Raw genomic sequence first — 55,683 nt, 5'->3', positions numbered from 1 at the left:
GCAGCCTCGGAACCGAAATACCGCCTACTCCCGGCAGATGCGCTTCGACATGATCTGCGAGGCCAACGGGATCGAGCACCGGCTCACCAAACCGAACCACCCGTGGACCAACGGCCAAGTTGAGCGGATGAACCGCACGATCAAGGATGCGACCGTGAAGCGATACCACTACGACAGCCACGATCAGCTCCGCGGCCATATCGCGGACTTCCTGGACGCTTACAACTTCGCCCGTCGTCTCAAGACTCTCAGCGGGCTCACACCCTACGAATACATCTGCAAAATCTGGACTTCAGAGCCAGACCGCTTCATCGTCGATCCGATCCACCAGATGACGGGACTAAACACCTAAGCCGCGGTGCGATCCTGCGCCAAGGTCGTCAGCCACCTGCTTGCGCGTCAGCCCGCTAGTTGTTCAGTCCCGGCATCAAACCGTGACAGGTTCACTGCAAGACTGTCTCGAACAGATAACAGAATAGCCGGATTTCGCGGAAGCGCCCATGGTGGTTCTTGGAAAAGGCCGAATGATCCGGCACCGGATCAGCCAGGCCGAACTTGCAAAACTACCGGTAAGCCAGATTGACATGCACCTCTTTGCAAAGTCGCCGCTCGGACCGGATGCCCATGCAATAGCCAAGCAAAAGCATAGGTGTGCGATTTGGAGAGATTGCGCCGCGTCGTCGATGAGCGTGACGTGCGACAATTCAGGAGTGATTTTACCTGTACGACCGAGTTGATGGCAGGCCGCCCAAATGGATCTCATCAATGGTATATAGAATATCCAAGCCGCCGCCAGGGAATACGTCGATAAGTTCACTTCGCATAATCAAATCCGGTCGATGATAAAGTCGGGAACGATCGCCGAGCGCCGGATGGCATTGGTCACATCCAAATTAGTCAGCGATCCATATCCGGTGACGAGAGCGGTAGCAAAACCAGCCTGATGTCCGCCGAGGATGTCGGTATGCAGAGTGTCACCGACCATGAGTACGCGTTCAGGCGGGGTAGGGCGTTCAAAGCGCGTCCGCGCCATCTCGAAAATGTCGGGAAATGGTTTGCCAAAGAACACCGGTTCGATGCCCGTCGCATCCGCAAGTTTGTGCGCGAACCAGCCGGGTTCACGCGACAAGCCGTTTTCCCGTGGGGCGACCATGTCCGGATTGCCGACAAGAACAGGGCGCGGCGAGCGGATCAGCGCGGTCTCCAGCAGCGTCTGACGCGCGTCGGTCCAGCCGTCAGAGCCGACGAGGAGAAATCCATCCACACGGTCGTAATCGTTAGGTTCATCAGTGAGGATGCAGGCGTTGAGATTGGAAATCTCACCTAGGTCCGCGGTCGGATTCAGCATGACACCCCAGTTGGAGTGCGGCTCGCTCTCGACGCGAAGCAGGAGGGCGTCACGGCTGCTCACGACCTCGGATGGCGCGAAGTCAAAGCCGAGCGCGGCATAGCGCGCCATCATCCGGGCTTTCGGATAGCCGGCGGAATTGGACACGACGGCGACGGATTTGCCGACTTTGCGAAGCGCGGCAATGGTCTCTGCGGCACCGGGAATGGCGGTTTCACCGACGTTCAGCACACCATAGGCATCGAATAGGATCAAATCGAACGGCGCAACAATATCGGCGAAACTGGCATTGAGCGCGCGCCCGCCGCCGGTGGCCGGGGGCAGGCGATGTTGCACGCTCAGATAGGCTTCAAACGCCTCCGCAGGATCGACGAACTGAAAGCCGATCAGAGGATGCGGCGGCGCAGGAATGCCGAGATGACTTCGCCAATGATTACCAGCACGATGATCGCGATCAGGATGGTCGCGACCTCGGGCCAGTTGAAGGTGTCGATGGCACCCTGCAGGATAATCCCGATACCACCGGCGCCGACCAGCCCCAGCACAGTGGATTCTCGCAGATTTATGTCCCAACGCAGGATCGCCACGGCCCAGAAGGTGGGCATCACCTGTGGCACGATGGCGTAAACGATGACCTTGAAGCGTGACGCGCCGGTGGCCTCCAGCGCCTCGACCGGGCGCGTGTCAATCTCCTCGATCGCTTCGCCCAGAAGTTTGCCGATGAACCCGATGGACCGAAACATGATCGCCACGATTCCCGCCACGACGCCGGGACCGAAAATGGCGACGAACAGAAGCGCCCAAATAATCGTGTTAACCGACCGGGACGTTACAAGGATCAGCCGCCCAAGCCACAGTGTCACTTGGTTTGGCGTGGTATTCTGCGCGGCGATATAGGCCACTGGCAGCGAAAACAGCACCGCAAAGGCCGTGGCAAAGGTCGCGATGTTCACCGTGTCCCACAGCACCCGCAGGATCGTGCCAAGGTTACTGGGATCGGGTGGATACATCCGCCCGAACAGGTCGCTGATTTGTTCCGGTGCGCCCCAGACCCATGCCCAGACCACCTCGATCGAGGTCAGAGCCCAAGCTATGGCCAGACCGCAGCCCAGCAGAATGGCCCAGCGGGTGAATTTCTGTTTCGGGGTGAAGCGAACCCAGTCGTCTCGACCGAACTGTTCTGCGATGGACGTCATTGAATGCGCTTTCGTATGGCGCCGCTGACTGCCTCCGACAAAAGGATCGCACCGACAATGACGATGGTGATGGCAAGCGCGAAGTCGTAGTCATAGCGCCCGAAGGCGTTGGCCAGCGTTGCACCGATACCGCCCGCACCCACGATCCCGACTACGGCGGAGGCTCGCAGGTTCGAGTCCAGTTGATAGATGGTCAGGCCGATCTGGCGGGGCATGATCTGCGGAAAGATCGCATAGACCAGTGTGGACAGATAGGGCGCACCAGCTGCCCGCATCGCTTCGACCTGGCCGAAGTCGATTTCTTCTATCCGCTCGGCAAGCATCTTGGCGACGAAGCCGATGGAATAGACGATCAGCGTAAGAACCCCGGCGAAGGGGCCAAAGCCGACCGCCTTGACGAACAGGATGGCGACGATCACGGGATGAAAGCTGCGGGCGATGATGATTATCGCCCGGCCAAGGTAGAAGATCGGCAGGGGAGCAACATTACGCGCTGACATGAATGCGATCGGGATCGATAGAAGCACGCCTCCCGCCGTTGCCAGCACCGAGATCTTGAGGCTTTCGAGGAAACCGTCCATCAGCAACTGGCTGCGTTCGAAGCTGGGCGGGAAGGCTCCGCCAAAGATCCGGCCAGCACGGACGATGCCTTCGGCAACGCGGTTCCAGTCGATGGGCATGGTCAGGCCGACCCAGCCGAAATAGGCGATTGCACCCAGATAGACGGTCCAACGGAGCACCGGGTTCGCAATGAAAGGCGGTTTTGACCATGTGTCGCGCGCCGCGCTCATGACGCCGCAGCCATGTCGTCGGTGCGGTCCGCGTGCGGGCTGCCAGCATAGATCTCGTCCATCGCGGCCTGATCGAGCTGCGCTGGTTTGTCGTCGAAGATGATACGGCCATAGCGCATCCCGACGATCCGGTCGGTGTATTCCTTGGCCTCGGTCACGTTGTGGATATTGATGACGACGGGCAACTTCAGTTCGCCCGCCAGATCGCGCAGCAGACCCATGATCTGCTCCGATGTCTTGGGGTCTAGCGATGCTGTCGGCTCGTCCGCCAAAAGGATGTCAGGGTCCTGCATCAGGGCACGCACAACGCCGACGCGCTGACGTTCGCCGCCCGACAGCTGATCGGCGCGGGTGTTGGCGTAATGAGCGATGCCGACGCGTTCCATCAATTCGAACGCACGGCGAATGTCCTTTTTCGGATAGCGACGTGTCACTGCGGCCCAGGTGGAAATATATCCAAGCCGTCCGGACTGGACGTTTTCCATCACCGTCAGGCGGTCGACGAGATTGAAGCTTTGGAACACCATCCCGATTTTGCGGCGCGCCGCGCGCAGGTTCTTACCACGCAGACTGGTCAGCTCGGTCCCGTTTAGATTGATTGAACCGGACGTCGGCTCCACCAGCCGGTTGATACAGCGCAGCAGCGTGCTCTTGCCGGCACCAGACGACCCGATGATCGACACGACGCTTTCGCCCTCGATTGTCAGGTCAAGATTCTTGAGAACCGGATCCCCGCTGCCATACCGTTTGACGAGGTCAGTGATTTTCAACATTTGGACCGCCTTCTGTGTGGGGCCGATCCAATAGACCGGCCCCAACGGGAAATATCATTCAGCAGCAAGGCCTTGGGGCGTGTATTCGACACCATTGGCCGACTGGATCTGGCGAATGACGGCCCATTGATCCTTGTAGGTGATCGGAACGAACTTGGTGACGCCGGAGAATTCCTCGCCCAGTGCGGTGCCGGCGAAGTCGAAGCTGAAGAAGGCTTCCTTGATCTTCTCTTTCAGCTCTGGCGCCAGGTTGTAGGCCACACCGTAGGACGTTGTCGGGAACGGATCACTTTCCCATACGATGCGAACGTCCGCAGGATCGTAAAGGCCACGCTCTGCCATGCGATCCACGACTTCGGACGCGACAGGGGCCGCATCATAGTCGCCCGCGACCACACCCAGCATGGACTGGTCGTGGCTGCCGGAATAGATCACTTCGTAGTCCTGATCCGGCACGACGCCCAGATCGGGGAACAAGGCGCGCGGCGCCTGATTGCCCGAGTTCGACGTGGGCGAGGTGTGCGCGACGCGCTTGCCCGCCAGGTCGGCCATTTCCTTGATGTCACTGTCGGCCTGCGTGTAAACCTGCAGCTTATAGCCGAACTGGCCGTCTTCGGCGCCCATGATGGCAAAAGGCTCCACGCCTGCAAGGTTCACTGCAAAGGGTGTCGGCCCGGTGGAAAAACCTGCGATATGCAGGCGGCCCGACCGCATGGCCTCGACCTCGGCGGAGTTCGATTGCACTGCGAAGAACTGCACGTCCTTGCCGGTGACCTCTTCCAGATGTTCGATGAACGGGGTCCAGATGTCCTCGTAGATCGCGGGATCTTCGACTGGCGTATAGGCAAAGACGAGGGTGTCCGGGTCTATCAATTCGCTGGGGTCAGTCGGCGCATCGGCGACAAGATCGCCGTCCGCATCGCAATACATGACGTCGAGTGTGCCCCGGTTGGCGCACTCCTCCTGTGCCAGCGCGCTGCCGGCCGTCATAGCGAAGGCCGTCAGAAGACCCGCGCCGAGAATTATTACCTTAGGCATGTTTTTCTCCTCCCTGGTGTGTTCCGCATGTCATTCACGGAACGACTGGCGTGGATACGACCACCAAAATCTGCGATTGGCAACGTTCCCCCTGACATCTTCTATGGCACAGATTGAAGTCAGGCGGCAAAGCGGCAACAACTCTAGGGATGTTTCACATGCGGTTCCGATTGCCAGGTCACGCGTTTGGCCCGGACGCCTGAAAATACAACAATCGCGTTTGCCAGAACATCCAGCGTGTCCAATACCGGAACCGGACAACGGATCTGTTTGCTGACTAGGGAAAATTCGGTGCAGCCTATGATGACGCGCGCAGCACCCTCGCGAACAAGCGTGGCAGCCTCATTTTCCAACAGGGTGAGGTCGGCCTGGCTTGGTCCGTGTTTCTTGATCCGGCGTATGGACGCCAGGATTTCGGTCTCGTCTTCAGGGAAAGCTGACCTTAGATCCGCGTCTTCCAAAAGGTTTCTGAACAGGCCTGTCCGGTTCGTCGCAGGCGAGGCGAGAACGCCGACGACGTCCCCGCGCGTCATGCCACATGCGGCCTCCGAGCAGGCGAGGCGGGGCATGTTCAGCAACGGGATGTTGACGGCTTGCACGATGTTTGACGCATATAGATGCGCCGTGTTGCACGGCATGGCCAGAACCTGCGCACCGGCCTGTTCCAACCTTTTGGCCATCTGAGCCAAGACCGGCCCCGGGTCGGGCCCGTCCTGTGTGATAATATGGCGGAGGCGCGAGGGTACCTGCGGGTTCATATCCACGATCATCGGGGCATGATCCTGATCGCCTTCCGCCGCGGTGGCGGCGTGCACCCTTTGCATCAGCGCGATGGTCGCCTCGACACCCATGCCGCCCAGAACACCGACGCGCCGAAACCTGTCTGCGGCATCCGTCATGTCGCTATCCGGTCAGGACCAGCGGTCCGAGAAGTCGAAGGCGGCATCGTAGCCGAATAGCGCCGCTGCCCCCCCGGTGTGCAGAAAAACTACCCGCTCGCCCTTTTTGAAATGTCCTTTCCGGATCAGGTCGATCAAGCCAGCGGCGCCTTTGGCTGAGTAAACCGGATCAAGAAGAATCGCTTCCAATTCCGCAAACATCCGGATCGCCTCCAGGCCGCTTTCCGTGGGGATGCCGTATCCCTCACCGACATAGTCCGTGTTGGCCACGACGTCCTCACGGGTCACGACCCCCGGACATCCAAGCTTCTCCGCTGTTTTGCAGGCAAGCTTAAAGACGTTTTCTTCCTGTTTCATCTTGGGTGCGCGAACGCCGATGCCCAAAAGAGGGATCTGTGCATTCATTGCCTTCAGCCCGACAACCAGGCCCGCCTGCGTTCCTGCGCTGCCGGTGGCGGTCACGATATGATCGATCTTCATGCCTGTGCCGTTCACTTGGCCCAGAAGCTCGAAAGCGCAGTTGACATAGCCCAAGGCACCCGTCGGGTTCGAGCCGCCGCCCGGAATGGTATATACTTTCTTGCCGTCGGCCCGCATCTGATCTGCGATTTCTTCGATGACGGCGTTGAAATCCCCGCCGCCTCCGCGCTTTTCGGTCGTCGCACCATGCAGGTGGTCCAGAAGCACGTTGCCGTTGTTGTTGTAATTGGCATCGTTTGACCCTGTGCGGTCTTCCAGTACGATGTGACACCCCATGCCCATCTTGGCGGCAAAGGCCGCGGTCTGGCGAGCATGGTTGGATTGGGTCGCGCCTTGAGTGACGACGATTTCCGCGCCTTGGAGCTCGGCTTCGGCCATAAGAAACTCTAGTTTGCGCGTCTTGTTGCCACCGGTAGACATGCCCGTGCAGTCATCCCGTTTGATCCAGATTTCCGGACCGCCCAGTTCCTTGCTCAGGCGATCGAGGCGTTCGAGCGGCGTGGGGAGGTGGGCGAGGAATCGGCGCGGAAAACGGGCAAGGTGCATTGCATGATCCTTAATTTGCTTCATTCGATGTTTACTTGCGCAGAACCATCATTCCTAATGCAAATTGGCACATGTAACTTGCGTTGATCGCAATTTTGAAGGGAAGTGGAAAATGCGGTTGGAGTGGATCGACGATATACTTGCGGTGCTCGATAATGGATCGCTTGCGCGCGCTGCCGAAAAGCGGCTGTTGACGCAATCCGCATTTACCCGCCGCGTCCGTCTTATCGAGGACAGCATCGGCACCGAACTTTTTGATCGACGACGCAAGCCGGTGACAGTGATGGCCGGGGTCGAAGCTCTGGCACCGGAACTGCGCGACCTGAGCCTGCGTCTGCGAAAAATGCATTACAGGTTGAAAACGTCCAGCAGCCAGACGAATGGCAAGATGAGCATTGCCTGTCAGCATGCGATCACCACAACGGTTTCGCCGTGGATCGTGCGAGCCATGGCGCAATATGACGACATGTCGGTCAGAGTGCGGTCAGGAAATCAGGACGAGTGTATGGTGCAATTGTTGTCCGGTGAGGTCGATTTCGCCGTGATGTATACTGTACCCGGCGACCAGACGGCAGTTTTCGAAAAGGCTTTTGAAACACGGCAGATCGGCAGTGACATGCTGGTGCCGGTTTGTGCCCCGTCACTGGAAGAGATTGCATCGTCGCCGCAGATTCCAGTCATAGGCTACCCTGGGGGCGTTTTTCTTGGGCAGGTCTTTGATCGGATGATCGCGCCACGCTTCAGGGCAGACATTACGATCGTGGCCAAGGCCGAAACCGCCCTGACGCTGGCCGCATACGAGTTCGCTCTGGGCGGGCTCGGCGTGGCCTGGCTGCCGCGGTCACTGGTCGCTGGCGCTCTCGCACACGAAACGCTTGTTTCGCTTGAGGCGAGCCTTCCGATGCAGGCGCTTGAGATCAGGGCGTTCCGGCTACGGGACGGTCAGGATACGCAGACTGATTCCATCTGGCACAATATCTTGACTGATATCGTGTTGCCGGCGAATTTAAAGCGCTTCCCAGACGCGTTTTCCGGTCATGTCCAGACGGTCGAGCGAACAGTGTAGCGAAAGCGTCAGTGTCGCTTCCCATTCAGACCCGCCGACCTGCATCAGGGCGCCGCTCGCGATTTCTTCGCTGACCGCTCCTTCCGGGAGCCAGGCGATACCGCTGCCCGATAGCACGCGTCGCTTGATGGCTTCTGTCAGTGCATCCATGTAGCGCAGCTTCAACGGTGGTTTCCGTTTTCCGATTGTCTGATCGACGACTGTGCCGAGAAAACTGCTGGGATCATATCCCAGGTAGGGAATATCCCTGATGTCGGAGCGATCAAGATCCCATCCCCCGTCAGTCGCGGCGGATGTTTTCGCCACCGGAATGAACTGCTCGGTGCCGATGTCCTTGCGCACGAACAGGGCTTCATCAAAATTCGGGGCCACGTCCTTGTAGCTGTAGTAAAGTAGAAAATCGCATGTCGCCTCCAGCAGAAGATGACAGCACGTACTCAGGTTATCGGAATAGACACGCACACGCAGGTCCGGAAACTGCTGCTCAAGATCCGCGATGCGGCGCGACAGATAATTGACCGAGATCGTGTGCAGCACGGCAAAACGCTGGAATGCCGTGCTGCCGCGTTCTTCGGCGCGGATGCTTTGGCGAATGTCGGACAGGTTCGCGATTGTCTCTCGCGCGACGGGCAAAAACTGATGGCCGGCATCAGACAGCTGGATCGGATATGTGGAACGCTTGATCAGCGGAACGCCCAGCCACATTTCCAGCGATTTGATCCGCCGACTGAAGGCAGGTTGGGTGATATTTCGTTCTTCCGCCGCCCGCGTAAAGTTCAACGTGCGACCTAAGCAGGCAAAGTCCTGCAACCAGTTCAGATCCATCCGATGAAAATATCTTCATTACGCCTTGCTGTAAAGTAACTATGCAAATTTTGCATGATTCAATTCCATGTTTGAATTGGCGCCCGTCGAAACTCGGCCCTTACCGTTGGGCTCAGGTTGAGGCGTTCCGGGTCCCCCCACCAACAACCGGTCAGATACCCAGAAAACGTCAGATGCAGACAAAGATCTGTCAGGCGCTCAACGACAACATGGAGATAACGATGAAGATCACATGGAAGAAAACATTCGCGGTGACAGCATTTGGGCTGGCCGCGACAACGGGTGCCGTCCAGGCTCAAACGACCCTGCGCCTGTCCACATACGTCAACGAAGCCGACATCCGCTATCAGGGCTTCCAGCATTTCGCCGAACTGGTGGCGGAAAAAACCGGCGGGAGCGTCACGGTCGATATCTTTCCGTCCGGAACGCTGCACGGTTGGTCCGAGGGAGTGGATTCGCTTCAGGGTGGCGTGTCCGACATCAGTTGGATCAATGCCGACAATCGTCTGCCCTGCTATGCGGTGACCTCGCTTTATCCGGCGGAAGTCAGCCTTGAAAACCAGGTCGAGATGGATGCCGCCTATGCCGAACTGGTCCGCGCGGAAGCTGCCAATGTGAACCTCGTGCCGCTGATCAATTCCAACTATTCCTACGATCAGGAGTGGTGGTTCGAAGAGCCTATCGACGACATCGGAAAACTCGACGGCCAACTGGTGCGGTCAATCGGACCGCTGGTCAGCATGATGATCGAAAGCTGGGGCGGTGAGCCGGTTTTTGTTGCGCCGAAAGAAGTATTCCAATCCGCCGAGCGCGGCGTTGTTGACGGCATCAACATGGGTGTCGCGACCTACAGTTCATGGAAGCTGTGGACGGTCATGCCCTACATGGTGAACGCCAACCTGTTTTACGGCAACATCCAGTACATGATGAACAAGGACAAGTTCGACGCGCTCACCCCGGAAGAACAAACCGCGCTGACCGGAGCGGCGATAGAAACGGAAGCCTGGCTCAAGCCGCTTTATGAAGGCTGGGTTGATCAACAGGTCGGCAATGCCGTGATGCAAGGCGGCGGTTCCGCCGTTTCGATCTCCGATGAGCAGCGCGCAAGCCTGATCGCCAGCGTCAAGGACAAGTGGGACGCCGAAGTCGATGCGGCATGCGGTGCCGGCCTGGCGGGCGAAATCCGCGACTTGCTGGCCAGCAACGCGCCCTGAAGCGTCGCCGCATCCATCATGGTGATCCGCATGGAGGCGGATCACCAATGGTCAGATCGAACTACGGAATGAGACTTGGCATGGACGAGGAACTCGACCGACTTATCCGAGGTGTCGAACGCTGTGTCGTCTGGCTTGCAGGGGCAGGGGGCGTGATCGTTCTGATCCAGATGGTCTGGATTTCCTACGGGGTCTTCGTTCGCTACGGGCTTGGGAAGCCTGACCGGATGGTGACCGAAGCGACGGCCTTGCTGCTGTTCCCTGTCGCTTTCGCCGGTCTGGCCTATGCCATGCGCGAGGATGCATATCCCAAGGTCACCATGGCGACCGATCTGCTGAAGCACCGCATGCGCAAGGTCTTCGATGTGATCAACCATGTGCTGATGCTGGGGGTGGGACTGTTTTTTTCCTATGCCGGGGTCAGCGCTACGATCCGCGCCTACAATTCCGGCGTGGCTTCGGAAATCCTGCTGTGGCCGCGCTATCTTTTCTGGGCGCCGGGCGCGTTGGCGCTGGTTCTGTTCTCATTTTATGCCGCATTGCGCCTGATCCGATTGATCCGGACGCCCGCCGCCTACGGAGACCGCTGATGGAATGGTATACTGTCGGGCTGGGTCTTCTTGGTCTCTTGATGCTATTTATCGTGATCGGATTGCCGATCCCTTTCGCGCTCGCGGCGGCTTCCATGCCGTTTCTTTGGCAAATCCAGGGCTGGAGCACTTCGATCGTCTCGGCGGAGCTGAAGCTATGGGGCGTCTGGATCGACTATATCCTGCTGGCCGTACCGCTTTTCGTCTTTCTGGGCGAGTTGATCGGCAAGTCGAGGATTGGGCCGAACCTGTATCAGTTCCTGCACCAGGGCGTGCGGATCAAGGGGTCCGCCGCTTACGGCTCCATCGGCGCCAGCGCAGGGTTCGGTGCGGTCTGCGGCTCGTCCATGGTGGGGGCGCTGACCATCGGCGGTGTGGCGTTGCCGGAAATGCTGCGTCTTGGGTATGGCAAGCGTCTATCCAGCGGGGTTCTGGCAGCGGGTGGTACGCTGTCGGTGCTCATTCCGCCCAGCCTGATCCTGCTCTTCTACGGGATCGTGACGGATCAGAGCATCGGGGATCTGTTCATCGCGGGGGTCATTCCGGGCGTCTTGCTGGTTTCGAGTTTTGTCATCGTCGTGCTGATCTGGGGAATGCTCAGGCCGCAGGACATTCCGGGGCGCGAGGATGTCACGAAAATGCCTTTCCTGATGATCTTGAACACGGTCGGGCCTGTCTTGCTGATCGGCCTCGTCATCACCGTAGCGATCTATGCGGGCATCGCCACCCCGACCGAAGCCGCCGCAGTGGCCGCCCTGCTTACCGTCATCCTCGCTTTTGGCGTCGGTGGTCTGACGTGGCAGGGGTTCAAGGACGCGCTTTTCGCAACCATGCGGACCATGGGCTATCTCGGGCTGCTGCTGTCCGCCGGGGTCCTGTTCGGCTTCGTGCTGACCTATTACCGCGTGCCGCAACAATTCACCGAGCTTTTTCTATCCTTCGACCTGTCGCCCACAACCGTCCTGATCATCGTGCTGGTCTTCTATATCGTCCTCGGGATGTTCCTGGAGCCCGTCTCCATGACTTTCATCACCCTGCCCACGATTTATCCGTTGATGAGCGCCGCTGGCTATGACCTGATCTGGTTCGGTGTGGTCTATACCATTACGATGGAGATTGCGGTGCTGACGCCGCCTGTGGGGCTGAACCTTTATGTCATTCAAGCCATAAGTCGGGACCAGGTCAGCATCGGCGATGTAATCATGGGCTGCCTGCCTTTCATTGGCATGATGGTGCTGTTGATCGCGGTGCTTATTGCGGCACCCGATATTGCGCTCTGGCTGCCGGAGCAGATGCAGTGACGATGACGCCCTTGCTGCCTCATCGGCGTGCAGGGCGCGGGATGCCGTTGGTGCTTATCCACGGCTATCTTGGCGGATCAAAGCAATGGGCGCAGGAAATCGCCCATTTCAGCAAGCATTTCGATGTCATCGCACCCGCCCTTCCGGGCTTTGCCGAGGCCACCGATTTGCCGGCCTGTGAACGGATCGGCGATATGGCCGATGCCATTATTGAACTGCTAGATCAGCTGGATATGACGGAGTTCGTGCTTCTGGGCCACTCCATGGGTGGCATGATCGCGCAGGAGATTGCAGCAAAGGTCGGGAAACGTGTGCTCGGGCTGATCCTGTACGGCACCGGGCCGCTGGGTCTTTTGCCCAATCGGTTCGAGCCTATAGAAATCTCACGAGAGCGGCTGATGGCCGATGGTGTCGAAGCGACCTCAAGACGGATCGGAGCCACCTGGTTTCGCGACGGTGAAGCGGCGGCCGCGTTCGAAATGGTGGCGAGTATCGGAGCTGCGACGAGCCGTGAGGCCGCGCTCGCGGGCCTTGATGCGATGGCTCATTGGGACGGTCGCCCTGCATTGCGGGATCTTGAGATGCCGACACTCATTCTCTGGGGCGAACTGGATCAATCCTATCGCTGGGGGCAGATCGAAATACTTTGGCGGACATTGCCAAACGCGCAACTGGCGATCCTTCCGGGGACATCCCACGCGGCCCACCTTGAAAAGCCAAAGCTGTTTAAGGCTATCCTGGAAGACTTCCTGAGCGACAAATAAACTTGCGATTTATGCAAGTTAACCGTACCAATTTGCATTGGACTGGCTATTGGCAAAGGGTTTAGACACGATGAGGACAGACTGCGATGACCTCGTCATAGCCAGAAGTCCAAATCCGGGGTCGCAGCGGCACGGACCGGCCTGACAAAACTAAAAAAGCCGAAAATCTCAACCAACAAGGAGAAATGGAATGTTATTCAAGCGAATAATGCTGACAACAGCCTTTGCTATAGGACTTTCGGCACCGATGGCGTCTGCCGAAAGTCACGGCGGGACATTGGACAAGATCGCCTCGAGCGGCGAGATTGTTCTTGGCTACCGCGAAAGCTCTGTACCGTTTTCATATCTCGACGAAAACCAGCAACCGATCGGCTATTCCATCGATCTGTGCATGAAGATCGTGGATGCTGTGGCTGCGGAACTGGATAAGGAACTGACGGTCAGATACGTGCCGGTCAATCCGAAGACGCGGATCGCCCTCATGGCAAATGGTACGATTGATCTTGAATGCGGCTCGACAACCAACAACCTGACACGTCAGCAGCAGGTCGAATATCTGCCGGTGACCTTCGTGACAGGCACGAAAATCCTGACCCGCAAGGATTCCGGCATCAGCTCGGTGGACGATCTGGACGGCAAGTCCATCGCGCTGGCGCAGGGAACGACCAATGAGCGGGCGGTCATGGCCGCGGTTGAAGCTGCGGGCATGGACGTAAAGATCCTGCCTGTGCGCGATCACGCCGAGGGCATGTTGTCCCTGGAAACCGACCGCGTGGATGCATACGCCTCCGATCACATTCTGCTCTATGGTCTGATCTCGAAGTCAAAGACTCCAGACGATTTCGCGGTCGTGGGTGATTTCCTGTCGTTCGACCCATACGCCCTGATGGTGCGACGCGATGACAGCGCCTTCGAACTTGTCGGTAAGAAAGCCTTGGCAGACGTTTTCCGGTCGGGCGAGATCGACGCGATCTACGCGAAATGGTTCGATGAGCTGGGCGTTCCCGCCGATCCGCTGCTGGAAGCTGCCTTCGAACTTGGCGCGTTGCCCGAGTAAATGAAAACTGGACCGGCAGTGCAGTAGCTTGCCGGTCCTTTCATCAGCGGGGCATGACAGATGAACTACAACTGGAATTGGGCTGTTCTGTTCGAGGAACAATATCTTTCTTGGTTGATCAGTGGATTTGGCTGGACCGTGTCAGTCGCGCTGAGTGCATGGTGCATTGCATTGGTGATCGGTGCGCTGGTCGGAGTCGGAAAAACGGTGCCAAACCGTGTGATCCGGGCCGTCAGCGCGACCTACGTCGAGATTTTCCGCAACGTGCCGCTGCTGGTGCAGATGTTCATCTGGTATTTCGCCGTTCCCGAATTGCTGCCGGATGACTGGGGCCGGTGGATGAAGCGCGACATGCCAAATCCGGAATTCGTTACCGCGGTCATAGCGCTCGCGCTGTACACCGCATCGCGCATCGCAGAGCAGGTGCGCGCAGGCATCGAGACCGTGCCTCCCGGTCTGACCTCCGCCGCAACGGCACATGGCCTCAGCGTGTCGCAAACGTATCGCTACGTCCTGTTGCCGATCTCGTTTCGTATGATCGTGCCGCCACTGACGTCCGAGTTTCTGACGGTCTTCAAGAATTCTTCCCTGGCTCTGACCATCGGTCTTCTGGAACTGACCGCCCAAAGCCAGCAGATCGCCGAGTACACGTTTCAGGGCTTTGAAGCCTTCACCGCCGCAACCGTGATTTATGTGTGCATCGCACTCGTGGCGACTGGGCTGATGCAACTGCTCGAGAAATATACCCGTATTCCCGGCTACGTCGGCACGGAAGGTTGAGCATGGCAGATTTCGACTTCAATGTTATCTGGTCTTCCTTGCCGTTTCTCTGGCAGGGGCTGCAATTGAGCCTCTGGCTGACCTTTCTGTCGATTATCGGGGGTATCGTACTGGGCACATTGCTGGCGCTGGCGCGGCTTTCGGGCATTCTTCCGCTGTCCCTGATCGCCGCCACATACGTCAACCTGATCCGGTCGGTTCCCCTGATCCTCGTGATCTTCTGGTTCTATTTTCTCGTGCCCCTTGTGCTGGGGCGGCCGATCGGCAGCTTTTACTCGGCGTTGATCGCCTTTGTTCTCTTCGAGGCGGCCTATTACTCTGAAATCATGCGTGCAGGCATCCAGAGCGTGAAGCGCGGGCAGATCCACGCCGGTCAGTCGACCGGCCTGAATTATTGGCAGATCCAGCGCTATGTTGTCCTGCCGCAAGCCTTTCGGAACATGATCCCGATCCTTGTAACGCAAGGCATCATTCTGTTTCAGGACACGTCGCTGGTCTTCGTCGTTTCCTTGCGTGATTTCATGACGGCCTCGTCGATTGTCGCGCGGACAGAAGGCAGACTGGTCGAGATGTATCTCTTTGCAGCTGTTGTCTATTTCGTAATATGCTTCTCCGGCTCGATGTTAGTCAGAAGCCTCAAGTCCCGGATGAGCACATGATCAGTATCGAAAACATCAGCAAATGGTATGGCGATTTTCGCGTGCTGAGCAACTGCACGACAAGCGTCCGCAAAGGGGAGGTGGTCGTGGTCTGCGGCCCGTCCGGTTCTGGTAAATCGACTCTGATCAAATGCGTCAACGGGTTGGAGCCGGTGCAGGAGGGCAAGATTACCGTGGACGGTGACGAGGTGACCGCCAAGCGGGCCAACCTGACCGCGCTGCGATCGCGTATCGGCATGGTTTTCCAGCATTTCGAGCTTTACCCGCACATGTCGGTGCTTGAAAATCTTTGCCTGGCCCAAGAGAAAGTTCTCGGTCGGGGCCGGAAAGAAGCTGTGGTCCGTGCGGAAAAGCTGCTGACGCGGGTTGGTATGGAGGACCACGCAAAGAAGTATCCGAGCCAGCTCTCCGGTGGTCAGCAACAGCGTATAGCGATCGCGCGCTCGCTCGCTATGGATCCGATCGCGATGCTCTTTGACGAGCCGACCTCGGCCCTCGATCCGGAAATGATCAAGGAGGTGCTGGATGTGATGATCGAACTGGCACAGGAAGGGATGACGATGATGGTTGTGACCCACGAGATGGGTTTCGCACGCAAAGTGGCGGACAGGGTCATCTTCATGGACGAGGGCGCAATCGTGGAAGACAGGCCGACGAATGATTTCTTCGACAACCCCGAGAGCGAGCGCGCCGAGGATTTCCTGTCGAAGATACTTGGGCACTGACGGGGAAATAAGAACAAAAACCTGACTTTGCCGATCATCAGCGTCTTCGGGTTATAATACGACCTGAGTTAAGCAAGTGATCGCCTCATCTTGCGGGTTCCATCAAACGTCTGCCCGATCACAGCCAGATGTTTGCAGAGCCAGATCAAGCGTGGTGCTGGCCCACTGTCCTCGGATCAGTGGCGGATACAGCGCCTGCAACCCGGGCAGTAGACACTGCCTTGATGAAGGCCGCGCCGTGGACCGGCTGAGCAGTCACGTGTCATTCTTCCATGATTGGTCCGCCAGCATAGCCGGAATGGCTGGCGACAGGGAAATCGGTCACGCTCTACCGTGGCAGCGCGGCAGACGGGAGGTAGGGGGTGATCAGAAGCAATAGTGACGTGGCCGATGTGGTGATCGTGGGCGCGGGATCTGCGGGGTGCGTGCTGGCCGCGCGCCTGTCGGACCGGACCGATCTGAGCGTGACCATTCTTGAGGCAGGCGGATCGGACCGCAGCCTGTGGGTACACATGCCCATCGGCTATGGCGGGGCATTCTACCATCCGCAATTGAACTGGCGTTATTATACAGAGCCTGATCCCGGGCTCGGGGGACGGAGAGCCTATTGGCCGCGCGGGCGCGTGGTTGGCGGATCCTCGTCGATCAATGCTATGGTCTTCGTACGCGGGCATGCAGCCGATTACGATAGCTGGGCCGCAGCGGGCTGCACCGGGTGGGCCTATGCCGACGTTCTGCCCGCCTTCCGACGTCTGGAGACATGGGCGGGCGGCGAGAGCCGGTGGCGCGGCGGGTCGGGTCCGATCCATGTCCGCGACATGACCCGTGCCGCGCATCCCTTGTCCCATGCCTTTGTGACAGCAGGCGCGGCACTGGGCCATGCGCGCAACCCCGACTTCAACGGAGCCGACCAGGAGGGGGTAGGCATTAACCAGATCACGGTGCGGGACGGATGGCGATCCTCGGCGGCGACCGGCTATCTGACCCCGGCCCTGCGCCGCCCGAACCTGCGTCTGCTGCGGGACGCGACGGCAACGCGCATCCTGTTCGAGGGCAGTCGCGCTGTGGGCGTCGAGTTTCTGCGCGGTGGGCGGCTGGGACGGGTGATGGCGCGACGCGAGGTGATCCTGTCCGCGGGAGCCATAGGTTCTCCGCAGCTTCTGCAACTGTCGGGCGTCGGCGACCCGGACCGTCTCAGGCCGCTTGGGATCGACGTAGTCAGCGCAGCACCTTCGGTCGGTCGCAACCTGCAGGACCATGTCGGCTACGACCTTGTCTTCGAGGCGACAGTCCCGACGCTCAACGCCACGCTCGGTCCGCTCTGGGCGCGGGGCCGGGCCGGGCTGACCTGGCTGATGACGCGCGATGGGCCACTGAGCCTGAGCGTAAATCAGGCCGGTGGTTTCGTGCGGGGCGATACCGGACGGACACGCCCCAACCTGCAACTCTATTTCTCGCCGCTGTCTTACACGCGCGCCACACCGGGGCGACGGCGGCTAACCATGCCGGATGTCTTTCCCGGCTTCATGATCGGGGTGTCGAACTGCCATCCGAAAAGCCGGGGCTGGCTGCATATCCGCTCCGCCGATCCGCAGGATCGCCCCGAACTGCATGCAGGCTACTACTCTGCTCCGGAGGACATGGACGAAATGCTCGATGCCGTTCCGATCATGAGGGCCATTGCCGCGCGCCCGGAACTGTCGCGCTACACTCGACGGGAACTGACGCCGGGCCGCGATATGATGGATCGCGACGCACTTGAAACCTTCATCCGCGAGACGACCACATCAGTCTATCACCAGTGTGGCACCTGTGCGATGGGCGCCAACGCGGCCAGCGGCGCGGTGGTCGATCCCCGGCTCAGGGTGCACGGCCTCGAGGGTCTTCGGGTGGCCGACGCATCGATCATGCCGCTAATTCCGGCAGGCAACCTGAACGCCCCGTGTCTGATGATCGGGGAGCGGGCTGCGGAGATGGTCTCCGCAGATCTCTAGCGCGCCCGGAGCACAGTCGCGAGGCGCTTCACGCCGCGCGTTATCTCGATCGAGGGAATGGCGCTGAACCCCAGCGTCAGGCCTTGTCTGTCCAGCGGCTCGAGTGAGAAACCACCGAGCGGCGCGGTCGCGAGACCCGCGCGGGCCGCGGTCGCGGCGATGACCAACTCGTCGCGGCCCTCGGGCAAGACGCCGATGGTGTGGAACCCGGTCTCGGTCGGGCGCACGTCAAGAAGCCCGGACAGGTGGCGCTCGGACTCCTCCAGCAGGGTGTCGCGCCGGGCACGGTAGAGATCGCGCATCCGGCGCAGATGGGCCGAAAAATGCCCCTCGTCGATAAACTTTGCAACGATTGCCTGCATTGCATGGCTGACCCCGTGGGCCGCGGCCCCCAGGGTGCGCTCAAAGATCGGGGCCAGGCTGCGGGGCACAATGGCATAGCCCAGACGGATTGCCGGAAAGAGTGCCTTGGAGAACGTACCGACGTAGATCACACGCCCGCCACTGTCGAGCGCTTTTAGGGGTGGTTGCGGTGCGCGCCCGTAGTGGAATTCGCCGACGTAATCGTCCTCGACCACCCAGGCACCGATCCGGCTGGCGGCCTGCAGCAGCTCGAAGCGGCGGTCACGGCTCATCGTGTGGCCGAGCGGATGCTGATGCGCGGGCGTTACTAACGCAAGGCGGGCGTCCGGTGCCTTTGCCATTGCGGCGGCGACGTCCAATCCGTGCTCGTCCACCGGGACCGGGACCAGTGTCGCGCCGCGGGCGATGAAGGCGTTGCGGGCACCAATGGGACCGGGGTTCTCCATCCAGACCCGGTCACCGGGATCAAGGAGAAGCTGCGCGATCTGCAAGAAGGCGTCTTGCGCGCCCGCGAACACGAAGACCTCGCCTGGGTCGCAGACCAGGCCGCGATTGGCGCGCAGATGGCGGCAGATGGCGCGACGCAACGCGGGCAGACCGGCGGCGTCGGGATAGGACATGAGGTCGGCGCGGGTCCCGCGCCAGTACCGCGCGGACAGTCGTGACCACATCGCCATCGGAAAGTCGTCGAAGGCCGGCATGCCTGTGACGAAGGCCATTGGCGTAACTGGATGGGCGAGGCGCGGAAAGAACTGCTCGGTCGCATCGCGGCTGAGAGAGGCGAGCCGGGGCAGGCGCTCGACCTCGACGGTGGGGGCGGGCGCGGGGCTGGGCTGGATGTCCTGGCTGACATAGGTGCCCGCCCCGACCCGGCTGAGGATCAGACCCTCAGAGACAAGCTGCTCATAGGCGGTTACGGCGGTCGTGCGCGACACGCTCTGATCGTTTGCCAGTGTGCGGCTGGCGGGAAGGCGCGTGCCAGGGGGCAAATCGCCCGACAGGATCAGATCCCGCAGGCGCGTGGCGAGTTGCAGCGAGAGGTTGGCGGCATCATCGCGATCAACGTGGAGGGTCGGGATCAGTGCGCCGCCGGAATATTTGGTCACGTCATTGGTCCGTTTACCCCGATTGGTCCGTCAGCTTTGCGGAAGTGGACCTTATCCGCGGACCGATTTGCAAGCCATATCGTCAGGCAAGACCGGCGGAGGCACCCTATGCGACTGGCGCGGATCGAAACGTTCGCCACGGAATTCGTGAGCTTCGTCCGGGTGACCGACGAAACCGGTGCCCAGGGCTGGGGGCAGGTCTCGACCTACCACTCCGATATCACGGCGCAGGTTCTGCACCGGCAGGTCGCACCGCACGTGCTGGGCCGGTCCTTCGGGGATGTCGATGATCTCTTCGATACGGTGCTCGAGCGCGAGCACAAGTTTCCGGGCTCCTACATGTGCCGTGCCATCGGCGGCGTGGACACTGCGTTATGGGATCTCAAGGCGAAGGCGGCAGGCGTGCCCGTCACGGCACTGATCGGCGGCGCACCGGGTCCGGTCCGCGTCTATGCGAGTTCCATGAAGCGCGATATCACGCCCGAGGCCGAGGCCGAGCGGTTCTGTCGGCTGCACGGCGAAAAAGGTTTTGACGCCTTCAAGTTCCGCATCGGGGCCGAGGTGGGGCGGGGCCGCGACGAGTGGGTAGGCCGGACCGAGGCCATTATCCCTGCAGTCTCCCGCGCCTTCGACGGCGAGGACGTGGCCCTGCTTACCGACGCCAATTCGTGCTATGCGCCCGAGCAAGCGATCCATTACGGACGCATGTTACAGGACCACGGCATCAGCCATTACGAAGAGCCATGCCCATATTGGGAGCTTGAACAGACGGCCGAGGTTGCCGCTGCGCTGGACATCGACGTGACCGGCGGCGAGCAGGATTGCTGGCTGCCGACATGGCGGCGGATGTTCGAGTTGCGGGCTGTGGATGTGGCACAGCCCGACATCCTTTATGCAGGGGGTATCGGTCGCACGCTGCGGATTGCGCGGATGGCCGAGGCGGCGGGCCTGCCGGTCACGCCCCATTGCGCCAATCTGTCGATGGTGACGCTATTCACCATGCACCTGCTGCGCGCGATTCCGAACGCCGGCAAGTATCTCGAATTCTCGATTGAAGAGGCGGATTACTATCCATGGCAATACGGGCTGTTCGCCACTGACCCCTACGTCATCGACGGCGGTCAGGCACATGTGACCGACACGCCCGGCTGGGGCGTGGAGATCGCGCCGGATTGGCTGGAACGGGCCGACTATCAGGTCAGCGAGGTCGAAGCATGAGTATCGCATCGATGGTGCAGAGGTCTCGGGAACGGGGCATTTTGCCGGAACTTCCGACCGGGCATCTCATCGGCGGTCCGTTCGCCGTATCGGAGTCGGGCGCGCGGATGAAAAGCCGCGCCGCCCATCGGGTCGCGCACGAGGTTGACGCGGGGCAGGGCTATGCCAACGAGTATTTTGCGGGCGGGATCGAGATGCCGTTCGGTGGCGACCGACAGTCCGGCTTCGGGCGCGACAAAGGCTTTGCGGCAATCCGTAACTATCTGCGCGACAAAAGCGTAGCGGCAAAGATCACCTTATGAAGCCCGCGACGACCCCGTTTTGGTGGGAAGATTCGCCCCCGGCGCAGATTTCCATCGGCAAGCTGCCCGCCCGTGCAGACGCAGTGGTGATCGGATCTGGCTACACGGGTCTTCAGGCTGCGCTGGCGATCGCGCGCGGCGGTCGGTCGGTGGTGGTGTTGGAGGCGGGCACCCCCGGGCACGGGTGTTCGACGCGAAACGGCGGCCAGATCAGCACTTCGATCAAGCCGGGCCTCGCCAGGCTGACCCGCGCTCATGGGGCAGAGACCGCACGCGGCATCTTGGCCGAGGGGGTGGCGTCGCGCGCCTACATCGAGGATTTCGTGCGTCGCGAGGAAATTGACTGCGCCTTCGTCCCCTGCGGCCGGTTCCACGCAGCGGCAACGCCTGCGGCTTTTTCCGCACTCGCGCACCTGGCTGATGGCGAGGACATCACGCTGGTGCCGCGCGACCGGCAGCGAGAGGAACTGGGCACCGACGCCTATCATGGCGGCGCTGTGTTCCACCGGCATGCCAGCCTGGATCCAGGGCGCTATCACGCGGGGCTGCTGGCCAAGGTGCTGGAGGCCGGGGTTCAGGTTTGGCCCGATACGCCCGCACTGACACTTGATGGGGATGGCGCCGGCATAACGGTAGTTACCCCGCGGGGTCCTGTTGCTGCGCGCGACGTGGTGCTGGCCACGAATGGATATTCCGGCGCACTTTCTCCCTGGCATCGACGGCGGATCGTGCCGGTCGGAAGCTACATCATTGCGACCGAGCCGTTGGCGCCGGATTTGATGGCACGGCTTTTCCCCACCGGACGAATCGCGTCGGACAGCCGCCGGGTCGTCTATTACTTCCGTCCCTCGCCGAACGGACGGCGCGTGCTCTTTGGCGGGCGCACCAGTGCGGGAGAGACAGGCACGGCTGTGGCGGCAATGCGACTGCGGGCGGCGATGTGCGCCGTATTCCCCGAACTAGCGCAGGCGCGGATTACCCATGCCTGGTCAGGTTACGTCGGCTTCACATTTGATTCGCTGGTCCATACGGACAGTCGTGATCACATCCATCACGCCATGGGTTACTGCGGATCGGGCGTCGGCATGGCATCTTATCTGGGCTGGAAGGCAGGCCTGCGGGTGCTGGGATTGCCTGGCGGCGAGACGGCTCTGATGCGACCAGCATTTCCGACCCGACCACTGTATTCAGGCGATCCGTGGTTTCTGCCAGCCACCGTCGCGACCTACCGAATGTTGGATCGGCTTGGCCTCTGAAAGCGATCGGAATGCTCTTGCGGTGAAAATGGTCCTTGGCGGGCAGACCAATTCGGGCTTCACTCTAAGGACTTACGGTCGCGCAAGATGACCGCCTCTGACATTCGACAGGAGAGACACAATGAAACCCATGATCCGCGGCCTCTTGGCCGGAACTGCTCTTAGCATGGCGGCTGCTCCGCTCAGCGCCGAGACCCTGCGCCTTCTGACGTGGGGCAGCTACGCCCCCGACGAGGTCATCGAGAAGTTCGAAGCAGAGTATCCCGACATCGACGTCGAGGTGACGTTCTCGAACAACGAGGAAATGATCGCCAAGCTGCGTGCCACCGGCGGCACGGGCTTCGATCTGGCCCAGCCCAGCCATGACCGGGTGAATGCCGCGCAGCAGGAATACAATATCTACAAGCCACTCGACATGTCGAAGATCGACACCGACGTGATGACACCGAACCTGTTGGAAGGCGTGGCAGCCAACACCACGATCGACGGCGAGGTGTATTCGGTTCCGCACCAGTGGGGCACCAGCGGCATCATGGTCAATCAGGCAGAAGCTTCCGGGGTGACTGGTTGGGGCGACCTGTGCAACGAAGAATATCAGGGTCGCACGTCGATGCGTCTGCGCCGCACGATCCTTCTGGGGATGGGCTTTGCGATGGGGTACGACCCGTTCGCGCTCTATGATGACAAAGAGGCCTATCAGGAGATGCTGAATGAGGTCACGCAAAAGCTCATCGACTGCAAATCGGTCATCAAGACCTATTGGACAGGTGGAGACGATCTGTCGGCGCTGATGCTGTCGGGCGAAGTCGTAGTATCCGAGACATGGGATTCGACCGCGTTCAAAATCTACGCCGAGAACCCCGACATCGTCTTCGTGCCGCCCGAAACCGGCGCGCTGGCGTGGATCGACACCTTCACCATCCCGCGTGGTGGCGAGGCGGACGATGCGGCCTATAAGTGGATCAACTTCGTGATGCGGCCCGAAATCGTCAAGCTGATGTCGGCCTCGACAGGGGCCATCGCGGCGGTTCCGAACGGGATCGAGCTGCTGCCCGACGACAAACGCGCAGCGGTCGAGGTGGCCTTCGATCAGTCCGACCTTGATAACCTGAAGTTCTTCGCAAACATCCCTCCGGGTCTGGAGGATATGGAAGGCATGGCCTTGGAGCAGATCAAGGCCGCATCAGGCAACTGATCCTGTGAGCCTGAGACCGGGACGCGTTCTATCGCCGCATCCCGGTCTTATTATTTTTCTGAAAGGTCCGGGATGAACGATCTCAGCTGCGTTGGCGTGACAAAGAAGTTCGGCGAATTCACTGCCGTCAGGAACGTCTCGCTGGAAGTCCCTCCCGGCTCGTTCTTTTCGATCCTCGGCCCTTCGGGCTGTGGCAAGACGACGCTTATGCGGATGATCGCCGGGTTCGAGACGCCCAGCGCAGGCGATATCCGCATCAAGGGCGAAAGCGTCATCAACCTCGCGCCCAATAAACGCAACGTGAAGATGGTATTCCAACACCTCGCGCTGTTTCCGATGATGAATGTCGGCGAAAACATCGCCTATGGACTGCGCTGCCAAGGCGAGCAGAAGTCGGAAATTCCGGAGAAAGTGCGCAAGGTTCTGGACCGGGTCGGCCTGCCGGGCGTCGAGGACAAGCGCATCGAACAGCTTTCGGGCGGCCAGAAGCAACGCATCGCAATCGCACGCTGCATGGTGCTTCAGCCCGATGTGTTGCTGTTGGACGAGCCTCTGGGCGCGCTCGACCTGAAACTGCGCGAACACATGAAGATCGAACTCAAACAGTTGCAGGAGCGGTTCGAGACCACGTTTCTCTACATCACGCACGACCAGTCCGAGGCCCTCGTCATGTCCGATCAGGTGGCCGTGATGAACGCCGGCGGGTTCGAACAGATCGGTAGCCCGCGCGCGCTCTACGATGACCCGGTCTCGGGCTTCGTGGCGGGTTTCGTGGGCGATGCGAATGTCTTGCCGGGCACCATCGACGAGGTGCGGGGTGGCGAGGCGCGCGTGATTCTGGATGGCGGCGGCGCAGTGCTGGCACGACTTGCCGACGACAGCAACACGGGCGACCGGGTGGAGATTTTCGTACGACCCGAGGCGCTTCGGATCGGTGGAGACAATGGCTCCGGGAGCCTGTCGGGAAAGGTCGATAGCCTTCTTTTCAACGGCGCTGCCAGCCGCATCCTCGTCCGGCTCGACACTGGACAACTTGTTGAAGTCGCCGATGGCGATCAGGCTTCCGAGGTGTCGGCACATGATGCGGTTACCGTCTCATGGCAGCCTGATCGGGCGCGGGTTTTCGTCCGGAGGCCCGGCGCATGAGCCGTGACGCGGGACGACTATCGCTGATCCTTCTGTTCGCGCCCTTCGCCCTGTGGATCGGACTTCTGATCATCCTGCCGCAGATCGGCATCGGTTATATCTCGCTGCGCGAGAAAGTAGGCATCAATGAATACGAGTTCGGTTTCAAGAACTACGCGGATTTCGCGCAAGCCGCAGTTTATCGCAACACGCTGTTCCGTACCGCATGGATATCGATCCTGGTCACCATGCTGGCACTCGTGCTGGGCTTTCCGATCTCGTACTACATCGCCAAGATCGCCCGTGAGCGCAGCCGCGCCGCACTGTTTCTGATGTGTCTCATTCCGCTATGGGTGTCAGATTTGGTGCGTGCCTATGGCTGGATCGTCCTTTTGCGCGAAACCGGTGTAGTCTCGACAGCGCTGGTCTCGATGGGCGTGATCAACGAGCCGATCGAGATGCTTTACAACGATGTCACCGTCATCATCGGCCTCGTCTACACGGTGATCCTGTTCATGATCGTGCCACTCGTCTCGACCATGCAGGGCATGGACGATTCATTGCTGGAGGCCGGATTCAACCTTGGCGGATCGCGTCTGACGGTGTTTCGACGGATCGTCGTTCCCTACGCGATGCCCGGAATCGTCGCGGGCTGCATCATCGTCTTCATGATTACTGCGGGCAGCTATCTGACGCCGGTCCTGCTGGGGGGCAAGAATTCAAGCTGGTTCACCGAGCAGATCTACAACCAGTTCATCACCCGCTACAACTGGGAGGCGGGCGCGACCTTCGGCGTGTTGCTGCTGCTCTTTACCTCATTGGTGGTGTGGCTGGGTTTGCGGCTGACCGGACAGAGTCTGGCCACCACCGTTGCGAAGGACACCTGACATGCAGGGGTCAAATCATCTTCTATGGATCTATCGCGTCTATGTCGGACTGTTTTTTCTCTATCTCGTGGCGCCACTGCTGGCCGCGGGGGCCTTCGCCTTCAACGATTCGACGTTTCCTTCCCTGCCATGGCGGGGGTTCACATTGGACTGGTTCATCTCGGACACCGAGCCGAAACTTGGCCTTCTGAATGATGAGCCGTTGCTGCGGGGGATGTGGAACTCGTTTTACATTGGCATGATCGTGGCAGCTCTGTCGGTGGCGGCCGGCACCTGCAATGCCTTCCTGTTCGTGCGCAAGGATTTCCCATTCAAGTCGGCGTTCTATGTGCTGATGGTGGTGCCCCTCGTGATTCCCGGCGTCATTCTCGGGATTTCGATCCTTGTTCTGGCCTCTATGATAGCCAATTTTGCCGACAGCCAGTTCGGGCTGTTCCTGACGTGGCTGCGTCCGGGCGTACCGCTCATCGTGCTTGGGCAGTTCTCATTCCTCACAACGATAACCTCGCTGGTCATCGCCGCACGCCTGCAGAAATTCGACATCTCACTTGAGGAGGCGGCACTGAACCTGGGCGCGTCGCGGCTCAGGGTACTGACGACCGTGGCACTGCCGTTCCTGTTTCCCGCGCTTTTCTCGGCCTTTATCGTGGCCTTTCTGGTATCGTTTGAGAACTTCAACACGACGCTGATGCTGGTCGGCTCGGACGCGCCGCTGACGATCACGATGTACGACCGGATGGTGAAGGTCGGCTCCACCCCGGTGTTGAATGCGGTCTCAGTCGTGCTGATGGTCGGTTCGGGTCTGCTGGCGCTTCTGTCGGTGGTGGCCCAGCGGTCCCCGAAGTCCGACTGATACGTCTGCGGCGAACGGACCGCCGAAGACGCCCAACAACTGATGGAAGCTGTAGAGGTCAGTGGACAAGCGCCATCGGTCCAGCGTGTCATCCCTTGAGCACCGGCTTACTATTCCGTGCAAAGGCAACCTTGGCGACGGAAGCGCGGCCGCTGCTTCTCCTCTTGATGTTTCACTGCTCATAGGCGCTCGCAATCTAGGCACCGATCGGCGGCGCCGCCGAAATGTATCAAGACAACACGATCGCGCTTGCTATCTGATCTGACCTGGACCAATCTTGCATTGGTTCAGGTATCCCAAAAGGAGATCGCCCTGCTACACAAAGATGCCAACGATGTCTTAATGGCCCTGGGCGATTTCCGGCTGCGGTTTCGTGGTCAGGATGCCTGTGTAATTGATGGGGTCGACCTGTCGGTGGCCCGCGGCGAAGTATTGTGCATTGTCGGTGAATCGGGGTGCGGCAAAAGCGTGACAGCCATGGCACTGATGGGGCTATTGCCGTCAGGTAGCGCCGAAATTTCTTCTGGAACTCTGCGATTTGATGGCGAAACCGTAGATTTGACCAGAGATCGCTTGTCCAGTGAACGGCGCGGCGGCGCAATGGCGATGATATTTCAGGAGCCGATGACGTCGCTCAATCCTGCGTTCCGGATCGGCGATCAGATTGCCGAGTCGGTGCTGCAGCATCGCGGCGGCAGCAAGGAACAGGCCCGCGACCGGACGCTGGAAATGTTGCGTCGGGTTGGCCTGCCGTCGCCCGAAGCGCGGCTGCGGCAATTCCCGCACCAATTATCTGGTGGTCAGCGTCAGAGGGTGATGATCGCCATGGCGCTGGCCAATGACCCCAAGCTTCTGATTGCGGACGAGCCGACCACGGCGCTGGATGTGACGATCCAGGCGCAGATACTGGAATTGATCCGTGATCTGCAGCGCGAACGGGGAACGGGCACAATTCTGATCACGCACGATCTGGGCGTCGTAGCCGAGATCGCGGATACCGTTGCTGTCATGTACGGCGGTCAGATGGTCGAGCGCGGCCCGGTCGCGCAGATTTTCGATGATCCGCAGCATCCCTACACCATCGGGCTGATGGAATCGGTGCCGCGACTTTCGGGGGAGAGGGCACGACTCACGACAATCGAAGGGTCGGTGCCATCGATCGATAAGATGCCTGAAGGTTGCCGGTTCCGCACTCGCTGCGCCTTTGCAGTCGCGGCTTGCGCCGAGCGACCCGCCCTGCGCGACGTTACACCCGGGCACGCCGCTGCCTGTCATTTCGTGCCGTTGGAGCAGCATTTGCGGGTGGCGGTATGAGCGTCATTCTGGAGGCCGACAACCTGGTAAAGCACTTTCGCACCGGCGGCGGGTTGTTCTCCAAAGCGGGACGAGTGCGCGCCGTGGATGGCGTATCGCTGCGGATCGAGGTGGGGGAGACCTTTGCCATCGTGGGCGAGTCGGGCTGTGGCAAGTCCACGTTGGCGCGGCTTCTGATGCGTTTGCTGGATCCGACTGCAGGTGAGGTCTCGTTCGACGGGCAACAGGTCACGCGGGCGCGGGGCAAGGCGCTGTCGACATTGCGGCGGGACGTGCAGTTCATCTTTCAGGATCCGTTTTCATCGCTGAACCCCCGGCTGAGCGTCGGGCGGCTGGTTGGCGAGCCGTTGGAGGTGCATGCGCCCGAGATGGGCCGATCTGAACGGCGGGAAAAGGTTGCCGAGCTGTTGCGTCAGGTGGGGCTGCGCCCGGAATATGCCGACCGCTATCCGCATGAATTCTCGGGCGGGCAGAGACAACGCATCGGGATTGCCCGCGCGTTGGCCACGGGGCCGCGACTGATTATCGGGGACGAGCCTGTCTCGGCGCTGGACGTGTCGGTGCAGGCGCAGGTGGTGAACCTGCTGGCCGATCTGGGTCGCGATCTCGGGCTGACCCTGATCCTGATTGCTCACGATCTCGCGGTCATCCGGCATATGAGCGACCGGGTGGCCGTGATGTATCTGGGCCGGATCGTGGAACAGACCACGACCGACGCCTTGTTTGAGGCGCCGCGGCATCCCTATACCCGCGCGCTATTGGATGCGGTGCCAGATCTTGACGACCGGGGCGGCGCAACACGGGCACGGATCGAGGGCGAGATGCCATCGCCCGCCGCGCCGCCCCCCGGCTGCACGTTTCACACGCGCTGCCCACATGCGCAGGCGCTTTGCCGGGAGAAGGTGCCGATGCTCGAGGCGGCGGCGGACGGCCATGCGACTGCCTGCCATTTCTGGCGCGAGATCGAGGCTACGCCTCGGGTTGCGTCACGCCGTATCCGGTCGGACGCGGCCCATGCACGACTGAACCTTTACCGACGAGCGACGGAGGGGGCTGAGATCATCCCCGTTGCCACCAATGGACGACCGTCAAAGTCGCCCGACAACAGAGAGGAAGACACATGAAACATCTTACCCTTACGACGGCGCTGGTCGCCGCCATGGCGCTGCCGGCGGCAGCGCAGGATCTGCGCATCGCACTTCAATCGGACGCCGACGTGCTGGACCCGGATCAGTCACGGACTTTCGTGGGCCGGATCGTATATGCCTCGCTCTGCGACAAGCTGGTCGACATTACGCCGGACTTGCAGATTATCCCGCAACTGGCGACCGAATGGACCGTTGCCGAGGATGGGATGTCCATCGACATGACCGTTCGCGAAGGCGTCGTCTTCCACGATGGCACGACCTTCGACGCGGCAGCCGTCGCAGCCAATATCGAGCGATCACAGACCCTGGACGAGAGCCGCCGCAAGTCGGAGCTATCGTCGATTGCGTCGGTTGACGTGACGGGTGACTACACGCTGACCCTGAACCTGATAGCGCCCGATGCCACGGTCATGGCGCAACTGGCCGACCGCGCCGGCATGATGATGTCCCCGACCGCCGCCGAGGCAGCGGGTGTCGACTTCGGGCTGAATCCGGTATGTTCAGGACCGTTTTCTTTCGGAGAACGGGTCGCGCAGGACAAGATCGTACTCAACCGCTTCGCCGACTACTGGAACGCCGATGCGATCAACTTCGACAGCGTGACGTTCCTGCCGATCCCCGACACCACCGTTCGTCTGGCAAACCTGCAATCGGGCGATATCGACATGCTGGAACGTCTGGCCCCCACCGATTTGGCGCAGGCCAACGCAGACGACAGCATAACTGTCGTCTCGGCGGTATCGTTGGGATATCAGGGTATCACTTTCAACGTCGGCAACGGCGAGAAGAGCGAGACGCCCTGGGGTCAGGACAAGCGGCTGCGTCAGGCGTTCAGCTATGCCATGGACCGCGACGCCATCAATCAGGTGGTCTTCGAGGGGGCTTATGCGCCCGGAAACCAGCCTTATCCCAACGTCTCGCCCTGGTATGATGACGAATTTCCGATCGAGGCACGCGACGTCGAAAAGGCCAAGGCCCTTCTGGCCGAAGCTGGATACCCTGACGGTATCGACCTGACGGTACAGGTGCCCAACACAACGATTCCGCTCCAGCTGATGCAGGTCGTACAATCCATGGCTGCCGAGGCCGGCATTCGGATCGAGATCGTGTCGAAGGAGTTCGCGACCCTGTTGGCCGACCAATCGGCGGGCGATTATCAGGCAAGCCAGATCGGTTGGTCGGGCCGGGTCGACCCGGACGGCAACATCCATCAGTTTGTGACCACCAATGGTGGCATCAACGACAGCGGCTTTTCGAACCCCGATGTGGATGCGGCGCTGAACGCTGCGCGGAAGGTGCCGGACACGGACGCGCGCAAAGTCGAATACGACAAGGCCCGCGCCATTTTGATCGACGAAGCCCCTTTGGTTTATCTGTATCACCAAAGCTGGATCACTGCGTTCGACAGCAGGATCGAAGGGTTCACAGCCTACCCGGACGGTATGATCCGTCTGGAAGGAGTGACCCTGTCGGAATGATCTGACCCCGGCCTGCCTCCGACCCTTGGGGGCGGGCCAACCCGCTCGAAAGGCATCTCATGCTGTCGTTCTTTCTCCGCCGTCTCCTGATCGCAATTCCGACGATCTTTCTGATCTCGATCTTCGTGTTCGGATTGCAGAAGCTGCTGCCTGGCGACCCGCTTCTGGTGCTGGCGGGGGAGGAACGCGATCCCGCGGTTCTGGAATTCCTGCGCGAAAAATACCGGCTGAATGATCCCATCCCGGTGCAATATATGACCTGGGCGGGGAATGCCCTGCGCGGCGATCTGGGAATTTCGCTGCGCACCAACCAGCCGGTGACGGAGCTGATCGCTCAGAAGTTGCCGGTGACGTTGCAGCTGGCCATGATGTCGCTGATTTTCGCCGTGGTTATCGGAGTTCCGGCCGGCATCCTGTCGGCCTATCGCAAGGGAACAATGGTGGACTGGGTGGCCAATGTGGTGGCGTTGTCCGGGCTGTCGATCCCGAATTTCTGGCTGGGGATCATGCTGATCTTGCTGGTCTCGGTGAAATGGCAGCTTTTGCCCGCCTCAGGCTACGTGCCACCGGGCGAGGATTTATGGTTGTCGATCAAAACAATGCTGATGCCCGCCTTCGTGCTGGGCACCGCCTTGGCGGCAACGCTGATGCGGCACACACGATCGGCGATGTTGGGGGTGCTGACATCGGATTATGTGCGCACCGCCCGGGCCAAGGGTCTGTCGGAACGCAAGGTGGTTTTGAAACACGCGTTCCGCAATGCCCTGACGCCCATCGTGACGATGACCGCACTCCTGTTCGGGGAACTGGTCGCGGGCGCGGTGCTGACCGAACAGATTTTCACCATTCCCGGCTTTGGCAAACTGGTAGTGGATGCGGTGTTCAATCGTGATTACGCCGTGGTTCAGGGCATCGTGCTGGTGACCGCGGTCGGCTTTATTGTCATGAATCTTCTGGCGGACATGGCCTATGTGCTACTCAACCCGCGTCTGAGGGAGGCATAGATGGTCGCCGCCACTGATCCGCAGGCCGGACCTGTTTCGGATCCGATGTCCAAGCCCGAAAACCGGGTCTGGAAGAAACTCCGCCACCACCGATCCGCGATGCTGGGAGGCTTTCTGGTGCTTTTCTTCATTGCCATCGCAATTCTCGCGCCGATCCTGCCAATTCCGGAGCCACAGGCAACCGATTGGGGTGCGGTCCGCGAGGCGCCGTCGATGGCACATCTTTTCGGCACCGACGAAATTGGCCGCGACGTGCTGTCCCGTATGATCTGGGGGGCGCAGGCCTCGCTGTTGGCGGGGGTCGTGTCGGTGGGCATCGCCGTTCTGATAGGCGTGCCGTTCGGTCTGGTCGCGGGCTATTTCGGCGGCTGGATCGACGCTGTGATCTCGCGCTTCACCGAGGCGCTGCTGGCGGTGCCGTTCCTGATCCTTGCCATCGCGCTGGCGGCCTTTCTGGGGCCGTCGCTGACCAATGCGATGATCGCTATCGGCATCTCGGCGACGCCGATCTTTATCCGTCTGACGCGCGGACAGGTTATCAGCGTCAAGGTCGAGGATTACGTAGACTCCGCGCGCGCTATCGGTCTGCCGACCCGGATGATCCTGTCCCGCTACATCCTGCCAAACGTTGCCGCGCCGATCCTGGTGCAGGCGACGCTGACCATCGCCACGGCGATCATTGCAGAGGCGTCGCTGTCGTTCCTCGGGCTGGGACAGCAACCGCCCGCGCCGTCCTGGGGGTCGATGCTGAACACCGCCAAGAATTTCCTGAACCAGGCCCCGTGGATGGCGCTCTGGCCGGGCATCTCGATCTTCCTCGTGGTGCTTGGATTCAACCTGCTGGGAGACGGGCTGCGCGACGCACTCGACCCCCGCGAACACTGAGGCACACGATGAGTTTTACAACCAGGCCCGAAATCCGCGGCACATTCGGCGTCGTCACCTCGACCCATTGGATCGCGTCAGCTGTCGGCATGGGCATTCTTGAGCGGGGCGGCAATGCCTTTGACGCAGCCGTGGCCACGGCGATCACCTTGCAGGTCGTCGAGCCGCATCTGAACGGCCCGGCGGGCGACATGCCGGCGATCTTCCAGAAGGTGGGCGAAGCGGTCCAGGTGGTTTGCGGTCAGGGACCCGCACCGGCGGCGGCGACCATCGAACATTACCGCGCAGAAGGTCTGACGCTGATCCCCGGATCGGGCCTGTTGGCAACGGTCATTCCTGGGGCCTTTGACGGTTGGATGCTGTTGTTGCGCGACCACGGGACGTTCAGCTTGCGCGACGTCCTGGCCCCGGCCATCGGCTATGCGCGGGACGGTCATCCAATCCTGCCACGGGTGGCGAATACCATTGCTGGGTTGGCTGATTATTTCGCGGAACACTGGCCTTCCTCGGCGGAGGTCTGGACGCCGGGCGGCGCAGCGCCCGAGGCGCATGCCCTGTTCCGCAATCCGGATCTGGCGCGGACTTACGAACGGCTTGTGGAAGCCGGGGAGGCCGCGGGCGACGACAGGGTCGCGCAGATCGACGCGGCAAGGTCCGAATGGCGCGGCGGTTTCGTGGCGGACGCGGTAAGCGACTATCTAGCGGAGGCCAATGTGATGGACGTCTCGGAAACAAGCCACCGGGGAGTGTTGACCCGCGAGGACATGGCCGGATGGCAGGCCAGCTATGAAGACAGTCTGAGTTACGAATATCACGGCTGGACGGTTCACAAAACGCAAGCCTGGGGGCAGGGGCCGGTCCTGTTGCAGGCCCTCGCCATCCTGAAACACCTCGATCTGGTCGCAATGGACCCGATGGGCGCGGACTTCGTCCACGTCGTAATCGAGGCCATCAAACTGGCTTATGCCGACCGCGAAGCCTACTACGGCGATCCCGCCCAGTCTGACATTCCGATGGAATATCTTCTGTCGGATGCCTACAATGCAGACCGCGCGACGCTGATCGGCGCGACGGCCAGCACAGACCAGCGACCGGGCCGCGTGCCCGGTTTCGCGCATCTGTCCGACGCCTACATTGCCCGCGCGACGCGTGATTTCGGCGTCGCCGACGCTGCGCCGCAAGAACCGACGATGGCGCATCTGACCGAGAAGCGTGGCGATACCGTGCATATCGACGTGATCGACGCCGCCGGGAATATGGTTGCGGCGACGCCCTCGGGCGGATGGCTGCAGTCGAACCCGGTCATTCCAGGGCTTGGATTTCCGCTCAATTCCCGTGCGCAGATGTTCTGGTTGGAGGAGGGCCTGCCCAGTTCGCTGGCACCCGGTCGTCGCCCGCGCACGACGCTGACGCCCTCGCTGGCCGAACACCACGACGGGCGGCGGTTGGTTTTCGGGACGCCCGGCGGCGATCAGCAGGACCAGTGGCAGTTGATCTGGTTTCTGCGGCTGGTGCATCATGGGTTTGAACTGCAGGAAGGCATGGACGCGCCCTTGTTTCATTCGATGCATTTTCAGGGTTCGTTCTATCCGCGTGAGGCGAAGCCCGGCGAGATGATGGTCGAGCCTGCGTTTGGCACCGAGGTTATCGCTGACCTGCGAAGCCGGGGTCACACGGTGCATGTCGCCGAGCCGTGGTCGGTTGGACGGCTGACAGCGGCCATGCGCGAGGCCAACGGAGTTTTTCGGGCGGCGGCGACACCGCGTCTGATGCAAGCCTATGCGGTGGGCCGATGACCTATTCCCTGATCGCGCGTGCCGGGGACGAAATCGGCCTGATCGTCGCGTCGAAGTTCTTTGCCTGTGGCGCAGCCGTGCCCTTCGTTGGCGCGCGCAGCGCAGTGGCCAGTCAGGCCTTCTGCAATCCTCTCTGGGGGACCGAAGGCCGGACCCGACTGGAAGCCGGGGAAGCAGCGGAGAAGGTGCTGGCGGATTTCGTGGCGCGCGATGCGGGGCAATCCATTCGGCAGGCGCATTTGATGGATAGCCACGGACGGTTTGCTGCGCATACCGGGGCGGACTGCGTCGATTGGTGCGGTCACCTGATCCGCGACGATCACTCGGTGGCAGGGAACATGCTGGCCGGACCGGATGTGATCGCGGAAACCTCGCGCGCCTTCATGACCGCCGAGGGGCCATTACCGGAGCGGCTGCTGGCGGCAATGCGCGCGGGCGAAGCGGCAGGCGGCGACAAGCGCGGACGACAGGCGGCAGGCATGGTGATCCATCGGGGCGAGGCCCACGCCTGGCTTGACTTGCGCGTCGACGACGATGCGGACCCGCTGGGGGAGCTGGAACGGCTCTGGGATGTCGCGCAGGAGCGTTACGTGGGCTTCACATTGGGCATGGCGACGGCGGCGAACTTCTCGGGCCTGCCCGACCGCGCGCCCATCGACAGGGCCATCGCCGAGGCCGAAGCACTGCGTCTGGCCGAGGGCCGGGCAAGCCGGTCGCGCGCGGTCGAGTCATGAGCGAAGCGGGGCTGAAATCACGCATGCTGGACCTGATCGCGGCAGGCGAGTTGGGGAGCGACGGGCGGCTACCAACGGAGCGGGCGCTGGCCGAGCGCTTCGGCACCTCGCGCCGACTGGTACGGTTGGCCCTTGATGCGCTGGAGGTCGAAGGGTTGGTCTGGCGCAAGCAGGGATCGGGAACCTTTGCGGGTCAGCCGTCGGATCCTACGGGGGATCTGGCGGCTCGGATCGCGGGCGAGACCGATGCGCTGCAGGTGATGGAAGCCCGGCTTTGTATCGAGCCCGAACTCGCCGCACTTTGTGCCCTGCGGATGACCGATGCGGAGGTCGCGCGGCTGCGGATGTTGGCGCATCGACAAGTCGAGGCAACGGATCCCCAGGGGACCGAGCTCTGGGACGGAGCGCTGCACCGATTGATCGCGCATTGCGCCCGCAACCGACCGCTGTTGACGGCCTTCGCACTTTTGGACCGGATCCGATCGAACCCTGATTGGGTTGCTCTGCGCGCTCGCGCCCGGGCCCGCAATGGCGCATCGCTGGCCGTTACCCTGAGCGAACATGAGGTCCTGATCAACGCGATCGGGGCGGGCGATCCAGCTCTTGCAAGGCAGGCCATGTACGACCACCTTTCCACCCGGTTTGCGGCGCTAAGAGCGGAGTTGGATGATGAGATGCTGCTGTCCAATGCGAACGTAATGGATGGTATAGTCGCTCCGGACCCGTCGCTCGCAAGGCGCTGATACAGTTCCGTGGATCAGTTTTACAAATTGCCTGATGGCCGGACTGCCCCGTTCCCGACGGATGTATTCCACGGCTTCTGTGACAGGTATGCCGAGCGCGGTATATACTTTGAGCACGGCGATGCGGAGAAGAGCTCCGTGACCTGACAGTCGAAGTCCCGCGCATAAGCCTCTGGCTTTCCTCGCACCGGACGGTGCTGAAACGGCTGACATGCGGGCGCGAGGCATCGGCGGTCAGTCTCTACGATCTGTGTTTTCTGGCAGGAGAGATTTGGCGGGAGCAACATAAGCGCGCATTCGATTGATTGTCGGCGTTTCACCCTCAACGAAGCGCGGGCTGAGCCCGTTTTTGGTGGTGCGGACGATCGTGCCTTTTAGGTAATCGTTGTTTTAGCCCAAGCTGCCCTGGCCGGGACGGATCTAAACTGCACGCGCATTGCCTTTTTACTTATTGCCCTATCCGGCGTCTCCCAAGAAAAACCGGTTAGGCGAAAGAAAAGAAACGCAGGTAGCAAACATCAAAAGCCTCGGAAGCCGCAACCACACGCACACGCAAAGAAGCGCCCTAATTCATCTGGAACCCCGTCAGGCAATTCGGTTTCGCAATCAGCCAAAAAAGCTCACAAGCGACGGTCCGAACCGGCACTTCGGCTCTCAACCGATGTAGATGAGTGGGCACGTATGCTCTCAAGGCTCGGGCGTGTTTCCAGAAAAGACGACGACTTCTCATGATTAACCGGAACTACGATTGACCGCTGTTCCGTGCGAGATCGTCGCCTATCCAAAGGACAACGTCGAGGACGCGCAGCTGATGGTCGGGCTCGGCATCCTTGCGTGGATCCTGAACCGCTACGGCTTCCAGCCGTCACCGATCGTGCTCGGCCTCGTCCTGGGCTCGATCGCCGAGCAGGGATTTGTCCAAACCTATCTGATCGGCAATGCATCCGGTCGCCTGACCGAGATGTTCTTCATGCGCCCGATCAGCATCGGCATCATCTGCGCCGCCTTGCTGACGCTGCTTTTCCCGATCTGGTCGGACTGGAAATCGAAGCGCCGCGCCCAGCTTGCACAAGCCGGCGTGCAATTCGCGATTGCTGAAGCCGCGACCATACCAGAGCCGAAACGGCGCGACGTGCCCGGAATGATCTTTGCCGGGCTCTTCGTGATCCTTGGGATCGTGATCTATGTTGGCGCGTCCGCATTGTCGCCACTGGGGGCCGTATTCCCGATCGCAATCGCTGCCGCTCTCATCGTCTTCTCGGTTCTTTTGATCGTGATGAACCTGCGCCGGCCTGCCGGCGGACCGGGCGAGACGCTGGATCTCAATGGAGGCGCAATACGGCGCATCGCCCTCGGGATCGTCATGCTGGCATGGGTGCTGCTGATACCGGAGATCGGCTTTCTCGTCACCAGCCTCGCCGCTTTTTTGGCAATCATGATCATTGCTGACTACGACAGGCCGTCCCCGACAACCTGGGCAATCTGGATCGGCTCGGGCGCATTGATCTGCTTCGGCTTCTGGTGGCTCATGGCCAACGTGCTGCTCCTGCGGATGCCCGCCGGCATGCTTTTCTGAAAGGAAGTAACCCAATGACCAGAAAAGAATACAAGCTCGTCGCGATAGGCGGCGACGGAATCGGCGTCGAAGTCGTTGATGCCTGTCTGGAAGTCCTGACCACACTTGCGGATCGCGACGGCAGCTTCACTTTCGGCGTGACCAAGTTCGACTGGAGTACTGACCGCTACAAGCGCACCGGGGCGTTCATGCCCGCAGACGGAGCGGACCAGTTGCGCGCCTTCGACGCCATCCTGTTCGGCGCCGTCGGGGCGCCAGACGTCCCGGATCACCTTACCCTGTGGGGCCTGCGCCTTGCGATCTGCCAGCCGCTCGACCAGTACGCCAACGTCCGGCCCACACGCGTCCTGCCGGGAATCCAGTCGCCGCTGCGCCATGTCAATGGAGGCGAGATTGACTGGGTGATCGTGCGTGAGAATTCCGAGGGCGAGTACGCTGGGCAAGGCGGCCGCTCGCATCCGGGGCTGCCGCTCGAAGTGGCAACCGACGTGTCGATCTTCACCCGCGCGGGGATCGAGCGCATCATGCGGTTCGCCTTCAACCTGGCACAATCACGACCGCGCAAGCTCCTCACGGTGGTTACCAAGTCGAACGCGCAACGGCACGGCATGGTGCTCTGGGATCAGATAGCCGCCGAAGTTGCGCGGGAATTCCCGGACGTCACCTGGGACAAGATGCTGGTCGACGCCATGACCGTGCGCATGACGATGAGGCCGGACTCACTCGATACGATCGTCGCAACCAATCTGCACGCCGACATTCTGTCTGACCTTGCGGCCGCGCTCTCGGGCTCCATCGGTGTCGCGCCGACGGCAAACCTCAATCCCGAACGGGACACGCCCTCGATGTTCGAACCAATCCATGGCTCGGCCTTCGACATCACCGGCAAAGGCATCGCCAACCCGGTCGCAACCTTCTGGACCGCCGCGATGATGCTCGACCACTTGGGCGAAAGGCTTGCAGCGGACCGGCTCATGCGGGCGGTCGAAGCCGTCACCGCAAATCCTGATCTGCACACACCAGACCTGGGCGGGAATGCCACGACACGCATGGTCACGAACGCCGTAATCGAGGCCCTTCGCGGTCGAAACGAATGAGAGCTACACGATGACAGGTAACCACCTGAAGATTGCGGTCATTCCCGGAGACGGCATCGGCACGGAGGTCGTGCCGGAAGGGCTTCGAGTCCTGAAGGTTGTGGCCAAGCGCCATAACATCGACATCCGCTTCGACGAGTTCGATTTCGCGTCGTGCGAATATTACCAGAAGCATGGGCAGATGATGCCTGGCGACTGGAAAGACCGGATCGGCGGGCACGACGCCCTGTTCTTCGGCGCCGTAGGCTGGCCAGAAACCGTGCCGGACCACGTATCGCTCTGGGGGTCGCTGATCCAGTTTCGCAGGCAGTTCGATCAGTATATCAGCTTGCGCCCGGCGCGGCTCATGCCCGGCGTGCCATGCCCGCTTGTCGGGCGCGATCCTGGTGACATCGACATGTGGATCGTCCGCGAGAACACCGAGGGCGAGTATTCCTCGATCGGTGGCAGGATGTTCCCCGACACCCCGCGCGAGGTCGTGATGCAGGAAACGGTGATGAGCCGGGTCGGTGTGGATCGTGTGCTGAAATATGCGTTCGAACTGGCTGCAGCGCGCCCGCGAGCGAAACTGACCTCGGCCACCAAGTCCAACGGCATCTCAATCACCATGCCCTACTGGGACGAACGGGTTAAGGAGATGGCAAAGAACTACCCAGGCGTCAGCGTCGACAAGTACCACATCGACATCCTGACAGCGCAATTTGTGCTGAATCCCGACAGATTCGACGTAGTCGTAGCTTCGAATCTTTTCGGCGATATCCTCTCCGACCTCGGCCCCGCCTGCACCGGCACTATCGGTATCGCGCCCTCAGCAAACATCAACCCAGAACGCGCTTTCCCATCGCTGTTCGAGCCGGTTCACGGCTCGGCTCCCGACATTGCGGGTAAGGGCATCGCCAACCCTGTCGGTCAGATCTGGGCTGGAGCGATGATGCTAGACCATCTCGGCCACCCGGAGGCTGCGTCCGATATCGTCTCTGCGATTGAGCGGGTCCTTTCCGCACCCGCATTGCGGACAAAGGATTTGGGCGGGTCGGCGGACACAGTGACGTGTGGCAAAGCCGTGGCTGATGCGCTCGGCTGAAAGACGACTGGCGAGAATGTTCGGCGCTGCCAACGTGGCGGCCGATCGCTCGAAAATCTTGGCGCGGCATCTGCCCGCAGGAAACTGGCGCCCGGCGATCATCGCAGCCTTTGCTGCCAATCATTAAGACGCGCGTAAATCGTGTCTGCGATGCCGCCGAGCGCGACCGCGATGAACACCCGGCGAAGCGTGTCGAGATGCGGAACCAGCGGCAGGATCGCGGTCTGGGTCTCGGACAGGAAGCTCTGTGCAACTTCGACCCCCGCCGCGCCCAGCGTCGCCATCCCGGCCGCTCCCCCGCCTTTCATGGTGCGACTCTCGGCCAGTACTTCTCGCGCGGGCGGGTTCTCGGCTGCAAATGCGGTCGCCCGGACCGGGAAACGCTCACCCCATTGGCGCGCGGGGCCAAGGTCGACATGGATGAAACCCGAGCGCGGATAGAAGCCGAATCCGAGGAAACCGACTGCGCGTGCCGCCGCCTCGAACGCCACCGGATCATGGTTCGACATGGCAATGTCGAAAGCCGCGCCGTCCATGTGTTTCGAACCGGTTGCGCCGCCGACGGCGCGGTTATGCTCAGGGCTACGATAGGCAGAGCGGACGATCAGCGGCTTGACCAGCCAGTCGCGCAGCGCCTGCAACTTGTCTAGCGCCGGTTCGTTGATCAGCAGTTTGCCGGTGCCCCGGCAGGCAATCTCGGCGGGCGAGAAGTTCGGCCAGCGCCAGGCTTTCTCCGGCACATCGCGCCAAAGAGGTATGTGTCGTCCACTTGCGCTGTGAACAGGTTGGTCTCCAGAGATCGAGCGGGCCGGGCGTATATATCCTCATCGGCAACGACGAAGACGTTCAAGACCGACAGCTTGCATACATCGGCGAGTCCGAAGGCATCGGCGCTCGCCTGTCGTATCACAACTCAAATGAGGCCGGGCGAGACGCGAAGGGTTTCTGGATCGATACTGTGATCCTCATCAGCAAGGACGAGAACCTGACCAAGAGCCACGCTCGCTATGTCGAGGCTTGCCTGATCCGCGGCGTTGGGAGCAATCCTCGCTGGACCATCCCCAACTCGCGGACACCGTCCGACGACGCCGGCAAGTTGCCTCTACCCTCAGGAACACCCTCATAGAGAAGGGCGTCCTTCTCGAAGAAGGTGATTTCCTCATCTTCACAAGCGACTACAGCTTCACGTCCGCATCTGCCGCAGCTGCGACCGTCATCGGCGCGAGCGCAAACGGCCGAATTCTCTGGAAGCTTCCCGATGGACGCACCTACGCGGACTGGGAGACGAGCCAAGACGTAACGAACGGGACTTCCAGCTGACACTCATCAGAGAATAGTCCAGGCGTTCGATTTCTGTTCCATAGCGGCGAATGCCACTGAAATCGAAGTGATTAGCAGCGCCAGTCAAAAATTAACGCATTTTCAGACACTTGGATAGAATCCACTAAACTCGCGCAGGCAACAGGTCCGGAGAATATCGGCCCCGAGAGACCGCTTCGGGGCCTCGCGACGGCAGGGCCAGTGCTCAGCCCCACCCGCATAACCCTCGAATATAACGAGAAAATCCGGCCGTAGCCGGATGGGGAGAAACGTTTAGCGAGGGCAAGTGGCGGAGGGAATGACTCACTCCGCAATTCGGCTGTTTTGGCACTTCGGATCGAGTCTAGACGCCACGAAAACCCCTGAAATCTTGAGAAAAGTGTCCGACCCCATGCCGATGGGCATCGCGCTACCGCGGAGGATCCTACTCGGCTTTGACGGCTTGCGCCATTTTTCGCTAGCCCCGCCTGTTTCGGACATAGCCTCTGGGCACTCAACATACCGACTTGAATAGGTTTTCTTCTCACGCATTCGTTTTCTTGCGACCGAAGTGAGTTGCGCAAAAGGAGACGAAAATGAGCGAAGTATGTCTGAGTCAAATCGAATTAGCGGCCCGATGGAAGATCAGCCACCGAACACTTGAACGCTGGCGTTGGGCCCAGGAAGGTCCGCGATACCTGAAGATCGGCGGTCGGGTCGTGTACAGAGTGTCGGACGTCGAGGCATTCGAACGCCAGGTTCAAAGCTGCCCGGACGAGCTACCGGCCGAAGGCTAACCCAGCAGACTAGGAGTCGAACCCACTGGGCTCGACTTCGCGCCTATCCAATCAGGCCGACCCATACGGAGATCAGCAGTCGCGAGGCGTTATCCACGTCTTCCTAGCGACCAAGTACGGGTTGCCAGTCGCCCGCTCGCAGCCCGTTTCTCTCTATCAAGCCAGCTCAATGGTGGCTACAATAGCTCCACCTCAACAGGAGGCGAGCTATGCAGCATATGGCGGCGCGGGACGCAAAGAACAGCTTCGGAAGACTGATCGACACCGCTCGAGCTGAACCGGTGGCAATCGACAAGTACGGCCGGACAGTCGTAGTTGTTATCGCAATTGAAGAGTACAATCGCCTCACGGCTCTCCAAGCACCGGCCAAACCCGACAGTATGATTGGAGATAGTGGAAAATGAAGAGTGGCTCGCCCAGTAACGGCATTACGCAAGGCGATTTCGTCGAGGTCCGAGGCAAGCAGTGGCTTGTCGAATCCTTGTTGGGTGACGCGAGCGACCTTTCGACATTGGGCCTCTCCTGCATCGCTGATGACGCACAAGGCGAACAGCTTGAGGTTCTTTGGGATGCCGAGATCAATGGGAAGCTTCTTGACGATGATCGCTGGAGTGGCGTCGGGCACGGGCAGCCGGACAGCCCCGAAGTCTTGGCCGCGCATATCCGGGCGATCCGCTGGAAGTCGGCGACTGCCGCAGACCGAGACCTCCTTCAGTCGCCTTTCCGGGCTGGGATCAGGCTTGATGCATACCAATTGCTACCACTCAGAAAAGCTCTTCGCCTGCCACGCGTCAATCTCCTCATTGCAGATGACGTTGGTCTCGGGAAGACGATCGAAGCCGGGCTGATTGCCAGAGAACTCTTACTGCGTCGACGGATAGATTTCATCGTTATCGCCGCGCCTCCCGCAATGACTATTCAATGGAAAGACGAATTAGAGGCAAAGTTCGGCCTGTCGTTTGAAATAATTGACCGTGAACGAGTCGGTGATCTCAGGCGCACCAGAGGGTTTTCGGTCAACCCATGGACCACAGGCTCCCGGTTTATCATTTCGCACCGATTGATGACCGACGAAACCTACGCAGCTGGTTTGCGGGACGTCCTTGGTGAGTTTCGAGCTCGGGCGCTTCTGATCTTGGATGAAGCACACCATGCCGCCCCGTCCGCTGGTACCCGTTACGCTGTATCCAGCCAGCTTACAAAGGCGGTCAGGGAGCTCGGGGAACGCTTTGAGCACAGACTGTTCCTGACAGCCACTCCGCACAACGGTCACTCCAACAGCTTCTCAGCTTTGCTCGAAATGCTTGACCCTCAGCGCTTCACGCGGGGTGTTGAAGTTCGTCCCAAAGACTTGGAACCAGTGATGGTTCGCCGTTTGAAATCCGATCTGCGCCGTCTCGGAGAGGCTTTCCCCGAGCGGGTTGTCGAGCCGATCATTCTCGACGGCTTGTCGGAAAGCACACCTGAGCTGGAATTGGCCCGTCAACTCGGCGCATATGGTGAACTTCGAATGGCGCGGATTGCCAAACTACCGAGTGGCAAGGCCGCAATCGCCAAACTGACATTCGTTGGGCTTCAGCAGCGCCTTCTATCTTCGGTGGCCGCGTTCCATCGCACGCTGAAAGCTCATCGGGTGACCCTCCAAAAGGTGTTAGACGGAACTGAAGTTGCTCGGATCGAGAACTCAGCCGCCAGTTTTGTTAACTCCCTCTCGGCTGAAGAGAGCGCTGAATTGGGTCTAGAAGACGAGAGCGCCGAGCAGGCATTCGATGAAGATGCAGAAGCAAGCGCAAGCGCGGCCTCGTCCGCGGGAGTTGTCGATGCGTCTCGTCAGGAGCTGATATCTGAGCTCGCCGCCGTCGATGAGATGCTCACACTAGCAGAGAAGCAACTGTCGCGGCCAGACGCTCGTGTGGAGTGGCTGGTAGGTTGGATTTGCGCAAACATGTTGGACGGGGAGGCTTGGAACCAGCGACGTCTAATTATCTTTACAGAATGGGAGGATACCAGACGTTGGCTAGAGCGACGTTTGCGCGAGGCACTTTCGGCCACCGACCTCGCCGATGAACGGATCGGTGTGTTCACAGGTGCAACGGGTTCTGATCGCCGGGAAGACGTAAAACGAGCGTTCAATGCTGATCCAAGCACTGAGCCGCTGCGAATTCTCATTTGCACGGACGCAGCACGAGAAGGCATCAATCTTCAATCCCATTGTTCTGATCTGCTGCACTTTGACCTGCCTTGGAATCCATCGAGGCTCGAGCAACGAAATGGTCGAATTGATCGGAAATTGCAGCCAGCCAAAACAGTCTTTTGCCGTTACTTTCGATACGCTCAACGCGAGACTGACATCGTTCTCGATGCGCTGGTTTGGAAAACTGAGACCATACGCGAAGAACTGGGTTCAGTTGGAAAGGTGATCGAAGACAAAATTTCGAAGCGATTGGCAGAAGGTGGAATCGGGAAAGGTCAAGGAGCCTCGCTTGCGCGTGCAATAACTGAGGAAAACGATGCAGAAAGACTTCATCGGGCGCGTTCAGAGATGGATGACGAGGAACGAGCGCGACATGATCGTCTTCTGAAAGAACAAGACGATCTAAGAAAAGTTCTTGAGCGATCCCGAGAGCGGGTCGGCGTCAATGCAGACGACCTCAAGCGGGTCGCCTCGGCCGCACTGTCGCGCGCAGGTCTGTCGCTTGATCAATCTCGCGGAGCGACCGTCGGCAGGACAGAGACATACCATCTCGACCCCAGCGATCCGGCGTTCTCGCGAGACGCTGGTTGGGACGATGCATTCGACGATCTACGCGTCAGACCTCGAAAACGGGGAGAGAGATTGGGAGATTGGCGACGGAACGCGCCTATACGCTCGATCGCTTTCGAGCCTCCAATTCTAGCTGATGGCAGAGACGCCGATAATGTTGTCCAGGTCCATCTTGAACACCGACTTGTTCGTCGACTTCTATCGAGGTTTCTCAGTCAGGGATTCCAGTCAAATTTGTCCCGGCTATCGGTTATCGAAGGTCCCGGGGCCCAGCCAAGAGTTGTCCTAATGGGGCGTTTGGCCGTGTACGGTTCCGGAGCGGCAAGACTCCATGAGGAGATCATTCCCGTTACAGCGATCTGGAGTGAGTCGGACCGAGAACGCCGACAACTGATGGCGCTGGGAGAAAGCGGGGAAGAGAGGACGCTAAACCAACTTGAGGATGCACTGCGCAATGCGCGCGCCGCACCCGCGTCCGCAGTCTCGAGGGTCAAAGAGCTCTACGCCAAAGACATCGCCGACTTGACGCCTGCATTCGAGAAGATCGCGGCTGAACGCCTGTCGACGGTGAAGGCGCAGCTAGTCAAGCGTGGAGAAGAAGAAGCCCGGTCACTCGAAAGCTTGCTAGATCAACAGCGCAAGAGGATCGCAAAAGCCGCAACAGATTTCAATCCGAACCAGCTCACTCTTGATCTTGTTCCGGACGAGCGACGCGAACGCGAAGCGGATCGAAGGCACTGGGAAAGCCGCCTTTCACGGCTCGAACAAGAACTTCTAGACGAACCGCAACGCCTGCGGGAATCCTACGAGGTCCGAGCCCATCGCCTGGAGCCGGTCGGACTTGTTTACCTATGGCCGGTTTCAGGGTGATATAGATGGTTTCTGAGATTAATCGCGACCCCGACCTCGAGTGGCTTGATCATATTCAGCCGGTTGGACTTGTCATTGCGCCCAGCGTTCTCAAGGAGCTGGGGCTAGCTCCACTGCATCAGAGCCCGATAGACACAGGTGCTATCGCCGAGCTTTTGAACACTGATAGCGACGGCACAGCGATCCTCGACCCTTGGGCCTTTGCGGAACAAGTTCTGGGCTGGGAAGCTCGCCACACCGCCGGTACGGCAGAGGGCCCGGAGATCCCGGATCAACTGATCGTCAGGTTGCCAGAGCATTCTACTACCCTTTCTCCGCATTGGGCAGTGGCGGAGCTAGGCGAAGCCGACCAGCCTTGGCAGTTGCTTGTACGTATCGAGGACGCCGGAATTGATCCTGACACGCGGTCTCAGCTCGATGGCTGGGAGGCGACGCCTCACCAGCGCTTCGAGCGTCTTCTACGTGACACCGGCGTCTTTGCCGGTGTGATGATCACCGACAAGGTGATCCGCCTTGTCTATGCGCCTCGTGGCGAGACTTCTGGTCATCTCTCGTTCCCGATCCGCCCTCTCGAGACAGTGGCCGGGCGTCCAATGCTCGCGGGCCTGAAGCTCGTCCTTGACCGCTTCCGTCTGTTCTCGGATGCCGATGAACGGCGACTTCCCGCACTCTTGAAGAAAAGCCGCGATGCGCAGGCTTCGGTTTCCACGGAACTTGCCGGTCAGGTCCTCGGCGCTTTACACGACCTCCTTCGTGGTCTGCACGCAGCCGATCCTGATCTCACGCGGGGCCTTGCACGCTCCCATCCCGACCACCTCTATGAGGGTCTTCTGACGGTCCTCATGCGGCTGGTGTTCATCCTCTATGCCGAGGACCGTGATCTGCTACCCTCCCGCTCGGATGGCCGCGCCAGATCGATCTATGAGACGAGCTATTCCGTCCGTGGCCTCTTTGCACGCCTCGCCGAAGAAGCCGCGCTGAACCCAGACACGATGGATGAACGGCGCGGCGGCTGGGGTCAGCTGCTGGCTCTGTTCCGGCTGATCCACGGAGGGCAACCGACCCACTTCGTCCAGGCGCGCGGCGGCAAGCTGTTCGATCCGGATGAATTTCCTTTCCTCGAAGGCCGCAGCGATGTGGATGAGGACCCTCGCGTCCTCCAGGTCTCGGACGGCTGCATCCTGCGCATTCTCGAAGGGCTCATGACCCTGAAGCTGCGCGGGCAGCAGCGTGAACGCCTCTCTTACCGCACACTCGATGTCGAACAGATCGGCTCCGTCTACGAGACGGTCATGGGCTTCACCGTCGAGGAGGCGCCGTGTCGAGTGCTAGCGATCAAAGCTGGTAAGAACAACAAGACGCCCGTCTTCGTTGGCCTCGACGATCTTCTGAACAAAAAGGGCAAGGACCGGATAAAGGACCTGAAGGAGAATGTGGGCCGTTCCCTGACCGCCGCGCAAGCAAAGCCGATTGAGGCTGCTGCAACGGTCGAGGATCTCGCCGCCGCACTCGACAACATCGTCGATGGACGCGGCTCGCCCCGCCACATAGTTGCGGCGACGGGAACGCCAATCCTCCAGCCGACGGACGAACGCCGCCGCACCGGTAGCCATTACACACCGCGCAGCCTGACAGCGCCGATCGTCGCCCATGCGCTGGAGCCAGCGTTCGAGCGTCTGGGGCCGGATGCGACGCCCGAACAAGTCCTCGACCTCAAGGTCTGCGATCCGGCAATGGGGTCCGGTGCGTTCCTCGTCGAAGCCTGCCGAGCCATCACCTCGCGCCTGGTCGATGCCTGGGCGCGCTGGCCAGAGGCGCGGCCGAAGATCCCGGCGGATGAGGACGAGGAGCTTCATGCGCGCCGCCTTGTCGCGCAGCGGTGTCTCTATGGCGTGGACCGGAACGCGCGCGCGGTCGATCTGGCGCGGCTATCGCTCTGGCTGGCCACGCTGGCAAAGGATCACGAGTTCACCTTCCTCGACCATGCGCTGAAATGCGGCGACAGCCTTGTGGGTCTGACGCCCGAGCAGATCGCAGCAGCGAACTGGGATGCTTCGAAACCTGGCCTGCCTCTACTGCGGCCGCTCGTTGCCGAACGTGTGGCCGAGGCGGACCGGGCCCGCGCCGAAATCCGGTCGGCACCGGACGACACGATGCGTGCAATCCAGGAACAGCGCCACAAGCATGTGGAGACGCGTCTGTCGCCAGTACGGCTGCTCGGGGATGCGGTGATCGCGGCCTTCTTCTCGGCCGACAAGGCGAAGGCGCGGGAGAAAGCCCGGGCGGATGCAGAAAGCTGGTTCTCGGGCCGCCCGGCAAGGTGGGACCTGCTGGAGGCTTCTGCGACGGCGCTGCGCGATGGGGAGTATGGTACTCCACCGTTTCACTGGGCCATCGAGTTCCCAGAAGTGTTCAAACGCGAGAATGGCGGGTTCGATGCCATCGTCGGCAATCCGCCTTTTCTTGGAGGTGCCAAGATCTGGCCGTCGCTTGGTCCCGGGTATCCGGACTGGCTTCGAGAAACGCACAAGGATAGCGGTGGCAAAGCTGTTGATCTCGTTGCCCACTTTTTGAGAAGATCGTTTGACGTACTTAGAGTGGGTGGCGCATTTGGCCTAGTTGGGACGAAAACGATATCAGAAGGCGACACCCGCGAGGCTGGCTTGATGTCGCTGAAGAAAAGTGGCGCGGATATTTTTCGAGCTCAACAGAGCATTCAATGGCCGGGTGAAGCTGATGTTTTTGTCAGCATTATTCACGTGGAGCGCGGCGGAAAAGGAAGATCGGCCTTTCTTAATGGCAGGCCAGTAGAAGGTATAAATTCTTTTCTTCTGCCTTCAGCAATCGAGTTCACTGCCAAAAAGCTTCGATCAAACAAGAAGAAAGCTTTCCGCGGATGCGACGTTTACGGCTTGGGCTTTATCTTTTCGGATGATGAAAAAAACGGCCAAGCCGGCACACTTCAAGATATGGATGACCTAATCAGTGCGAACCCGCACAACGCAGAACTAATTATGCCGTTCATCGGAGGGAAAGAACTAGCGACTGATCCAGCGCAAAAAGCTACGCGGTTTGCTATAAACTTTGCGAATATGTCTCTCCAAGAGGCGACGAAATGGCCTGATCTGCTACAAATCGTTGAAAACAAAGTTAAGCCGCATCGGGCCAGGCTAGGCGGGTATTCTGTCGCCATTAGAAGGCGAGATTATTGGTGGCAGTACGGAACGTATACCCCTGCACTATACAACGCAATTCGGTCCCAAAGTCGTGTTCTAGCGATATCCCGCATTACCACTTACATCGCGTTCGCCTTTTTGCCAGCCAAGACGATATTCAATGAGAAGGTCATTGTACTTGCCGCCAGCGGCGAAGAGCGAGATTTTGCCGTCGTCAGTAGTCGAGTGCATGAGCTTTGGGCCCTCATGTGGGGCACGACGTTGGGGGAAACCCCGAACTACAGCCCACCGGATTGTTTCGAGACATTCCCGTTTCCGGTTGCACATGAATCGTCAGTTCAGCTGCGCAAGGTTGGGTTTGCTTACGACGAACATAGGGCGCAGATAATGCTTTCACGTAAAGAAGGTTTGACCAAAACCTACAATCACTTCCACGACCGCGGTCAGAACGCTTCAGATATCGCTTGTCTGCGCGAACTCCATGCCGAGATGGATGCCGCCGTCCTGCGCGCCTACGGCTGGGACGACCTCGCCGACCGGGCGCAGCCGGAGTACATCGAACAGGACGCCGACGAGGGCAAGCAAGCCAAGACCCGCCTCGACTGGCCGTCCGAGTTCAAGGACGAGGTCCTCGCCCGCCTCCTCGCCCTCAACGCAGAACGTGACGAAGCCGAACGCGCCGCAGGCCTGACCGCGTCCGACGTAGACGATGACGAAGACGACGCAGGAGAAGCGGCATGATGGAGGCAGCACATGGGCGGTATCGCTGACGAACATGTCGAATGGGCCATCGTAAACCGTTTGAAGGCGATGCTCGACGAGCCGCCGCAGACGACGTTCAACGTAACCCAGACCTTCGCCCTGTTCAGCAGTGTGCTGCTCTGGACCAAGAACCGCGCATGGGTGGCTGGCAACCTAGGTCAGCGTGTCGAATGGGAGGACCAGGCGGACCATCGCGCCCACAACGTGCGGGAAGCAATGCGGGACACCCTGATAACGGACGATCCGTGGCGGCTTTCCCTAGCCGCTCCTCAGATCGTGCTGGTCGACCGGGCGGATGGACGTGAAAACCAGGACCGCAGGATCAACGCCGACTTCGAGGCCATGACGGCGGAGGACTTCTTCAAGTGGCTTCGAGACGCCCTGGCGCATGGAGACGGACGGACGATCAGATCGATCCACAAGCATTCTGCCCGAACGGGAAAGACGCTGCTGGCAGGTTTCCGGGTGGAGTTCAACGCCGAGCGAGGCGCAGCACAGACGCTGACGTTGGACCTCTTCCATGACGACATGCGCCGGATCGGCAGCGTCTTGGCCGACCTCTTCTGTTCGTCTCTGAGTGGCGGCGATCGCTATTTCGAAGAGGAAGCAGGCACCGCGCGGATCGAAGAGGCTGACCGGGTCGCCTGAGTGACGGGTGCAAGAATTTCTTGCATTTGCCGTTCTGCAAGATTATATAGCGCCACGGAGGCACACCATGGCGACACAACTTATCGGCGCGAGGATCAAGGCCCTGCGCGAAGAGCGAAAGCTCTCGCAGGACGACCTGGCGCAACTTTTCGGCTTCAAGGACCGGCAGACGGTGTCTGCCATCGAGACCGGTGAGCGCCGCGTCACGGCGGACGAACTGATGCTGGCCGTCGAGAAGCTTGGAGCGACGCTCGAGTATTTCACCGATCCGTTCATGCTGGTTGGTGAAGGCCGTTTCTCGTGGCGGCAGACCAATGTCAGTGCGGGTGTGCTGAATGGCTATGAGCGAAACGCCGGTCGCTGGATTGCCGCGTTCCGCGCCATCGCCCCACAGGTTGGTCGTGCCGCCCCACTGCTTCGCAGGTCACTGGGGCTGACCAAACGTTCCAGCTTCGAGGATGCCATGGAAGCTGGAGAGCGGTTTGTCGCAGAGTTCGAGCTGGGCGACGTTCCAGCCGCGCGGCTGGCTGAAGTGATGGAGCGTGAGCTTGGCATTCTAGTGCTGATGGTCGACGCGTTCGAGGGAATTTCGGGTGCGGCCTGTCGGCTGCCAGAGCTCGACGTCGTACTGATCAACCGGAAGGAGGTCGTCGGCCGTAGGCACTTCGACCTCGCTCATGAGCTGTTTCACATCCTCACATGGGATGCGATGCCCCCGGAACATTCCGAGGAGGCGAAGGAAACCGGTGGGAACCGCGTCGAGCAATTGGCGAACAACTTTGCGTCTGCTGTTCTCATGCCGCAGGCCGTTCTCGGCAGGTTTGGCGATTGGGCGAGCCTCGAGGACGGCGAACTGATCTCACAACTGAACGCCACTGCAGAAGAGCTTCAGGTGACCGCATCTGCTCTGAAATGGCGCTTGGTGGCGCTCAGCGAACTCAAGCCTGCCCGTGCCAAAGCGCTGAATGATGCGGCGCTTCGAAACAATGGCCGCGATGTGGGCGATGCTGAGGTACCAGTTCTTTTTTCCAAGCCGTTTATGGAAGTGATCGGTCTTGCTGTTGACGAGGGGCGGGTTTCGACGCGCCGCGCTGCAGGGCTGCTCGATCAAACGGTTGAAGACCTCACCGATCTGTTTTTCGCTCACGGGGTCGAACCCCCTGCAGAGCTGTGAGGCTGCCATGGCGAAGCACCCGGGTCCTGTCCTTGTTGATACGAACGTCATTCTCGAGTCCTATCGGATCGGGGCTTGGCGTGCGTTATCTGGCGGCTACTCGGTTGAAACCGTGGAAGATTGTGTGACGGAGACTCAAACAGGCTTTCAGCGTCGGCGAACCGAGGAACTGATCGAGGCTGCAGCACTTCGGACTTCGTTGGCTGCCGTGCACGATGTGAGTGATCGCGAACGTGCGGAGGTTTTGCTCAGGGCATCAGGCATCAACCTGGACATCGGTGAGCACTCGCTTTGGGCGCATGCCCTCATAAGAACTGACGGATGGGTGCTGTGCGGGCCGGACAAGGCCAGTCTCCGCTTCGGCGTTCGGTCGGGGTTTCGAGACCGACTTTTCGCTTTGGAGCAGCTTCTCGATGCCGTTGGCTATCGCCCGAAGCAACCCCTGAAGACAGCGTACACGAGCAAGTGGTTGGCCAAGACCCTGAGCGAACTCGTTATTTCAGAAGGAATTTAGTGGTCATGACAGCCTCGGTAGATATCCGCTCAAAGATTGTTGAAATGTTTCGTCGCGACCTGATCGGTCCGGGGGACCAAGACACTGATCTGGCGTTGGAACGGCTAAACGAAAGCCCCTCGCGCTGGTATCTGACTGGCTTTCTGGCGCCCGCTGAGGATCCGCTTGGGCTGGATGGCGAAGGCGGCGACGATGATCCATCCGCGCAGGAAGAGATGGAAATCGACGTCGAAGAAACTGACTCCGAGGGTGCCGGTGGCGCGGCCGGTGACAACGAGGAGCCTGAGGCCCCCAACACTCGGAGACGCTTCTTGCCCTCCTCTATTGGCCTGACAGTCTTGTTGCCTCCGGAAGTAAAAGAGATCGAGGCAAGGATTTCGTGGGGCGACTACAGGACTGAACCAGCTCTCCCTGAAAACATACTTCTCCCGGAGCCCCTTCCTGAGGAGTTTGACGAGGATGGTAAGCCCAAGCGCAACTCCAGGCCGATGGTGGACTGGGTTCGTACTCCAAAGGACCGGGTCGTTCAAATAACCGTGCGTGACGGCAGAGGCGAACCGATCTTGATCCCGGAAAGCGCTGCCGAGCAACGCAGAGGCGGTGGTTTGACGCTGGAGACCCACTCTAGAACTTTCAAGTACGATACCCCGGATGGAGGGCAGGAAGAGGTTCGGGCACTCACAGTCTTCCTCGTGAACCGACGAGCGACTGTCCACCGCTTCTATTCGGATGTGAGTTTCGTTTTTCAGGCGCGCCTCGAGCTCGCCCTCGAGAGGGGATTTCATCCCCGCCGAGACTTGTCTGGCACTCGTGCGGACGACTGGGATCTCAGGGTCGCCGACTTGCACTACCGAGATGTGAGTGAATGGGCAGTAGGACGAAACGCTGCAGCAGGCTGGGACCAGGACGAAGATGCTCTTGGCACTGTGAAGCGCGTATGGACGAATCCGCTACCCACAGCGGAAGTTGAGCGCGTCGCCCCGAACGAAGATGACGAGATCAAGTCGCTCGTTTCGTTCGAAATGGAAGCTTTGGCCGAAGCGGCAAGTAAGGATGGAGACACCCTAAATGCCCTGATCGCCAAACTTCCTGAATTATATGGTGTTTGGATTGACGCCGAGCGTCAGAAACTAACACCGCTCCCGAGTCGGCGAAAGGAGACTGGCGAGCGTTTGGTGTCGGAAATGGAGCAGGCGCGAGACCGGATTGCTGCTGGAATCGATCTGCTTCTGACGGATCCGACAGCTCGTTCCGCCTTTCGTTTCATGAACCTTGCTGTCGCCTCAGCTGCGCGACGCCGGAATGCCGGGCCCAGCGGCGATCCAAGTATGATGCGACCCCCGACATGGAGACCCTTCCAGCTTGCCTTTATCCTGCTCAATATCTCGGGCTTGGTACAGAAGACGCACCCAGACCGTGAGACAGCTGATCTCCTGTTCTTTCCGACAGGCGGTGGCAAAACCGAAGCGTACCTTGGTCTTGCCGCTCTCATAATTGCTCATCGACGCCTGACCGCTTCTGGCGTATTGGGTGCCGGCGTTTCAGTGATCATGCGCTATACTCTACGGCTGTTGACCTTGGACCAGTTGGCTCGAGCGGCGGGCGTCGTGTGCGCGCTTGAACTGATGCGAACTGATCCCAAAAACGTAGACGAACGCGGACGACGTCTGCTTGGCGATTGGCCCATCGAGATTGGACTGTGGGTGGGTTCTGATGCGTCGCCAAACAAACTTGGCGGCAAGGGAAAATCCGACGAAAAGACAGCAGTTGGACGAGTGAGGCGATACCGAAATGGTCGTGACAAACGAGCTCCCGCGCCGCTGAAAGCCTGCCCTTGGTGTGGTACCGAATTCTCACCATCTTCATTTGCGTGTACGCCGAATGAGCATGCCCCGACCAATCTTGAAATAAGATGCGCCAACACCAACTGCGATTTCAGTCGGGGGAGACCGCTTCCTGTTCTGACTGTCGACGAACCAATTTACCGACGTCTCCCCGCGTTTTTGATTGCGACCGTCGACAAGTTCGCGGCGTTGCCTTGGGTCGGTGAGACTGGTGCTTTCTTCGGTCATGTTGACCGTTTTCGCGATGATCTTGGCTTCTTTGGTGCAGCTGAGCCTGGCGAGGGAAGCCCGCTGGGAAACGGATGGTCGCTAGCGCCACCGGATCTGATTATTCAGGACGAGTTGCACCTTATCTCAGGGCCATTGGGGACGGTGGCCGGATTGTACGAAGCAGCTATCGATCAACTCGCTAGCCGCAAGGTTGGCGACCATGTCATCCGGCCAAAGATTGTGGCGTCTACCGCGACAGTCCGCCGGGCCTCTGACCAAATCGAAGCACTCTTCGACAGAAGCGCAACGAGCATCTTCCCGCCGCCAGGCCTTGATCGAACAGACAGTTTTTTCGCAAGGACGGTGCCTACGAGCAAAGATCCGGCTCGTCTTTACATGGGCATAGCAGCCCAGGGAAGAGGACCGAAACTCGTTTTCCTTCGCTCCTTGACGACCCTTCTGGCGGCGGCACAAGCGTTTTATGATGCAAAGGCTGGTTCTGGCGGCACCTTGAATCCCGCGGATCCCTACATGACAGCCCTTTGCTACTTTAATGCTCTTCGCGAACTGGGCGGTGCACGCCGTATCGTTGAAGACGAGGTCCGGGATAGAGCTGGCCGCTATGGCACCCAGAGGTGTCGGATCGATCCTCCAGACTTGCCTTTCGCGGATCGCCAGATCAGGGAACCGATGGAGCTGACGTCCCGCGAGTCAACTGACAAAGTTGCTTTGGCAAAGCAAAGGCTCGAAGCCATCTTTGAGCCGGGAACCGAAAGTGTAGATGTCGCTCTAGCCACCAACATGATCTCAGTCGGACTCGACATCACTCGTCTTGGGTTGATGATGGTCCAAGGCCAACCCAAAACGGCGGCCGAGTATATCCAGGCCACCAGTCGTGTTGGCCGCGATCCTGCCCGTCCCGGCTTGGTCGTTGCCGTCTTAAACCTTCACAAACCCAGAGACCGAATGCATTTCGAGCAATTCGGCCAGTTCCATCGTACGTTCTATCGCTCCGTGGAGGCGACTAGCGTCACGCCATGGGCCGCACGCGCCTTGGATCGGGCATTAGCAGCAGTCGTGGTTGCAGCGGCACGCCACGTCGATCCCCTGCTGACGCCAGAAAATGCGGTTACTGAACTGAAGGACTCGCCCCAAGTTCGCCAAGATGTGCGCGAAGCCATTGTAGCTAGGGCTCCAGCTCAAATGATCGCAGGTGGTCACGCGGCGCTCAGGACCGCAATTGATGACATAATCGATGCCTGGATTTCAACTGGGGACGACCAAGCTGCTGGGGGCAATCAGTTCGCCTACGCTAAGAAGAAGAGCCCCCATCGACTTCTACATATGCCCTTGGAGCCGGATTGGGCCAATCTCGATGAACCCCATCGCAAGTTCGTCGCTGGCCGGTCGATGAGAGACGTCGAGTCGAGTGTCGCTCTAAAGGTCAGAGATCCGCACGGAAATACAATCGCCAACGCGGACGATCTGACATGACAAAGAATTCTCAGAGACTTAGCCAACTCATCTCGACCTTTGGCCCCGGCTCGATGATCGACCTTCCGACACGCTCTGTGATCGTTGCGGGTCTGGAATGGTGGGATATGCGGGGCAACTCGTTCACGACAATTCCTGAGCCACGGCTTACGATGCGCCTCGAGCAATTGTTGAAGGAACAGGGTCGGCTTGATCCGGAAGTCCATCTTTCGCTGCGGACGCCGCCTGTGTCGAACGAGCTCGGACACGGAGCTCCTCAAGGTGTGGCGGCTCCAGTGTTTCCGACATGGTTCGTTTGTGAGCAGGTAGAGACGGGCAGCGGCCCGAACTCGAGCCTGCGAAGGCGCCGCCTTGTTCGCTGGCAGGACCTCGACACCAAGGGACGACGAAAGTTCGTATTCGATGATGGGCGCAAATCAGAGGTTACTCCTATTCGCTTCGTCTGTGCCTGCGAGAAGGGACACATGCAGGATATCGATTGGCGGTGGGTCGTACATGGCGCGGTACAGTGCCATGAACCGATGTGGATCGAAGAGAAGGGCACAAGTGCCGACCCTGCAGACACCAGTGTGGTGTGTGGATGCGAGCGACGGCTGTCTTTGCAGGATGCTTTCCAACCAGGAAGGCTCGGAAAATGTCGTGGTGAGCGACCTTGGCTGATGGATCGAGACCCTGAGGGCTGCGGAGACAATCTTAAGCTTCTCACCCGCACGGCAACCAACACATACTTTCCGCAAGTCTACACAGTGATTTCTCTTCCTGCAGAGGAAGACGAACTTTCAAGACTGGTCGATGAGCTTTCGGGAGACCTTGCCGGAGTTCAGACTGTCGACGATGTGGCGCAGGCAAAGAAGTTTAACCCGAGAGTGTCAGCTTCCTTGGGAGCCTATTCCAACTCGGACATCTTTGATCGCCTCAAGC

At 60.0% G+C, this 55,683-nt stretch carries 50 protein-coding genes and 1 pseudogene (1 of these 51 cut by a window edge); 40 read left to right on the top strand and 11 right to left on the bottom strand.

What is annotated here, in order from left to right; genetic code table 11:
• A partial coding sequence (locus tag BMY38_RS14020; RefSeq protein WP_139204721.1) for an integrase core domain-containing protein occupies nt 1–352 on the top strand: 352 nt, incomplete at its 5' end.
• A 94-nt stretch (nt 353–446) separates the two neighbouring features.
• Here BMY38_RS14020 and BMY38_RS18480 read toward each other — a convergent pair.
• The 8 genes and pseudogenes from BMY38_RS18480 to cuyA form a co-directional block, all read right to left on the bottom strand.
• A pseudogene (locus BMY38_RS18480) lies at nt 447–647 on the bottom strand (transposase); the annotation flags it as partial.
• Nucleotides 648–826: 179 nt separating this feature from the next.
• Entirely contained in the window at nt 827–1,684 is an 858-nt protein-coding gene (locus BMY38_RS14010; protein ID WP_245737623.1) for an HAD-IIA family hydrolase, read from the bottom strand.
• A 50-nt stretch (nt 1,685–1,734) separates the two neighbouring features.
• Entirely contained in the window at nt 1,735–2,544 is an 810-nt protein-coding gene (gene phnE / locus BMY38_RS14005) for a phosphonate ABC transporter, permease protein PhnE (RefSeq protein ID WP_092763838.1), read from the bottom strand.
• Nucleotides 2,541–3,335, bottom strand: coding sequence for a phosphonate ABC transporter, permease protein PhnE (phnE, locus tag BMY38_RS14000; RefSeq protein WP_092763836.1), 795 nt, complete (start codon nt 3,333–3,335; stop codon nt 2,541–2,543). The genes phnE (BMY38_RS14005) and phnE (BMY38_RS14000) overlap by 4 nt, the downstream gene beginning before the upstream one ends.
• Nucleotides 3,332–4,108 carry a phosphonate ABC transporter ATP-binding protein gene (phnC, locus tag BMY38_RS13995; RefSeq protein ID WP_092763878.1) on the bottom strand — a complete coding sequence of 259 codons (777 nt, stop codon included), beginning with the start codon at nt 4,106–4,108 and terminating at the stop codon, nt 3,332–3,334. The genes phnE (BMY38_RS14000) and phnC overlap by 4 nt, the downstream gene beginning before the upstream one ends.
• Nucleotides 4,109–4,162: 54 nt before the next feature.
• On the bottom strand, nt 4,163–5,146 hold the full coding sequence (gene phnD / locus BMY38_RS13990; protein ID WP_092763834.1) for a phosphate/phosphite/phosphonate ABC transporter substrate-binding protein: 984 nt from the start codon (nt 5,144–5,146) through the stop codon (nt 4,163–4,165).
• Nucleotides 5,147–5,289: 143 nt separating this feature from the next.
• Nucleotides 5,290–6,045 (bottom strand): cysteate racemase, encoded by a 756-nt coding sequence (gene cuyB / locus BMY38_RS13985; protein ID WP_092763832.1) that lies wholly within the window; start codon nt 6,043–6,045, stop codon nt 5,290–5,292.
• A 12-nt stretch (nt 6,046–6,057) separates the two neighbouring features.
• Complete coding sequence (gene cuyA / locus BMY38_RS13980; RefSeq protein ID WP_092763830.1) at nt 6,058–7,071, bottom strand: D-cysteate sulfo-lyase; 1,014 nt, start codon at nt 7,069–7,071, stop codon at nt 6,058–6,060.
• 112 nt (nt 7,072–7,183) lie between these two features.
• Between cuyA and BMY38_RS13975 the strand changes: the two genes are divergently transcribed.
• Nucleotides 7,184–8,137, top strand: coding sequence for a LysR family transcriptional regulator (locus BMY38_RS13975; RefSeq protein ID WP_092763828.1), 954 nt, complete (start codon nt 7,184–7,186; stop codon nt 8,135–8,137).
• On the opposite strand, the gene BMY38_RS13970 is transcribed toward BMY38_RS13975, so the two are convergent.
• Nucleotides 8,078–8,947: a LysR family transcriptional regulator gene (locus BMY38_RS13970; protein ID WP_245737622.1), complete on the bottom strand. Its 870-nt coding sequence runs from the start codon at nt 8,945–8,947 to the stop codon at nt 8,078–8,080. The two genes, BMY38_RS13975 and BMY38_RS13970, sit on opposite strands and share 60 nt — an antisense overlap.
• 188 nt (nt 8,948–9,135) lie before the next feature.
• On the opposite strand from BMY38_RS13970, the gene dctP reads away from it, so the two are divergent.
• From dctP to BMY38_RS13925, 9 genes are all read left to right on the top strand, one after another.
• On the top strand, nt 9,136–10,176 hold the full coding sequence (gene dctP / locus BMY38_RS13965; RefSeq protein ID WP_245737621.1) for a TRAP transporter substrate-binding protein DctP: 1,041 nt from the start codon (nt 9,136–9,138) through the stop codon (nt 10,174–10,176).
• An 80-nt stretch (nt 10,177–10,256) separates the two neighbouring features.
• Nucleotides 10,257–10,766 (top strand): TRAP transporter small permease, encoded by a 510-nt coding sequence (locus tag BMY38_RS13960; RefSeq protein WP_092763824.1) that lies wholly within the window; start codon nt 10,257–10,259, stop codon nt 10,764–10,766.
• Nucleotides 10,766–12,067, top strand: a complete 1,302-nt coding sequence (locus BMY38_RS13955; protein WP_092763822.1) for a TRAP transporter large permease — start codon at nt 10,766–10,768, stop codon at nt 12,065–12,067. The genes BMY38_RS13960 and BMY38_RS13955 overlap by 1 nt, the downstream gene beginning before the upstream one ends.
• A gap of 2 nt (nt 12,068–12,069) precedes the next feature.
• A complete protein-coding gene (locus tag BMY38_RS13950) occupies nt 12,070–12,831 on the top strand; it encodes an alpha/beta fold hydrolase (protein ID WP_092763820.1) in 762 nt (253 codons plus the stop codon).
• A 190-nt stretch (nt 12,832–13,021) separates the two neighbouring features.
• Nucleotides 13,022–13,888 (top strand): amino acid ABC transporter substrate-binding protein, encoded by an 867-nt coding sequence (locus BMY38_RS13945; RefSeq protein ID WP_092763818.1) that lies wholly within the window; start codon nt 13,022–13,024, stop codon nt 13,886–13,888.
• Between the two features lie 60 nt (nt 13,889–13,948).
• Complete coding sequence (locus BMY38_RS13940) at nt 13,949–14,668, top strand: amino acid ABC transporter permease (RefSeq protein WP_092763816.1); 720 nt, start codon at nt 13,949–13,951, stop codon at nt 14,666–14,668.
• Between the two features lie 2 nt (nt 14,669–14,670).
• A complete protein-coding gene (locus tag BMY38_RS13935; RefSeq protein WP_092763814.1) occupies nt 14,671–15,327 on the top strand; it encodes an amino acid ABC transporter permease in 657 nt (218 codons plus the stop codon).
• Nucleotides 15,324–16,052, top strand: a complete 729-nt coding sequence (locus BMY38_RS13930) for an amino acid ABC transporter ATP-binding protein (RefSeq protein WP_092763812.1) — start codon at nt 15,324–15,326, stop codon at nt 16,050–16,052. Before BMY38_RS13935 ends, BMY38_RS13930 begins: the two co-directional genes overlap by 4 nt.
• A gap of 362 nt (nt 16,053–16,414) precedes the next feature.
• Entirely contained in the window at nt 16,415–18,046 is a 1,632-nt protein-coding gene (locus BMY38_RS13925; protein ID WP_245737620.1) for a GMC family oxidoreductase, read from the top strand.
• Here BMY38_RS13925 and pdxR read toward each other — a convergent pair.
• Nucleotides 18,043–19,515 carry a MocR-like pyridoxine biosynthesis transcription factor PdxR gene (gene pdxR, locus BMY38_RS13920; RefSeq protein WP_092763810.1) on the bottom strand — a complete coding sequence of 491 codons (1,473 nt, stop codon included), beginning with the start codon at nt 19,513–19,515 and terminating at the stop codon, nt 18,043–18,045. The two genes, BMY38_RS13925 and pdxR, sit on opposite strands and share 4 nt — an antisense overlap.
• On the opposite strand from pdxR, the gene BMY38_RS13915 reads away from it, so the two are divergent.
• The 18 genes from BMY38_RS13915 (at nt 19,474) to BMY38_RS13830 (ending at nt 39,210) form a co-directional block, all read left to right on the top strand.
• Nucleotides 19,474–20,733, top strand: coding sequence for a mandelate racemase/muconate lactonizing enzyme family protein (locus BMY38_RS13915; RefSeq protein ID WP_281243229.1), 1,260 nt, complete (start codon nt 19,474–19,476; stop codon nt 20,731–20,733). The two genes, pdxR and BMY38_RS13915, sit on opposite strands and share 42 nt — an antisense overlap.
• Entirely contained in the window at nt 20,730–21,035 is a 306-nt protein-coding gene (locus BMY38_RS13910; RefSeq protein ID WP_092763806.1) for an aldehyde dehydrogenase family protein, read from the top strand. Before BMY38_RS13915 ends, BMY38_RS13910 begins: the two co-directional genes overlap by 4 nt.
• Nucleotides 21,032–22,291: an NAD(P)/FAD-dependent oxidoreductase gene (locus BMY38_RS13905; RefSeq protein WP_092763804.1), complete on the top strand. Its 1,260-nt coding sequence runs from the start codon at nt 21,032–21,034 to the stop codon at nt 22,289–22,291. Before BMY38_RS13910 ends, BMY38_RS13905 begins: the two co-directional genes overlap by 4 nt.
• 121 nt (nt 22,292–22,412) lie before the next feature.
• A complete protein-coding gene (locus tag BMY38_RS13900) occupies nt 22,413–23,486 on the top strand; it encodes an extracellular solute-binding protein (RefSeq protein ID WP_092763802.1) in 1,074 nt (357 codons plus the stop codon).
• Nucleotides 23,487–23,558: 72 nt separating this feature from the next.
• Entirely contained in the window at nt 23,559–24,632 is a 1,074-nt protein-coding gene (locus BMY38_RS13895; RefSeq protein WP_092763800.1) for an ABC transporter ATP-binding protein, read from the top strand.
• A complete protein-coding gene (locus tag BMY38_RS13890; protein ID WP_092763798.1) occupies nt 24,629–25,498 on the top strand; it encodes an ABC transporter permease in 870 nt (289 codons plus the stop codon). The genes BMY38_RS13895 and BMY38_RS13890 overlap by 4 nt, the downstream gene beginning before the upstream one ends.
• Before the next feature lies 1 nt (nt 25,499).
• Nucleotides 25,500–26,351, top strand: coding sequence for an ABC transporter permease (locus BMY38_RS13885; RefSeq protein ID WP_092763796.1), 852 nt, complete (start codon nt 25,500–25,502; stop codon nt 26,349–26,351).
• A gap of 342 nt (nt 26,352–26,693) precedes the next feature.
• On the top strand, nt 26,694–27,665 hold the full coding sequence (locus BMY38_RS13880; RefSeq protein ID WP_092763873.1) for an ABC transporter ATP-binding protein: 972 nt from the start codon (nt 26,694–26,696) through the stop codon (nt 27,663–27,665).
• A complete protein-coding gene (locus BMY38_RS13875) occupies nt 27,662–28,789 on the top strand; it encodes an ABC transporter ATP-binding protein (RefSeq protein WP_092763794.1) in 1,128 nt (375 codons plus the stop codon). The genes BMY38_RS13880 and BMY38_RS13875 overlap by 4 nt, the downstream gene beginning before the upstream one ends.
• Nucleotides 28,786–30,291, top strand: a complete 1,506-nt coding sequence (locus tag BMY38_RS13870; RefSeq protein WP_092763792.1) for an ABC transporter substrate-binding protein — start codon at nt 28,786–28,788, stop codon at nt 30,289–30,291. The genes BMY38_RS13875 and BMY38_RS13870 overlap by 4 nt, the downstream gene beginning before the upstream one ends.
• Nucleotides 30,292–30,350: 59 nt before the next feature.
• Entirely contained in the window at nt 30,351–31,295 is a 945-nt protein-coding gene (locus BMY38_RS13865; RefSeq protein WP_092763790.1) for an ABC transporter permease, read from the top strand.
• Nucleotides 31,296–32,180 (top strand): ABC transporter permease, encoded by an 885-nt coding sequence (locus BMY38_RS13860; RefSeq protein WP_092763788.1) that lies wholly within the window; start codon nt 31,296–31,298, stop codon nt 32,178–32,180. It abuts the gene before it with no gap.
• A gap of 8 nt (nt 32,181–32,188) precedes the next feature.
• Nucleotides 32,189–33,976 (top strand): gamma-glutamyltransferase family protein, encoded by a 1,788-nt coding sequence (locus tag BMY38_RS13855; protein WP_092763785.1) that lies wholly within the window; start codon nt 32,189–32,191, stop codon nt 33,974–33,976.
• Complete coding sequence (locus BMY38_RS13850; protein WP_092763783.1) at nt 33,973–34,710, top strand: DUF1028 domain-containing protein; 738 nt, start codon at nt 33,973–33,975, stop codon at nt 34,708–34,710. The genes BMY38_RS13855 and BMY38_RS13850 overlap by 4 nt, the downstream gene beginning before the upstream one ends.
• 23 nt (nt 34,711–34,733) lie before the next feature.
• Nucleotides 34,734–35,453, top strand: a complete 720-nt coding sequence (locus BMY38_RS13845) for a FadR/GntR family transcriptional regulator (protein ID WP_217638818.1) — start codon at nt 34,734–34,736, stop codon at nt 35,451–35,453.
• 811 nt (nt 35,454–36,264) lie between these two features.
• A complete protein-coding gene (locus BMY38_RS13840; RefSeq protein ID WP_092763871.1) occupies nt 36,265–37,029 on the top strand; it encodes a tripartite tricarboxylate transporter TctB family protein in 765 nt (254 codons plus the stop codon).
• Nucleotides 37,030–37,043: 14 nt separating this feature from the next.
• On the top strand, nt 37,044–38,126 hold the full coding sequence (locus BMY38_RS13835) for a tartrate dehydrogenase (RefSeq protein ID WP_092763777.1): 1,083 nt from the start codon (nt 37,044–37,046) through the stop codon (nt 38,124–38,126).
• 10 nt (nt 38,127–38,136) lie between these two features.
• Complete coding sequence (locus BMY38_RS13830; RefSeq protein ID WP_092763775.1) at nt 38,137–39,210, top strand: tartrate dehydrogenase; 1,074 nt, start codon at nt 38,137–38,139, stop codon at nt 39,208–39,210.
• Between the two features lie 98 nt (nt 39,211–39,308).
• Here the strand turns inward: BMY38_RS13830 and BMY38_RS13825 are convergent, their stop codons facing one another.
• Nucleotides 39,309–39,950, bottom strand: coding sequence for a YcbK family protein (locus BMY38_RS13825; protein ID WP_245737619.1), 642 nt, complete (start codon nt 39,948–39,950; stop codon nt 39,309–39,311).
• Nucleotides 39,951–39,979: 29 nt separating this feature from the next.
• Here BMY38_RS13825 and BMY38_RS18475 point away from each other — a divergent pair, with 29 nt between their 5' ends.
• From BMY38_RS18475 to drmB, 11 genes are all read left to right on the top strand, one after another.
• On the top strand, nt 39,980–40,336 hold the full coding sequence (locus BMY38_RS18475) for a GIY-YIG nuclease family protein (RefSeq protein WP_245737618.1): 357 nt from the start codon (nt 39,980–39,982) through the stop codon (nt 40,334–40,336).
• Nucleotides 40,228–40,530: a DUF4357 domain-containing protein gene (locus BMY38_RS18470; protein WP_245737617.1), complete on the top strand. Its 303-nt coding sequence runs from the start codon at nt 40,228–40,230 to the stop codon at nt 40,528–40,530. Before BMY38_RS18475 ends, BMY38_RS18470 begins: the two co-directional genes overlap by 109 nt.
• 575 nt (nt 40,531–41,105) lie before the next feature.
• Nucleotides 41,106–41,306, top strand: coding sequence for a helix-turn-helix transcriptional regulator (locus BMY38_RS13815; protein WP_092763771.1), 201 nt, complete (start codon nt 41,106–41,108; stop codon nt 41,304–41,306).
• 209 nt (nt 41,307–41,515) lie between these two features.
• Nucleotides 41,516–41,710, top strand: a complete 195-nt coding sequence (locus BMY38_RS13810) for a type II toxin-antitoxin system Phd/YefM family antitoxin (protein ID WP_092763769.1) — start codon at nt 41,516–41,518, stop codon at nt 41,708–41,710.
• Entirely contained in the window at nt 41,707–44,940 is a 3,234-nt protein-coding gene (gene drmD / locus BMY38_RS13805) for a DISARM system SNF2-like helicase DrmD (protein WP_092763767.1), read from the top strand. The genes BMY38_RS13810 and drmD overlap by 4 nt, the downstream gene beginning before the upstream one ends.
• Nucleotides 44,941–44,945: 5 nt before the next feature.
• Nucleotides 44,946–48,857 (top strand): Eco57I restriction-modification methylase domain-containing protein, encoded by a 3,912-nt coding sequence (locus BMY38_RS13800; protein ID WP_139204720.1) that lies wholly within the window; start codon nt 44,946–44,948, stop codon nt 48,855–48,857.
• Between the two features lie 12 nt (nt 48,858–48,869).
• The gene (locus tag BMY38_RS13795) at nt 48,870–49,526 is read left to right on the top strand and encodes a hypothetical protein (protein ID WP_092763765.1); all 657 of its coding nucleotides are present in this window, start codon (nt 48,870–48,872) and stop codon (nt 49,524–49,526) included.
• A 67-nt stretch (nt 49,527–49,593) separates the two neighbouring features.
• Nucleotides 49,594–50,700: a helix-turn-helix domain-containing protein gene (locus BMY38_RS13790; protein WP_092763763.1), complete on the top strand. Its 1,107-nt coding sequence runs from the start codon at nt 49,594–49,596 to the stop codon at nt 50,698–50,700.
• Nucleotides 50,701–50,707: 7 nt separating this feature from the next.
• A complete protein-coding gene (locus BMY38_RS13785; RefSeq protein WP_092763761.1) occupies nt 50,708–51,214 on the top strand; it encodes a hypothetical protein in 507 nt (168 codons plus the stop codon).
• Nucleotides 51,215–51,219: 5 nt separating this feature from the next.
• On the top strand, nt 51,220–54,762 hold the full coding sequence (gene drmA / locus BMY38_RS13780; protein WP_092763869.1) for a DISARM system helicase DrmA: 3,543 nt from the start codon (nt 51,220–51,222) through the stop codon (nt 54,760–54,762).
• On the top strand, nt 54,759–55,683 hold the start of the coding sequence (gene drmB, locus BMY38_RS13775; RefSeq protein ID WP_092763759.1) for an MrfA Zn-binding domain-containing protein. Its footprint extends 941 nt past the window's final position; only the first 925 of its 1,866 coding nucleotides appear in the window; the start codon lies at nt 54,759–54,761; its stop codon lies beyond the right edge, outside the window. The genes drmA and drmB overlap by 4 nt, the downstream gene beginning before the upstream one ends.

This window comes from Jannaschia helgolandensis (assembly GCF_900109285.1).
Classification (GTDB): Bacteria; Pseudomonadota; Alphaproteobacteria; order Rhodobacterales; family Rhodobacteraceae; genus Jannaschia; species Jannaschia helgolandensis.
Note: the sequence above shows the minus strand (reverse complement) of the source record. Positions and strands in the feature narration are given on the sequence as shown.

What these genes read in the sequence shown, in the direction of transcription:
- drmA (WP_092763869.1), top strand. Translation starts at nt 51,220, where the DNA reads ATGACAGCCTCGGTAGATATCCGCTCAAAGATTGTTGAAATGTTTCGT.
- BMY38_RS13790 (WP_092763763.1), top strand. Translation starts at nt 49,594, where the DNA reads ATGGCGACACAACTTATCGGCGCGAGGATCAAGGCCCTGCGCGAAGAG.
- cuyA (WP_092763830.1), bottom strand. Translation starts at nt 7,071, where the DNA reads ATGCACCTTGCCCGTTTTCCGCGCCGATTCCTCGCCCACCTCCCCACG.
- BMY38_RS13860 (WP_092763788.1), top strand. Translation starts at nt 31,296, where the DNA reads ATGGTCGCCGCCACTGATCCGCAGGCCGGACCTGTTTCGGATCCGATG.
- BMY38_RS13975 (WP_092763828.1), top strand. Translation starts at nt 7,184, where the DNA reads ATGCGGTTGGAGTGGATCGACGATATACTTGCGGTGCTCGATAATGGA.
- BMY38_RS13910 (WP_092763806.1), top strand. Translation starts at nt 20,730, where the DNA reads ATGAGTATCGCATCGATGGTGCAGAGGTCTCGGGAACGGGGCATTTTG.
- BMY38_RS13895 (WP_092763800.1), top strand. Translation starts at nt 23,559, where the DNA reads ATGAACGATCTCAGCTGCGTTGGCGTGACAAAGAAGTTCGGCGAATTC.
- BMY38_RS13870 (WP_092763792.1), top strand. Translation starts at nt 28,786, where the DNA reads ATGAAACATCTTACCCTTACGACGGCGCTGGTCGCCGCCATGGCGCTG.
- BMY38_RS13830 (WP_092763775.1), top strand. Translation starts at nt 38,137, where the DNA reads ATGACAGGTAACCACCTGAAGATTGCGGTCATTCCCGGAGACGGCATC.
- dctP (WP_245737621.1), top strand. Translation starts at nt 9,136, where the DNA reads ATGCAGACAAAGATCTGTCAGGCGCTCAACGACAACATGGAGATAACG.
- BMY38_RS13845 (WP_217638818.1), top strand. Translation starts at nt 34,734, where the DNA reads ATGCTGGACCTGATCGCGGCAGGCGAGTTGGGGAGCGACGGGCGGCTA.
- BMY38_RS13900 (WP_092763802.1), top strand. Translation starts at nt 22,413, where the DNA reads ATGAAACCCATGATCCGCGGCCTCTTGGCCGGAACTGCTCTTAGCATG.
- BMY38_RS13850 (WP_092763783.1), top strand. Translation starts at nt 33,973, where the DNA reads ATGACCTATTCCCTGATCGCGCGTGCCGGGGACGAAATCGGCCTGATC.
- BMY38_RS13930 (WP_092763812.1), top strand. Translation starts at nt 15,324, where the DNA reads ATGATCAGTATCGAAAACATCAGCAAATGGTATGGCGATTTTCGCGTG.
- BMY38_RS13885 (WP_092763796.1), top strand. Translation starts at nt 25,500, where the DNA reads ATGCAGGGGTCAAATCATCTTCTATGGATCTATCGCGTCTATGTCGGA.
- BMY38_RS13935 (WP_092763814.1), top strand. Translation starts at nt 14,671, where the DNA reads ATGGCAGATTTCGACTTCAATGTTATCTGGTCTTCCTTGCCGTTTCTC.
- phnC (WP_092763878.1), bottom strand. Translation starts at nt 4,108, where the DNA reads ATGTTGAAAATCACTGACCTCGTCAAACGGTATGGCAGCGGGGATCCG.
- BMY38_RS13785 (WP_092763761.1), top strand. Translation starts at nt 50,708, where the DNA reads ATGGCGAAGCACCCGGGTCCTGTCCTTGTTGATACGAACGTCATTCTC.
- phnE (WP_092763838.1), bottom strand. Translation starts at nt 2,544, where the DNA reads ATGACGTCCATCGCAGAACAGTTCGGTCGAGACGACTGGGTTCGCTTC.
- BMY38_RS13905 (WP_092763804.1), top strand. Translation starts at nt 21,032, where the DNA reads ATGAAGCCCGCGACGACCCCGTTTTGGTGGGAAGATTCGCCCCCGGCG.
- BMY38_RS13945 (WP_092763818.1), top strand. Translation starts at nt 13,022, where the DNA reads ATGTTATTCAAGCGAATAATGCTGACAACAGCCTTTGCTATAGGACTT.
- BMY38_RS13955 (WP_092763822.1), top strand. Translation starts at nt 10,766, where the DNA reads ATGGAATGGTATACTGTCGGGCTGGGTCTTCTTGGTCTCTTGATGCTA.
- BMY38_RS13810 (WP_092763769.1), top strand. Translation starts at nt 41,516, where the DNA reads ATGCAGCATATGGCGGCGCGGGACGCAAAGAACAGCTTCGGAAGACTG.
- BMY38_RS13835 (WP_092763777.1), top strand. Translation starts at nt 37,044, where the DNA reads ATGACCAGAAAAGAATACAAGCTCGTCGCGATAGGCGGCGACGGAATC.
- BMY38_RS13855 (WP_092763785.1), top strand. Translation starts at nt 32,189, where the DNA reads ATGAGTTTTACAACCAGGCCCGAAATCCGCGGCACATTCGGCGTCGTC.
- BMY38_RS13950 (WP_092763820.1), top strand. Translation starts at nt 12,070, where the DNA reads ATGACGCCCTTGCTGCCTCATCGGCGTGCAGGGCGCGGGATGCCGTTG.
- phnE (WP_092763836.1), bottom strand. Translation starts at nt 3,335, where the DNA reads ATGAGCGCGGCGCGCGACACATGGTCAAAACCGCCTTTCATTGCGAAC.
- BMY38_RS13880 (WP_092763873.1), top strand. Translation starts at nt 26,694, where the DNA reads ATGGCCCTGGGCGATTTCCGGCTGCGGTTTCGTGGTCAGGATGCCTGT.
- cuyB (WP_092763832.1), bottom strand. Translation starts at nt 6,045, where the DNA reads ATGACGGATGCCGCAGACAGGTTTCGGCGCGTCGGTGTTCTGGGCGGC.
- BMY38_RS13960 (WP_092763824.1), top strand. Translation starts at nt 10,257, where the DNA reads ATGGACGAGGAACTCGACCGACTTATCCGAGGTGTCGAACGCTGTGTC.
- drmD (WP_092763767.1), top strand. Translation starts at nt 41,707, where the DNA reads ATGAAGAGTGGCTCGCCCAGTAACGGCATTACGCAAGGCGATTTCGTC.
- BMY38_RS13890 (WP_092763798.1), top strand. Translation starts at nt 24,629, where the DNA reads ATGAGCCGTGACGCGGGACGACTATCGCTGATCCTTCTGTTCGCGCCC.
- BMY38_RS13865 (WP_092763790.1), top strand. Translation starts at nt 30,351, where the DNA reads ATGCTGTCGTTCTTTCTCCGCCGTCTCCTGATCGCAATTCCGACGATC.
- phnD (WP_092763834.1), bottom strand. Translation starts at nt 5,146, where the DNA reads ATGCCTAAGGTAATAATTCTCGGCGCGGGTCTTCTGACGGCCTTCGCT.
- BMY38_RS13875 (WP_092763794.1), top strand. Translation starts at nt 27,662, where the DNA reads ATGAGCGTCATTCTGGAGGCCGACAACCTGGTAAAGCACTTTCGCACC.
- BMY38_RS13800 (WP_139204720.1), top strand. Translation starts at nt 44,946, where the DNA reads ATGGTTTCTGAGATTAATCGCGACCCCGACCTCGAGTGGCTTGATCAT.
- BMY38_RS13795 (WP_092763765.1), top strand. Translation starts at nt 48,870, where the DNA reads ATGGGCGGTATCGCTGACGAACATGTCGAATGGGCCATCGTAAACCGT.
- BMY38_RS13940 (WP_092763816.1), top strand. Translation starts at nt 13,949, where the DNA reads ATGAACTACAACTGGAATTGGGCTGTTCTGTTCGAGGAACAATATCTT.
- BMY38_RS13815 (WP_092763771.1), top strand. Translation starts at nt 41,106, where the DNA reads ATGAGCGAAGTATGTCTGAGTCAAATCGAATTAGCGGCCCGATGGAAG.
- BMY38_RS13840 (WP_092763871.1), top strand. Translation starts at nt 36,265, where the DNA reads ATGGTCGGGCTCGGCATCCTTGCGTGGATCCTGAACCGCTACGGCTTC.